Annotated in this window: 48 protein-coding genes and 1 tRNA gene (1 of these 49 running past the window's edge); 23 read left to right on the top strand and 26 right to left on the bottom strand. The window is 45.3% G+C overall.

Annotation, left to right across the window (positions count from 1 at the left end; all coding sequences use genetic code 11):
• Nucleotides 1–214 precede the first annotated feature (214 nt).
• The 6 genes from J7529_RS03580 to J7529_RS03555 form a co-directional block, all read right to left on the bottom strand.
• Nucleotides 215–303 (bottom strand) — tRNA-Ser (locus tag J7529_RS03580).
• Between the two features lie 63 nt (nt 304–366).
• Entirely contained in the window at nt 367–1,506 is a 1,140-nt protein-coding gene (locus J7529_RS03575; RefSeq protein ID WP_318727859.1) for a patatin-like phospholipase family protein, read from the bottom strand.
• Nucleotides 1,507–1,521: 15 nt separating this feature from the next.
• Nucleotides 1,522–2,226, bottom strand: a complete 705-nt coding sequence (locus tag J7529_RS03570; RefSeq protein ID WP_318727858.1) for a dienelactone hydrolase family protein — start codon at nt 2,224–2,226, stop codon at nt 1,522–1,524.
• A gap of 102 nt (nt 2,227–2,328) precedes the next feature.
• Nucleotides 2,329–3,645: a cytosine deaminase gene (locus J7529_RS03565; RefSeq protein ID WP_318727857.1), complete on the bottom strand. Its 1,317-nt coding sequence runs from the start codon at nt 3,643–3,645 to the stop codon at nt 2,329–2,331.
• Between the two features lie 88 nt (nt 3,646–3,733).
• Nucleotides 3,734–4,423 carry a photosystem II biogenesis protein Psp29 gene (psb29, locus tag J7529_RS03560; RefSeq protein WP_271945431.1) on the bottom strand — a complete coding sequence of 230 codons (690 nt, stop codon included), beginning with the start codon at nt 4,421–4,423 and terminating at the stop codon, nt 3,734–3,736.
• 180 nt (nt 4,424–4,603) lie between these two features.
• Nucleotides 4,604–4,960 (bottom strand): STAS domain-containing protein, encoded by a 357-nt coding sequence (locus J7529_RS03555; protein ID WP_271945430.1) that lies wholly within the window; start codon nt 4,958–4,960, stop codon nt 4,604–4,606.
• Between the two features lie 271 nt (nt 4,961–5,231).
• On the opposite strand from J7529_RS03555, the gene J7529_RS03550 reads away from it, so the two are divergent.
• From J7529_RS03550 to J7529_RS03520, 7 genes are all read left to right on the top strand, one after another.
• On the top strand, nt 5,232–5,759 hold the full coding sequence (locus J7529_RS03550; protein ID WP_318727856.1) for an SRPBCC family protein: 528 nt from the start codon (nt 5,232–5,234) through the stop codon (nt 5,757–5,759).
• 92 nt (nt 5,760–5,851) lie between these two features.
• Nucleotides 5,852–6,931 (top strand): Mrp/NBP35 family ATP-binding protein, encoded by a 1,080-nt coding sequence (locus J7529_RS03545; protein WP_271945428.1) that lies wholly within the window; start codon nt 5,852–5,854, stop codon nt 6,929–6,931.
• 118 nt (nt 6,932–7,049) lie between these two features.
• Nucleotides 7,050–8,321 (top strand): rod shape-determining protein RodA, encoded by a 1,272-nt coding sequence (gene rodA / locus J7529_RS03540; RefSeq protein ID WP_318727855.1) that lies wholly within the window; start codon nt 7,050–7,052, stop codon nt 8,319–8,321.
• A 30-nt stretch (nt 8,322–8,351) separates the two neighbouring features.
• Nucleotides 8,352–8,537: an NAD(P)H dehydrogenase subunit NdhS gene (locus J7529_RS03535; RefSeq protein WP_271945426.1), complete on the top strand. Its 186-nt coding sequence runs from the start codon at nt 8,352–8,354 to the stop codon at nt 8,535–8,537.
• 160 nt (nt 8,538–8,697) lie between these two features.
• Nucleotides 8,698–9,474: a Uma2 family endonuclease gene (locus J7529_RS03530; protein ID WP_318727854.1), complete on the top strand. Its 777-nt coding sequence runs from the start codon at nt 8,698–8,700 to the stop codon at nt 9,472–9,474.
• A 49-nt stretch (nt 9,475–9,523) separates the two neighbouring features.
• Nucleotides 9,524–10,201 (top strand): HAS-barrel domain-containing protein, encoded by a 678-nt coding sequence (locus J7529_RS03525; protein ID WP_318727853.1) that lies wholly within the window; start codon nt 9,524–9,526, stop codon nt 10,199–10,201.
• Nucleotides 10,202–10,441: 240 nt separating this feature from the next.
• Complete coding sequence (locus tag J7529_RS03520; RefSeq protein WP_318727852.1) at nt 10,442–12,619, top strand: putative baseplate assembly protein; 2,178 nt, start codon at nt 10,442–10,444, stop codon at nt 12,617–12,619.
• A gap of 77 nt (nt 12,620–12,696) precedes the next feature.
• Here J7529_RS03520 and J7529_RS03515 read toward each other — a convergent pair whose 3' ends face one another.
• The 3 genes from J7529_RS03515 to J7529_RS03505 all read right to left on the bottom strand — a co-directional run bounded on the left by J7529_RS03515 (nt 12,697) and on the right by J7529_RS03505 (nt 15,589).
• The gene (locus tag J7529_RS03515) at nt 12,697–13,923 is read right to left on the bottom strand and encodes an HhoA/HhoB/HtrA family serine endopeptidase (protein ID WP_318727851.1); all 1,227 of its coding nucleotides are present in this window, start codon (nt 13,921–13,923) and stop codon (nt 12,697–12,699) included.
• Nucleotides 13,924–14,182: 259 nt separating this feature from the next.
• Entirely contained in the window at nt 14,183–15,058 is an 876-nt protein-coding gene (locus tag J7529_RS03510) for a M48 family metallopeptidase (protein WP_318727850.1), read from the bottom strand.
• Between the two features lie 300 nt (nt 15,059–15,358).
• Complete coding sequence (locus J7529_RS03505; protein ID WP_318727849.1) at nt 15,359–15,589, bottom strand: hypothetical protein; 231 nt, start codon at nt 15,587–15,589, stop codon at nt 15,359–15,361.
• A 416-nt stretch (nt 15,590–16,005) separates the two neighbouring features.
• Here J7529_RS03505 and J7529_RS03500 point away from each other — a divergent pair, with 416 nt between their 5' ends.
• The gene (locus J7529_RS03500) at nt 16,006–16,956 is read left to right on the top strand and encodes an o-succinylbenzoate synthase (protein WP_318727848.1); all 951 of its coding nucleotides are present in this window, start codon (nt 16,006–16,008) and stop codon (nt 16,954–16,956) included.
• Between the two features lie 78 nt (nt 16,957–17,034).
• On the opposite strand, the gene J7529_RS03495 is transcribed toward J7529_RS03500, so the two are convergent.
• Nucleotides 17,035–18,201, bottom strand: coding sequence for a cysteine desulfurase family protein (locus J7529_RS03495; protein ID WP_318727847.1), 1,167 nt, complete (start codon nt 18,199–18,201; stop codon nt 17,035–17,037).
• A gap of 193 nt (nt 18,202–18,394) precedes the next feature.
• Between J7529_RS03495 and J7529_RS03490 the strand changes: the two genes are divergently transcribed.
• Entirely contained in the window at nt 18,395–19,834 is a 1,440-nt protein-coding gene (locus J7529_RS03490; protein WP_318727846.1) for an efflux RND transporter periplasmic adaptor subunit, read from the top strand.
• A 10-nt stretch (nt 19,835–19,844) separates the two neighbouring features.
• Here the strand turns inward: J7529_RS03490 and J7529_RS03485 are convergent, their stop codons facing one another.
• Nucleotides 19,845–20,453 (bottom strand): DUF3611 family protein, encoded by a 609-nt coding sequence (locus tag J7529_RS03485; RefSeq protein WP_271945411.1) that lies wholly within the window; start codon nt 20,451–20,453, stop codon nt 19,845–19,847.
• Nucleotides 20,454–20,597: 144 nt separating this feature from the next.
• Here J7529_RS03485 and J7529_RS03480 point away from each other — a divergent pair, with 144 nt between their 5' ends.
• Entirely contained in the window at nt 20,598–21,602 is a 1,005-nt protein-coding gene (locus J7529_RS03480; RefSeq protein WP_318727845.1) for an adenylate/guanylate cyclase domain-containing protein, read from the top strand.
• A 96-nt stretch (nt 21,603–21,698) separates the two neighbouring features.
• On the top strand, nt 21,699–22,118 hold the full coding sequence (gene psbU, locus J7529_RS03475; protein ID WP_271945407.1) for a photosystem II complex extrinsic protein PsbU: 420 nt from the start codon (nt 21,699–21,701) through the stop codon (nt 22,116–22,118).
• Nucleotides 22,119–22,601: 483 nt separating this feature from the next.
• Here psbU and J7529_RS03470 read toward each other — a convergent pair whose 3' ends face one another.
• The 6 genes from J7529_RS03470 to btpA all read right to left on the bottom strand — a co-directional run bounded on the left by J7529_RS03470 (nt 22,602) and on the right by btpA (nt 28,489).
• Nucleotides 22,602–22,808 carry a hypothetical protein gene (locus J7529_RS03470; protein ID WP_271945405.1) on the bottom strand — a complete coding sequence of 69 codons (207 nt, stop codon included), beginning with the start codon at nt 22,806–22,808 and terminating at the stop codon, nt 22,602–22,604.
• Between the two features lie 267 nt (nt 22,809–23,075).
• Nucleotides 23,076–25,247, bottom strand: coding sequence for a CHASE2 domain-containing protein (locus J7529_RS03465; protein WP_318727844.1), 2,172 nt, complete (start codon nt 25,245–25,247; stop codon nt 23,076–23,078).
• A gap of 93 nt (nt 25,248–25,340) precedes the next feature.
• Nucleotides 25,341–25,544 carry a hypothetical protein gene (locus J7529_RS03460; protein ID WP_318727843.1) on the bottom strand — a complete coding sequence of 68 codons (204 nt, stop codon included), beginning with the start codon at nt 25,542–25,544 and terminating at the stop codon, nt 25,341–25,343.
• A 93-nt stretch (nt 25,545–25,637) separates the two neighbouring features.
• Entirely contained in the window at nt 25,638–26,546 is a 909-nt protein-coding gene (locus J7529_RS03455) for a vitamin K epoxide reductase family protein (RefSeq protein WP_318727842.1), read from the bottom strand.
• Between the two features lie 552 nt (nt 26,547–27,098).
• Nucleotides 27,099–27,590 carry a hypothetical protein gene (locus J7529_RS03450; RefSeq protein WP_318727841.1) on the bottom strand — a complete coding sequence of 164 codons (492 nt, stop codon included), beginning with the start codon at nt 27,588–27,590 and terminating at the stop codon, nt 27,099–27,101.
• Nucleotides 27,591–27,679: 89 nt separating this feature from the next.
• The gene (gene btpA, locus J7529_RS03445; RefSeq protein WP_318727840.1) at nt 27,680–28,489 is read right to left on the bottom strand and encodes a photosystem I biogenesis protein BtpA; all 810 of its coding nucleotides are present in this window, start codon (nt 28,487–28,489) and stop codon (nt 27,680–27,682) included.
• Nucleotides 28,490–28,756: 267 nt separating this feature from the next.
• Here btpA and ruvA point away from each other — a divergent pair, with 267 nt between their 5' ends.
• The 6 genes from ruvA to nadA all read left to right on the top strand — a co-directional run bounded on the left by ruvA (nt 28,757) and on the right by nadA (nt 33,347).
• Nucleotides 28,757–29,380 carry a Holliday junction branch migration protein RuvA gene (ruvA, locus tag J7529_RS03440; protein WP_318727839.1) on the top strand — a complete coding sequence of 208 codons (624 nt, stop codon included), beginning with the start codon at nt 28,757–28,759 and terminating at the stop codon, nt 29,378–29,380.
• Between the two features lie 25 nt (nt 29,381–29,405).
• The gene (locus J7529_RS03435) at nt 29,406–30,314 is read left to right on the top strand and encodes a sulfotransferase (RefSeq protein WP_318727838.1); all 909 of its coding nucleotides are present in this window, start codon (nt 29,406–29,408) and stop codon (nt 30,312–30,314) included.
• Nucleotides 30,315–30,409: 95 nt separating this feature from the next.
• Nucleotides 30,410–30,679, top strand: coding sequence for a 30S ribosomal protein S15 (gene rpsO / locus J7529_RS03430; RefSeq protein WP_318727837.1), 270 nt, complete (start codon nt 30,410–30,412; stop codon nt 30,677–30,679).
• An 11-nt stretch (nt 30,680–30,690) separates the two neighbouring features.
• Entirely contained in the window at nt 30,691–31,182 is a 492-nt protein-coding gene (locus J7529_RS03425; RefSeq protein WP_318727836.1) for a PAM68 family protein, read from the top strand.
• Between the two features lie 24 nt (nt 31,183–31,206).
• The gene (aroF, locus tag J7529_RS03420; RefSeq protein WP_318727835.1) at nt 31,207–32,265 is read left to right on the top strand and encodes a 3-deoxy-7-phosphoheptulonate synthase; all 1,059 of its coding nucleotides are present in this window, start codon (nt 31,207–31,209) and stop codon (nt 32,263–32,265) included.
• A gap of 119 nt (nt 32,266–32,384) precedes the next feature.
• Complete coding sequence (gene nadA, locus J7529_RS03415; protein WP_318727834.1) at nt 32,385–33,347, top strand: quinolinate synthase NadA; 963 nt, start codon at nt 32,385–32,387, stop codon at nt 33,345–33,347.
• Between the two features lie 61 nt (nt 33,348–33,408).
• Here nadA and J7529_RS03410 read toward each other — a convergent pair whose 3' ends face one another.
• Genes J7529_RS03410 through J7529_RS03400 form a run of 3 tightly spaced genes read right to left on the bottom strand, consistent with a single transcriptional unit; the run spans nt 33,409 to nt 34,751 of the window.
• On the bottom strand, nt 33,409–33,618 hold the full coding sequence (locus J7529_RS03410) for a type II toxin-antitoxin system HicB family antitoxin (protein WP_271945382.1): 210 nt from the start codon (nt 33,616–33,618) through the stop codon (nt 33,409–33,411).
• Entirely contained in the window at nt 33,615–33,839 is a 225-nt protein-coding gene (locus tag J7529_RS03405) for a type II toxin-antitoxin system HicA family toxin (protein ID WP_318727833.1), read from the bottom strand. The genes J7529_RS03410 and J7529_RS03405 overlap by 4 nt, the downstream gene beginning before the upstream one ends.
• A gap of 27 nt (nt 33,840–33,866) precedes the next feature.
• The gene (locus J7529_RS03400; protein ID WP_318727832.1) at nt 33,867–34,751 is read right to left on the bottom strand and encodes an alpha/beta fold hydrolase; all 885 of its coding nucleotides are present in this window, start codon (nt 34,749–34,751) and stop codon (nt 33,867–33,869) included.
• 290 nt (nt 34,752–35,041) lie between these two features.
• Here J7529_RS03400 and J7529_RS03395 point away from each other — a divergent pair, with 290 nt between their 5' ends.
• The 4 genes from J7529_RS03395 to pap all read left to right on the top strand — a co-directional run bounded on the left by J7529_RS03395 (nt 35,042) and on the right by pap (nt 41,251).
• Complete coding sequence (locus tag J7529_RS03395) at nt 35,042–36,577, top strand: diguanylate cyclase domain-containing protein (protein ID WP_318727831.1); 1,536 nt, start codon at nt 35,042–35,044, stop codon at nt 36,575–36,577.
• A 107-nt stretch (nt 36,578–36,684) separates the two neighbouring features.
• On the top strand, nt 36,685–38,295 hold the full coding sequence (locus J7529_RS03390) for a right-handed parallel beta-helix repeat-containing protein (protein WP_318727830.1): 1,611 nt from the start codon (nt 36,685–36,687) through the stop codon (nt 38,293–38,295).
• 59 nt (nt 38,296–38,354) lie between these two features.
• A complete protein-coding gene (locus J7529_RS03385; RefSeq protein ID WP_318727829.1) occupies nt 38,355–39,443 on the top strand; it encodes a metal ABC transporter solute-binding protein, Zn/Mn family in 1,089 nt (362 codons plus the stop codon).
• A gap of 320 nt (nt 39,444–39,763) precedes the next feature.
• Entirely contained in the window at nt 39,764–41,251 is a 1,488-nt protein-coding gene (gene pap / locus J7529_RS03380; RefSeq protein ID WP_318727828.1) for a polyphosphate:AMP phosphotransferase, read from the top strand.
• Nucleotides 41,252–41,489: 238 nt separating this feature from the next.
• Here the strand turns inward: pap and psaB are convergent, their stop codons facing one another.
• Nucleotides 41,490–43,718 (bottom strand): photosystem I core protein PsaB, encoded by a 2,229-nt coding sequence (gene psaB / locus J7529_RS03375; protein WP_318727827.1) that lies wholly within the window; start codon nt 43,716–43,718, stop codon nt 41,490–41,492.
• Between the two features lie 19 nt (nt 43,719–43,737).
• Nucleotides 43,738–46,005: a photosystem I core protein PsaA gene (gene psaA / locus J7529_RS03370; protein WP_271945367.1), complete on the bottom strand. Its 2,268-nt coding sequence runs from the start codon at nt 46,003–46,005 to the stop codon at nt 43,738–43,740.
• 593 nt (nt 46,006–46,598) lie between these two features.
• Here psaA and J7529_RS03365 point away from each other — a divergent pair.
• Entirely contained in the window at nt 46,599–48,284 is a 1,686-nt protein-coding gene (locus tag J7529_RS03365) for a hypothetical protein (RefSeq protein ID WP_318727826.1), read from the top strand.
• A gap of 58 nt (nt 48,285–48,342) precedes the next feature.
• On the opposite strand, the gene J7529_RS03360 is transcribed toward J7529_RS03365, so the two are convergent.
• Entirely contained in the window at nt 48,343–49,191 is an 849-nt protein-coding gene (locus J7529_RS03360) for an EI24 domain-containing protein (RefSeq protein WP_271945363.1), read from the bottom strand.
• 39 nt (nt 49,192–49,230) lie between these two features.
• On the opposite strand from J7529_RS03360, the gene J7529_RS03355 reads away from it, so the two are divergent.
• Nucleotides 49,231–50,103, top strand: a complete 873-nt coding sequence (locus J7529_RS03355) for an alpha/beta hydrolase (protein WP_318727825.1) — start codon at nt 49,231–49,233, stop codon at nt 50,101–50,103.
• A gap of 178 nt (nt 50,104–50,281) precedes the next feature.
• Here the strand turns inward: J7529_RS03355 and cysH are convergent, their stop codons facing one another.
• The 3 genes from cysH to J7529_RS03340 all read right to left on the bottom strand — a co-directional run.
• Entirely contained in the window at nt 50,282–51,040 is a 759-nt protein-coding gene (cysH, locus tag J7529_RS03350; RefSeq protein ID WP_318727824.1) for a phosphoadenosine phosphosulfate reductase, read from the bottom strand.
• Nucleotides 51,041–51,418: 378 nt separating this feature from the next.
• The gene (locus J7529_RS03345) at nt 51,419–51,763 is read right to left on the bottom strand and encodes a hypothetical protein (RefSeq protein ID WP_318727823.1); all 345 of its coding nucleotides are present in this window, start codon (nt 51,761–51,763) and stop codon (nt 51,419–51,421) included.
• Between the two features lie 38 nt (nt 51,764–51,801).
• A protein-coding gene (locus tag J7529_RS03340; protein WP_318727822.1) for a folate/biopterin family MFS transporter crosses the window boundary here: on the bottom strand, nt 51,802–52,039 show its end. It continues 1,166 nt past the right edge of the window; only the last 238 of its 1,404 coding nucleotides appear in the window; its start codon lies off the right edge, out of view; its stop codon occupies nt 51,802–51,804.

Genomic DNA, 52,039 nt, shown 5'->3' with positions numbered 1-52,039 from the left:
GTGATGGTCGTACGACTGTCATGTGACTGATGTATTGATGGAATTCTATGGCAATGTTTCTATGAATAAGTTTTCTCTATTTCTATGACCTATTTACCCTGCACTCTTTTGGAGTGGTGTAGGATGAGTTTGTGTGAAATATGTGTGTAGATTGCGAAAGGTATTGAACCCCTTCTGAGGGTGAGAGTCGCTCTCTACCTAGGATTATTTCAGACGGAGAGAGAGGGATTTGAACCCTCGGAAGGTATTAATACCTTCAACAGATTAGCAATCTGCCGCTTTCGACCACTCAGCCACCTCTCCAAGGAAAGCCTTACCTATGATAACAAATTGAGCCGAGAAAGGCAAGGGAAGCGGGGAATTCTTTCAGCAAAATCCTCGCTCCTTCAAATGGCGCGTCCAGTCCCAATGGTGGAGGAAAAAGTCTTTAGTTTGTTTGTATCCCAAGCGATAGAGTTTGACCTTCTTCTCCGAGCTAAGGGAAAACTCGGTAGTCGTGACTTTGGCTTTGGTGACATCGATATTAATCACCCGACCTTGGTCACCATGGCGTACATGGTATCGGTCTCTGGCATTAGCCATCGATCGCAGGGAAGCAGTAAATAGATCAAGGGCATTGTTAATTTTAGGTGGATTCAGGGTTTGATCGATTAAGCGAAAGCCAAACGTAGGCCATTTAGGAGGGTTCAGGGGATCGCCGGAAGGGCGGTCATAAATCCACAAAGGGAAGTTACTGAGCAAACCACCATCGAGAATAAAAGCATTACCGAGTTTTTCGGGTTGGAAAAATAAAGGAATACTCGAAGATAAGCGCACGGCTTCAGCGATACTAAAGTCTTGGTAATGCTTGAGATTATGCTGTTGTAGAATAGCTTGGCGATGGCTTTGTTGGTCTTTGTTAAGTCGAGCAGAATTGGGATTGAGATCGTCAGGCAGAACCCACATTTCGCAGTGGGTGATATTGGAGACGACAATCTTCAGTTCTCGTTGGGGATCGAGGCGTTTGACATCAGTAAACGTTTCAATTCCCCTGGATTTAAGGGTTTTAGCAATCCAGTCTCGGAAGGGATCTGAGGAATATTGACCGAGTTGTTGGGTCAATAATAAAGAGATGATCATCGATAAAGGTGCTTGGAGGTCGTCGCTGGGATCGCCATTGAAAATGAAGGGGCTAGTTTTTTGAGAGAAGATGCCATTATAGTCGATGCTACTCAAGATCTCTTCGAGTTTATTAATCGGAAAACTAGCTGCTAAAAAAGCTGCGGTTAATGAACCCGCAGAGGTTCCAGCCAGCTTTTTCCATTGAATGCCCAAATCTTCACAGCAGCGTAAGGCTCCTAATAGGGCAATACCTCGTACTCCTCCCCCTTCAAAGATGGCATCAGCATAGTAATGACCATCAACAGGTTCGGGAAAACGGCTCCAAATCTCTTCTTTTTGTTTTTCTGTGAGTCGGAGGTCTTGATCGTCTAGGAGTTGGGGATTGATGTTAATAAATGATGCCATGTTCACCTTCGGAGATCACGGTTTTAGATGTTGCTGCAAGAATTGTAGAGTGCGATCGCCCGCTTGTTGAGCGATTTCGCTAACATAGGCAGTGGAGTTCACCCGACTAAAGCCATGATTTACACCTAAGTAGCGATGTAGAATAACTTGAGGATGGTCTTGGAGACTAGAGATCATTTGAGTTTGGGCATCGGGACTGACATATTCATCCAATTCTGCTAGGTGAAGCATCAGGGGGGTTTTAATCTGCTCTTGTTCATGGAGATTGTTATCAATACCCACCCCATAATAGGAGATATTACAATCAGCCAGCGATCGCGTGGCCATTAAATAGGCCAGTTTTCCCCCCAGACAAAATCCTAGGGTTCCGACTTTACCGCTACAACTCGGTAAGGCTTTGACTGCTTCTAAGGTAGCGATCAGATCGTCTACGCCTTGATCTTCATTAAACTGCTCGTAAAGACTAAAGGCTTTAGCTAAATCTTCTTGATTGTCAGGTTCTAGCTCAATGTTGGGTTCGAGTCGCCAAAACAAATCGGGAACTACAGCCAGATAGCCCAAACTAGCGTACTCATCTGCTATCTGACGCATGATAGCATTCACCCCAAAAATTTCTTGAATGACGATTAATCCTGGGCCGTTTCCTCCAGGGGGTTCAGAAACATAGGCGCTAAAGTTACCACCATCAAGGGTAGATATGATTAGGTCTTGGTTTGTCATGGCGATCGCTTATCTCCAGCCTGACTGTACTTAGCCAGCGTACAGCTATAGTGTACCGCTTTTTTCTCTCATCGGAAGAAGCTATAGCTAAGATGCAGGTGTTCAGAGCTTATCCAATTCGGCATAGTCGGGTAAAGTTGTATCAATGGGTTTACCATTACGCAATACAATACGGTCATGTTGGGAACGGGCTAAAAGTTCAGTAAATCGCCGTCCTTTGAAGAGAATTAAGTTAGCAGGTAAATCGACAGCGATCGCTACTGGATTAGGTAACTTCATAATTTTACCTGGAATTGTGGTGACTGCTTGCGGCCAGTTGCCATAAGGAATATCTAAATGGGCAATTCGCACACTTTGATTAAAGACTTCTAACATGTCATGATCGCCAAAGGCAAAAAACGGATCGCGACAATTATCAGAGGCGAACATGACCGGAATTCTCATCTTTTGCATTTCCTGAACTAAGGTTAAACCGCGATAGGTGGGGGTTTTTCCTGGTTGCCGGTCTTGCAGGTAGAGATTGCACATTGGTAAGCTGACAATGGAAATTTCTGCTGCTTTGACTGCGTTTAGGGTTTCTTGGACAATTTCTGGAGTTTGTACGGCTAAACTACAACAATGACCGCAGGTAATTTGACCCTCAAATTTATATTTGAGAGCCATTTTAGCGACTTGATAAAGGGTACGCGCTTCTAGATTCAAACTTTCATCAGTATGGAAATCCAGGTCTAAATTACGCTCTTTAGCCATGGACAAAACTTGATAAATTTGACTCTCAAAATTAGGATTCATGAGGGGCATTCCCCCTAGAATTCCGCCTATTTCTGCCAAGCGATCCGCTAACTGTTGTCCTTCTGGAGTACATAACTCATCTAACGTGCTTAAGCTCACTGCTTGTAATTCAAGTTTCCCTTGCCATTCTTCCCGGAGAGCTTGAAAAACGTCCCAAGTTACTTTAGTTTCTTCACCTCTCAAGTCGAGATGGGTGCGGATAGCTTGGGTTCCGTGGGCATAACTACACTTTAGGGCAAAATTCATACGCCGATAGAGATCTTCGGCCGTCCAATAGCGATCGCCATCTTCTCCAGAAGCAGCGATCGCCCCCTCGAATGTACCCTCAAGGTTAGGGCTACGATGCCAAATATGGCCCTTATCCAGATGAGTATGGATATCAACAAAAGTCGGCCAGACTTGACCTCCCTTCATATCATAGACATCATTTTCATGGCTTGGGGGGCGATCGCCACTGGCACAAATTTTAGTAATCATGCCCTCTTCGATACAGATATCTACCCGCACCAATTTTTCTGAATTAGGTGTAACCGTAGGAGGGCAATGTTTGGGCAGAAACAAAGACAGAGGAACTTGGGCATTAGAGAGCCAGTAACCTTTGCCCTCTAGAATATTGTGAGAAGTCATGGTTAATAAGTCATGGGTAAGGGTTAATCTCCGCGTTTATGCTCCCTGAGTAGAGTTGAAGGGAGCACACATCCCCATTCCCTATTCCCTATTCCCTTTCTTCCTCTTTTTGCAAAGCTCGCTCTTGGCGTTTTTTACGTCCAGCCTCCAAAATATCCTTCATTACTGCCTGAGCTTGCTTCACCTTTTCCAAATTCGACCGATACAACTCAATATCCTTTTGCAATTTCTCCAAAGAAAGTCCCAATCCCTGGGCAATCTTTTCCAACGTTTGGTTACGACTCTCCTCAGTTTGGAGTCGTTCAGAATCAACCGTAGAGACGAGCGTATACAAACCAATCGCAAACAAACGACTATATTTAAACTTAGGATTATCGGCGATCGCCTTCAAGCGCCCTCGCAGAGCATCCGCACCATCACCCTGATGCGGATCGCAAACCAGAGCAACCACAGCCTCTCCAGACCAATCCTTAATCTGTTCCTGAGCCTGTTGAGCCTCTGCCCGATAAACATTGACATCGCTCTCCAATGCTTGACACAACGCTGCAAAAATAGATGCTTTTTCACCCTCTGGTGAATATCCCTCCATAAATTGGTCAAAGGACGAAACAACCCCAAGAGCATAAATGGGGTCATACTCAAAGTCCACATTGACCGACAGCAAATGCATCTCTACCATCAATTCTTCCACCACACGGCGGTAGATAGAATTAATGGGCCGGGTATGGTTAGTATAAAACGCTCGCTTAGTATCGGAAACAGTGCGGACAGTATTCACAGCTACAATTATCAAGAGTGGGTGATTCTATTCTCGCGCCTAAAGGTCACTTTGCCAAGGTTTTCCCCAAAAACCAGCATCAAAGTCCCGTCACCAGGAGTTTAAGACAATTGCTTCCAGAAAGCGGACTGTCTCCTCTCCTAGTGACTCAAACACATTTGTCAGACCCTTTTGCCCCAATTATCCTGCAACCCTGGGAACCCCTTCTAGTGCATCATTTTCTGTTTCAAAAATTTCAAATACAGAATCCATCATCGTCACTTCAAACACCAACTTAGCTTCCGGATGAACATTACAGATGCGAAAAGATCCTTTAACCTTCTCCGCATCCCGCATCCCAGCGACCAAAGACGTTAGGCCTGAGCTATCAATAAAGTTTACTTGACCCAGATTTACCACCACATGCCTACTGAGCTTAGAAATACATTCCTGTAGTTTCAAACGAAATTGCCAGGCTGTAGTGATATCTAAACGTCCAGTTGGCGTTAAAACAATAACTGTTGTTCCATCTTCCGTTTCGTGTGTTCTTTGCTCCATTTTGATCGTCTACCTTCTCTATTAGGAATTGTGGACTTTTGGGTTGATTGTAGTATCTCAAATCGACTTGGAACAAGCCTTAGACCCATAATATACCGTTGGGCGCTGGTAAACTGAAATAATTCTTAATCCACGATCCGCAGATCTCACTGGCAATGTTACCCTAGCGTGAATGACCCACTCCCCGTTGACATTAAAACCCGCCTAATCCTGCTCAAACCTAAGTGTATCAATGATTTCTTTATTTTTTAGTGTGAGTATTGAATAGACAATGCCAGATTTTTTGTCTAAGCTATTGGGCCGCAAGAGTCGTAGAGTTCGCTGTACCCTAGCCAAAACCTATCGTGTCATTAGTTCAGCTTCGGTTGACGATCTATGGCAAACTGTTGTTGATTTCGCTGATGTCTCTTGGCATCCCCTCTTAGCACGAACCAATGTCCCTAGGGGTTTGGTTCCCAAACCGGGGCTAATTTTTAGGGCCGTGACTCGGTTTTGCCCCATTCCAATTCGCATTTTTGTCGAACGAGTCAGACCCGGAGAACTCTTAAGCATTAGAATTTTGGCGATGCCCGGAATTGAAGAGAGGATGATCTACCAAGTTGAATCAACGGTTTGGGGCACTCGCATCTCCTATTCAGTCACCCTGCGCGGATGGCTCTCTCCTCTGATTTGGTCGTTTATTCGTCCCTATGCAGCCAAAGTCGCCGAAGCTCTAGCCAAAGCAGCAGAGAAGGCGGCTCTTCAAGGTGGCCCTGGAAAGAAAACCCATCCAGGAAACTCGGTAGATTTTGGATTTTAAGTCAACCCGTATGAAAACCGATGAGAACTGCCCAAGGGCGTTAAGATTTGATAAGTAACGTCGGAATAATCAACAGCCAATAGCAAATCCTTATGACTTTGACCCTTGATCCCCAATCCGTTTTAGAAGTCCTGCGACCTGTGGAAGACCCAGAACTGCGGAAAAGTTTGGTGGAATTGAATATGATTCGCCAGATTGAGATTGATGCCCAGGGAAATGTGAATTTTACTTTGGTGCTGACTACTCCCGCTTGTCCACTGCGGGAATTTATTGTCGAAGACTGTACGAAAGCGGTGAAACAGCTCCCAGGGGTTCAAGCGGTGAATATTGAGGTGACAGCAGAAACGCCCCAATTCAAGAATACCTTACCCGATCGCCAAGGGATTGAGGGCGTGAAAAATATTATTGCCATTTCCAGTGGTAAAGGGGGAGTGGGCAAAAGTACGGTGGCAGTGAATGTGGCCGTCGCTTTAGCCCAAACTGGGGCCAAAGTTGGGTTAATTGATGCTGATATTTATGGCCCCAATGCCCCGACTATGTTGGGTTTAGACTCAGCGAAGGTGATGGTACAAGATAGAGGGGGCAAAGAAGTCCTAGAACCGGCTTTTAATCATGGGGTGAAGCTGGTTTCCATGGGCTTTTTGATCGAAAAAGACCAACCGGTGGTTTGGCGCGGCCCCATGCTCAATGGGGTGATTCGCCAATTCCTCTATCAAGTGGACTGGGGTGAGTTAGATTATCTGATTGTGGATATGCCTCCTGGAACTGGAGATGCCCAATTAACCTTGACTCAAGCGGTTCCCATGGTAGGGGCCATTATTGTAACCACACCCCAAAATGTGGCCCTTCTCGATTCGCGTAAGGGGCTGAAAATGTTTGAACAGATGGGGGTTCCAGTGCTGGGAATGGTGGAAAATATGAGTTATTTTATCCCGCCGGATCTGCCCGATCGCCAATATGACATTTTTGGTTCGGGAGGGGGTGCAAAGACCTCAGAAGAACTCGGTGTTTCCCTGCTCGGTTGTATTCCCCTAGAAATAGGTTTACGGGAAGGTGGCGATCGCGGCGTACCCATTGTGGTCAGCGATCCTGAATCGGCTTCAGCTCAAGCGTTAGTCAAGGTCGCTAAGGCGATCGCGGCTAAAATCTCTGTCGCTGTCCTCACCAGATAACTTATCCTTTTGTCAAGGGAATAGGGAATAGGAAATAAGGAATCAGAAAATCGTCTTAACTGGTCACCATTACCCATGACCTATTCCCGATTACCCATTACCTATTACTCCTTACCTTATGCGTAGATCTCTATTTTATTCTGCTAATTCAGGTTCTAGAATTCGCTGGCTGTCTATACTCAATAGTTGGAAAAATTTAGATTGGCTATTGCTGATTCTGGTGATTGGCTTAACCCTGTTTGGTGGGATCATGATTCGCTCAACCCAGCTCAATCTTCAATATACTGATTGGCTGCAACATTGGATTATTGGGGGGATTGGGTGTATTCTAGCCCTATTTATTTCCCGTTGGCGCTACCAGCAACTTATCCAGTGGCAATGGGTGATCTATGGTATTACTAATGTTTCCTTATTAGCGGTTATTTTTATTGGGACAACGGCTTTAGGGGCGCAACGATGGATTACGATTGGTGGGTTTAATATTCAGCCCTCAGAATTTGCTAAATTGGGGGTAATTATTACCTTAGCTTCTCTGCTCCACAGTAAGGGAGCTTCAACCCTATCGAGCCTCTTCAAAACTCTCGCTATTGTAGGCGTTCCTTGGGGTTTGGTGTTTCTGCAACCTGACTTAGGAACTTCCCTCGTGTTTGGGGCGATCGCCTTGGGAATGCTGTACTGGGCTAATACCAATCCCAGTTGGCTGATTTTACTGATCTCTCCAATGATCTCAGCGATCCTATTTAATCTTTATCTTCCAGCCTGGTTTGCTTGGGTAGGCTTACTAGCCCTCTTAGCTTGGACAAGTTTACCTTGGCCGCGTATCGGAGCTGGCGTTACAGTTGCTCTGAGTACGGCCTTTGGATTCCTGGGTGAGGTCTTTTGGGGACTGCTGAAGGATTATCAGAAAGACCGCTTAATTTTATTTCTCAACCCAGAAAAAGACCCCCTAGGCGGAGGGTATCATCTCATTCAATCTCGGATTGCTATTGGTTCAGGACAACTTCACGGCACAGGGTTAAATCAGGGAACCCAAACCCAACTGCATTTTATTCCCGAACAACACACGGATTTTATCTTTTCGGCTGTGGGTGAGGAGTTGGGATTTATTGGCGCAACGATTCTGTTATTGGTCTTTTGGTTAATTTGTCTGCGGTTAGTGATGATTGCCCAAAATGCAAAGGATAACTTTGGTTCCTTGCTGGCGATCGGGGTATTATCGATGATTGTGTTTCAGGTGATGGTGAATATTGGCATGACCATTGGCCTTGCCCCAGTTACCGGAATTCCGTTACCTTGGATGAGTTATGGGCGATCGGCTCTACTGACGAATTTTTTGGCGATCGGCTTGGTGGAAGCAGTAGCCAATCACCGACATCGGCTAAAGTTTTAATGGGTATTTTATCGATTGAGGTAAAAAAGAATGATCTTACCAGGTGTAGCAGTACGGGTAAAAAATATGGGAGATACCTATTATGGTTTTACCGGCCAAGTACAACGGGTAACCGATGGTAAAGCAGCAGTACTCTTTGAAGGGGGAAACTGGGATAAGTTGGTCACCTTCCGACTAGGAGAGTTGGAAATCGTCGATCCGACGAGTAAAAAGTAAAATAGTTATAATTGCCAATCATCTGTAGGGTGGGCAAGCATTACCGCGCGAAGTGCTGTAATGGGTAATAGGTAATGGGAAAACCATTTTTACGGTACCTTGCCCACCCTACTGGCTGTTTTTAGGTTTTCCACCTCCATAAGCGGTTCTCTGTAAAGCCATGGTTCAACTGTATCCCAATCCCAAGCAGAAATCTCTGCCAACGATGTATGATTTACCCAGCGAAGACCCGGAGGAACCTGGATTGCCGGATGAGTTTCACGATTACCAACCGGATTTATTAACTCAAACTTGTCAATCTCCCCGCTACCGTGAGGATGACTATTTTATTGCCAGCGATCTTAACCTCTACTATGACAGCGAACATACCCTATGGCACAAACGCCCGGATTGGTTTGTGGTTTTGGGAGCCAAGCGTAGCCGTACTCAACAGGAGTTACGTCTAAGCTATGTGATCTGGCAAGAACAAATCAGTCCCTTTCTGGTGGTTGAATTAGCGTCTCCAGGAACAGAAGATGAAGACTTAGGACGCACAGAGCGTAAAGAGAAAAAGCCACCAACCAAATGGGAAGTATACGAGAAAATTTTACAGGTTCCCTATTATGTGACTTACGATCTCTATCAAAATCAGTTCCGGGGATTTGTCCTCAAAGGTGAAAAATACGAACCATTGGAATTATCTCAAAAGAAAGTATGGTTAGAAGCATTAGGCTTAGGATTGGGGTTATGGCAAGGGGTGTATGAGGGAGTAGAAGGGCGGTGGTTGCGCTTCTACAATCAAACTGGGGAGTGGATACCGACACCGAGCGAACGGGCCGAGCAAGCTGAGTCGGAGTGCAATCTCCAACAACAACGCGCAGACCAAGCCGAATTGGAGTTACAGCAATTACGGGATAAGCTTCGACAACTCAGTATCGATCCTGATTCACTGTCTTAGTAATCCTAATTATTTTTAAACACCAATACGATCCCTCTGTTGTCACTCTATGCGCTTACCCTTAACTCAAACTGCCATCAACGATCGCCCTGAAAATCATATTGCTGAGGTGATCGAAACGGCAACCTCGGAATTTTTAGCCCAATGTCTGGAACCGGAAGATCTCAATTTTCCCATGATGCCAGCATTTGGTTCTTTTGTGCGATCGCTCGGTGTCACTCCTGAACGCTCCGCAGAACCAGATACAGGCTATTGGGTTTATGCAGTGGTGTATCATGCCACCACTACTCCCATTGATTCAATTCATCGTGCTAGAGCTTTGGGATTATCCCTAGAACAACTGCGAGCAGAGCAGCCGCAGATTTTTGCCATGCTTAAAACTGAGTTTCGAGCCGCGATCGTCGGATTTGAAACCCTGGAGTCAGCAATTTCTCGCTCCAGAGTTTATCAGCATTTACCCCCACGTCCTCCACAAATTCACCAAGCGGTCTATCAATGTCATCCGGATGAAGTGATTCGCTTTAGCGAGGACTTTGATTTTATTCGCATTTTACTCGAAATTCCTGGAACACCAGTTGATGCGCTGATTGCAGCTACCTTGAGAACGATTTACCAACTGCGCCATACCGAACACTCCTGGTTAGTACAAGCAGGGCGAAACTTGAGTCTACTTCTCAAAGATGATTACGATCGCCTACGCTATATTCTCAGCCAAGTTTATCTTTAGATCTCCCTATCCCCCCAGCTTGTTCTGTTGTAAGGCTTGATGAGTTCCAGTAGGACTATTTTCTTTTCGAGGTTCTAAGAGGTAGACTAAGTGAGGGGTATGACTATTCCCATAGGGTTACCTTAATTTGGGATCTGCCTTTTGAATCCGCTAATAATAAAGCGATCAATCGGTAGATTTACACCATTAACGGTCTTCGTTTCTTTCTTTTGTTTAAATTCTTGCAGACAGGAATTGATTATGGTTTTTGATTTCTTACCCAAATTACCGAAGGCGAATTTAGATGACCGAGAATATCAAGATTTGATCGAAGAATGTCTGTTGAGAATTCCACGCTATTGTCCAGAATGGACGAATCATAATCCGAGCGATCCAGGCATTACCATGATTGAAATGTTTGCCTGGTTAACCCATCAAATGCTGCTACGGTTTAACCAACTGCCTCGGCGCAATTATATTTTATTCTTAGAATTGCTCGGTATTCGCTTAGAACCGCCGAATCCAGCGACAACAGAAGTAACGTTTTATTTGGTGTCGGATTTGCCAGAGTCTTATACGATACCGGCGGGGATTGAGGTGGCAACGGAGCGTCAACCGGGACTTGACCCCATTGTATTTAGTACCGATCGCCCTCTAACAATCGGTAATCCTCAGATTAACCATTTTCTGGGAGCCGAGCAAATCGAGGAAACGCCGCAAATTTTACGCGATCGCTTTACCCATCTCTGGAATCTGACCCCCACAGGGGAGTGGTCTGGCCCCGAATTGCCCCTTTTCAACGCTCAACCCCAAGCAGGGAATTGTTTCTATCTGGTCTTCGATCCCCAAGAATCCTTGGATGGAAATGTAATCATTCTTACATTAAAAGGACAAGAAGCGACTCCTACAGGCATTGACCCCACTGACCCCCCGCGACGCTGGGAAGCCTGGAATGGTCAGTATTGGCAGCCAGTGCTACTTGAAGAATCGGATGATGAAACCCAAGGCTTTAGCTTCGCGGACATTGCCCAACGAGGAGGAAATCCCTTACAGGGAGTCGATATTACGTTACATCTACCCTTGAATTTTCCAGTAGCCCAATTTACCGCCTATCAAGGGCGATGGTTGCGCTGTGTTTATGCGACACCACGCCTGAGTCAACCAAGCTACACGCGATCGCCACAAATCATCGGTATTGGAGTCAAAGCCATTGGCGGAACCACGGAAGCTACCCAATGCGAACTGATCGAAAATGACCTCCTGGGTAACAGTAATGGAGAACCGGGGCAACGATTCCAACTGCGGCGATCGCCCATTCTCGACCGTCAAGAAGACGAATATCTGATCGTCACGCCTCCAGGGGCAACTCCTCAACGATGGCAAGAAGTGACTGACTTTTCTAATTCTAGTCCAAGCGATCTGCATTATCTGATTGATTCCCTTACCGGTACGCTCCAGTTTGGCCCCCTGATCCGGGAACCTGCCCAACTCAAGCAGGCTAAGGATATCCGCGCTATTCTGCAACAGGGACAGGATCGCCCCCCGCTCCAACCCCCCAGCATGGAACACCAATATGGAGCCATACCCCCCAGAGGGGCAACCGTGCAAATGAGCCGCTATCGCACTGGAGGGGGGTTGCGAGGCAATGTAGAAGATCGCAGTCTGAATACGCTGAAATCTGCGGTTCCCTATGTCGCCAATGTGGTCAATCTGATTCCAGCTCGCAATGGGACGGAAGCAGAAACCATTGAACAAGCAGCCATGCGCGTGCCTCAAATGTTGCGAACGCGCGATCGCGCGGTGACTCCAGAAGACTTTGAATCTTTGACGATTTTAGGAGGAGATGGGGCGATCGCCCGCACCACTTGTTTACCCACTAACCCCAAAAAACCAGGAACCGTGCAACTCTTGGTGGTTCCCGACTGCAACCGACAGGCGATCGCACAAGGAGTTGGCATCCCTCCCGAACAGTTTCGCCTCAGCCCTCCCTTGCATCGCAAACTCATGGCCTACCTAGATGAACGGCGCTTATTGGGCGTGCAGGTAGAACTTTTAGAACCCGAATATGTGGGACTTTCCGTGCAAACCGAGGTCTCCCTAGACCCCAGCTATCGCACCCCAGAAGCGCAAACAGAACTCCTGCACACTCTTAATGTAACCCTCTATCGCTTCTTTAATCCCCTAACCGGTGGTCCAGGAGGTAACGGTTGGCCCCTCGGTCAACCCGCCTATATGTCCGATGCGATCGCCTTATTGCAACAAGTCCCAGGCATTCGCCGTTTAGGAGCGGTGCAACTGTTTGAATTGCGCCTATCTATTGCTGGCCAATGGATTAGAAGTCAACCGGTTCACCTCGTTGATCCGGGCCCCACAGGCCTGATTTGCTCCTGGGCCGATCCGAATCTGCGATCGAATCACATGATTAATATCATCGAATGATGGGGAAAATACATAGTAAGGGAGGGTAGAGGACGTTCGACAACTCTATGCCCTACCCGCTACTATAGCACTGCACGCTATTGAGCTGGAAAGACTCCTGGACGGACAGTTAAAGGTAAAGACTGATCTCCACGACGGATTAACACGTTCAAAGAACTACCCACTTGGGTATTTTGTACCGCTTGTTGAATATCTGTGGCTTCCCTCATCGGTTTGCCATCGATTTCGGTAATCACATCTCCAGCGCGGATACCGGCTTGAGCGGCTGGCGATTGGGGCATGACTTGGACAATTAAAACTCCCTGCTCTGCGGAGATCTTAAAGCCACTATTCGGATTTTGATTAATTTCTTTTTGCAGATCTGGCGTTAGGGTGACCATTTGAATGCCGAGGTAGGGATGGTCTACTTGACCTTTGGTGACCAGTTGATCGGCAATGTTTTGGGCTGTATTGATGGGAATGGAAAAGCCTAAACCTTGGGCCCCTTGAATAATGGCGGTATTGATACCGATAACTTCCCCATTTTGGTTGAGTAGGGGACCACCAGAATTACCGGGGTTAATGGCTGCATCGGTTTGAATAAAGCTCACTCGTTTATCAGGAATCCCCACTTGGGCGCTAGAGCGACCGGTGGCGCTGATAATGCCTACGGTAACTGTATTGTCTAAACCGAGGGGGTTGCCAATGGCGATCGCCCATTCACCGGGCTGTAAGGTATCCGAATCCCCCAATTTTACCGTGGGCAGATTTTCTCCCTCAATTTTGACAACTGCTACATCAGTGACTGGATCTGTGCCTAAAACTTTTCCTTCTAAGGTGCGCCCATCTTTGAGCGTCACATCCACTGTATCTGTGCCCTCAATCACATGGGCATTGGTTAAAATCATACCTTCTTGATTAATAATAAATCCTGAACCTGACCCCCGAACTTCTCGTTCTTGGGGCATGGGGGTAGTACCACCAAAGAAGCGCCGGAAAAAGGGATCGTTGAAGACATCCGGGACTTGTTGCGTGACAATCCGGGACGCATCAATGCGAACAACTGCAGGGCCAACATTTTGTACAACCTGACTGACAAAACTATCATTACTGGTAGGCACTAATGGAGTCGTTGTGGTTGAAGGAAGGGCTGAGAGAGTCGTAGAGGTTTGTTGAGTTGAAGTGGATAAATTTGGCGATCGCGATAAAACCTGAGTCCCAACTAAAGTGAGCGTACTGCCAAAGAGCATTAGGGTAATGTATATGAGAGGTTGTTTCCAGGGGGCTGGAGTTGCAGGTTTATCGGATGGATAGGGATTGGTCATGGGGCACACTCTGGCGATATCAGGTTAAGTCAATGCTGACCGTTTAGCTTCATATTATTAGATTAACGATTTTGTCGGTTGATTGGCTGTTTCGGTTAACCGCACTGTAGCGCTACACGCTGGTAATGGGGGGACAGGGAGACGCTCCGGATGCGTAGATTATAGTCATTTCGAATCGCAATGAGACTCCGGTTGTAGGAGCGAAAAATTTTTCGCCCCTACACATACCTGCGTTGTAGATTGATTGTGGTGTATTAACCTATAGGGGCCAAAATTCGTCATCGGATGAATTCTGATCGCCGCTTCCGCCATTCAACGCAGCAATTTGACGTTGATAATCATTCTGATCGAGTCCATTACCCATGGTGGCAAATTCTGGATCGATCGCCTGTTCTAAAGCTTTAACCCGATCTCTCCCATGGGGATGGGTGCTGAGAAAAGTGGGTCTAGAGGGCGATCTGGCTAATTTTTTCATGAAGTCTACCATGCCAATTTGGGCATAGCCTGCCGCTGTGATCATATTCAGTCCTAGTTGATCGGCTTCATATTCGGCTTCCCTAGAATGGGGTAAACGCATGGCAATTTCTACTCCTAAGCCCACGATCTGGCTTTGATCGACTCCCGCAGCAGTGGCTAACCCATTGGTTAGAGCGACGCGACGCATTTGGTTAATGGCATGACGTTCGGTGATATGGGCAATTTCATGGCCGATGACGCTCGCTAATTCGGCTTCGTTTTCAGCTTCTTTCATCAGTCCGGTGTGGATATAAACAAAGCCGCCCAGGGTAGCAAAGGCATTAACGGAATCATCATCAACAATTTGGAATGTATACTGATAATTCGATGTGGGTGGACGGTAACTTTCTTTCGCCAGCCGTTGCCCAATACGATCAATGTAATCCGTTAATTCAGGATCGTCATAGATTCGGACTTCTTGGCTAATGAGTTGCTGGTTAATTTGTTTGCCTAAGGCTATTTCCTGGCGATCGCCTAAACTGGCCAGTTGCACATATTGAATCACATCTGGAAGAATATCCCAAATCGAAAACCCTTGGCTCACTTGGGGACTCCCCACCCAAATTCCCAGGGCAACCCACAGGGAAATCACGGGATAAATCCATCGCCGAAGCTTCAATTTTTTTATAAGACTTAACATAGCCATCATTCACCGTCATGCAGATGTCCTTAGACGCACCCATCTCTTCAAAGGTTGCTTGAAGCTCTAGAGTTCGATCCTGAGGAAAGTTTTCTATCTACACTTTAATGTAATGTACAGTCTAGTTTTAGGGAATCAGGACTCTCAAGGGTCGTCTTACATCAAGACGAAATAGGGGTAATTCATGGCCCCTATTATCGTGAATTGATTGTTCTGGTATTGCATAAAAGGGTGTCTAATTGAGGTTGAGCCACAGAAGGTTAGTTGAGAATGGCTAGATCAATCGTCCTCTTCTAAAGCCTCTTCTACTGGAGACACCATATTTACGGCTAAGAACAGGAGTCCCAAACTAGCTACTCCTAAGAGCAATACAAAAATTAAACTTTTAACCCATTGAACTAACCTGCGATCGACAGACGCTATTTTTTGTAACGAATTCGGCTCAACTTGTAGTTCTGGCATCTCCGCAGAAACGGCAGGGGGAGCGGTGGAATAAGATAATTCTCTCATGGCAGTTTTACTCAAGATTAGGGGAATAAAAATAAGCAATGATTCGTTTTATTCCTGACCAACTGATGTGGTTATCTTTTTTATCCTATGATATCACCTTCAGGAATCGTTTTCCATCTGGTTTTGTACTAATTGATGACTGATATGGATTAGGATGAGTTGAAAGTCTTACTGGGTAACTGGAATAGACAATATAGCGCTTCGCACTCTAGCAATAGTCTGTATCGCTTAAGGTGTAAGGCTTCAAGCTGAACTCCATAAGAAGAGAGAAACGCTATAGAAGGCAAATAGAGCAGCAAGTCAAGAGTTTCAGTCTCTAATTTACATCAGACATAATTGGATAACAATTGGCTTTAAATTAAGTTAGAATTACAGGAAAAAACAACTTATATCTATAGTAACAAGTTTATTGACAGATGGGGATCAATTTTAAGAATTCTCAAAATAACGATCAATATCGGTTAAGTATCCAAGCTTATTGCCGTCCATTTAAACAGCCCTTGCATACCCATCATGGAGTGTGGCGCGATCGCCAAGGGATTTGGATTCAGTTGTGCCCGATCGACGAAGAAGAATCGAACGATCGCGGTTGGGGAGAGATTGCCCCCTTACCTGGGTTTGGTTCAGAAAGTGTTACAGAAGCTTTACAATTTTGTCAGTCGTTTGGTGGTCAAATTACCGATGAACAGATTCGTTCTATTCCCGATCGTTTCCCTGCATGTCAATTTGGTTTTGAGTCAGCCTTAATCGATCTACACAATTGGGAAGCGCCGCCTAATTTAACTCAGGTTTGTGGCTTATTACCGACAGGAAAAGCCGCCCTCGATCTCCAATTACCGATTTGGAATCAAGGCTATCAAACATTAAAATGGAAAATAGCTGTAGCAGAGATTTCCCAAGAATTGAACGATTTTCAAGACCTCTTATCGATGCTTCCAGATGGGATAAAACTGCGCTTGGATGCCAATGGGGGACTAACGGAAACTCAGGCCCATCAATGGTTGCAAGCATGTGCAGATCGGCCGGTGGAATTTTTGGAACAACCTCTAGGGATATCTGAGTTTGAGGCTATGTTAGCCCTCTCTCAGGAGTATCCAACCCCTTTAGCTTTAGATGAATCGATCGCCACCTGGCAACAGTTCCTAAACTGTTATCACGCAGGATGGCCAGGAGTTATGGTTGTTAAACCCGCAATTTTAGGCTTTCCCTCCCGGTTGATCGAGTTTTGCCAAGCCGATCGAGTGGATATGGTTCTCTCTTCTGTCTTTGAAACAGTGATCGCCCGTAAAATGCTCCTCAGATTAGCAGCTACTCTTAACCTACAGCGTGCCCTTGGATTGGGAACTGATTGCTGGTTCGAGGACTGAGGGGATGGGGGGATGGGGCGATAGGGAGACAAGGGGACGCGGGGAGATTGCCTATTGCCTATTGCCTCTTCCCTTCCCTCAAATTCTCACCAAACGTGGAGACTCTGAGCGCAACCGTTGCAAAATCTGCTTTAACACCATCGCTGTCCAATCTATATCCGCTTCAGTGGTTTGTTTACCCAACGTGAAGCGGATGCCGCCGATCGCCTCCCGATCGGAATATCCCATCGCTTTTAAAATTGGACTTGGAGAAAGTTTCCCACTATGACAAGCCGAACCCGCACTAATCCCAATTCCCGCTAAATTCAGTTGCCGTACTAAGGTTTTGCCTGTAATTTCCTGAGTATCTTGCCAACATAAGCTTACGTGATGGGGTAGGCGATGACAGCGATCGCCCGTAGGGACTAAGCCCTCAATATCCACCAATTGCTCAAACAGACGATCGCGCAACCGCCTTAACCGCAGCATTTCCTCTGGTAACTCTTCACTGGCTAATTCCGCAGCTACCCCAAAACCAGCGATCGCCACTGTAGCCTCTGTTCCCGAACGTAATCCCCGCTCCTGTCCACCTCCACCGATTAAGGGATACAACTGAATTCCCGGTCGCACATACAACGCTCCTGTTCCTTGAGGGCCATAAATCTTATGACTCGACAACGACAACAAATCCACCGGCAAACTGGCCACATCTAAGGGTAATCGTCCTGCCACCTGTACCGCATCTGTGTGAAAAACAATGCCATGGGCTTGTGCAATTTTTCCCAACTCCTCAATCGGTTGTAAGGTTCCCACCTCACTTTGACCATAGATAACTGAAATTAACACCGTATCCTTACTAATAGCCGCTTCTAAATCCGCTGGATTAACCCTACCCTGGCGATTCACCGGTAAACGAGTCACCCTCCATCCCCGTTGCTCTAAAAATTGGGCCGGTTGGGCAACAGCCGAATGCTCTACACTAGAAATAATTAAATGTTGCGGTTGAGTATATTGTCCAGCAATCCCCATCAGGGCTAAATTATCAGACTCTGTGCCACCAGACGTAAAAATAATCGACTCGCTAGAACTGGCTCCAATTAAACTAGCCACCTGCATTCTGGCTAATTCTAATACCGTCGCTGCCCGTTGTCCCCAATTATGTAAACTGGACGGATTGCCCCATTGATGGAGCAAAATCTCCTGCATGGCAGCGATCGCCTCTGGGCGTGTTGGGGTGGTAGCACTATAATCCAGATAAATTTGCATAAGTGGGTTCAGTAGCGTCGGTATCTCCTCTCTTCAGCTTAGTATGGTTTGACCGCTGTGTGTCAATTGGCATCTTCGGCTAGAGATTGGATAGACTAAGCAAGGTGATTGCCATACGGGACTTTGATTACCTGAGTCCGAAAATTTAGGCGACAGGGAGCAGGATCGCCAATTCATCTACCTATGCTTAACAATGATGGAAATTTTGGCTAAACAACAACACAAACAGGGAATTCGGTGGTTGATGGGATCGGGGGCGATCGCCGCAATTTCTGTTTTCAGTCTTCTGGCTTATACCTCAATGCTTCAACGTACCCCTTCACCCGTGAAAGTCACGACGACAGCCATTGAATCTGGTTCACTAGAGCAGACAATTAACGAGAGTGGAATCGTCGAATTGGGCGATGAACAAACGATCAAAGCCCCTGATGATAGTACAGTCGAGCAAGTGTTAGTCACTGTGGGTGAATTGGTACAGGCTGGAGAGGAAATCATTCGGTTACGCAATCCAGAACGAGAAACTCGTCTGCAAGCACAACTGACTCAAATCGAAGAAACGATGGTTCAGTTGGCACACGATCAACAGAAGGTGCAAGCAGCCGAACAGACGTTAGAAACGGCCCAAAGACAACTTCAGATTCACACGTTGGAATTGGAAGAAAAACAGTTAAGGTTAGAGCGTCACCAACAGCAGGTGCAGGAAAAACAAGCCGATTTAGCCGATAGTCAAGAAGAGTTAGAAAATTTACTGGAATTAGAGGAGAAGGGATTTATTTCTGGAGATCAATTGCGAAGCCAACGCCGAAAGGTCAGAGATGCTGAAATTGCTGTGCGCGAGGCCCAATTAACAGTAGAAACAGAAACCCTCATCTTAGAACGGCAGAAATTAGAACAATCTAATCAACAGCAGACGGCGATCGCAAGTTCCACTTCTGAACTGCAAAATGCCCAACTTGCTGTCAACAGAATCCAACTGCAACTGCAACGACAAGAGTTAGAGTTACGCAAAATTCAACAAGAACTGCAAGATACCCTGATTACTACTCCCATTAATGGCATAGTTTTACGGGTGAATGTCAATAATGGTGAGGGAGTGACACGGGGACATGAGCTATTAACCCTTGGAGACCCCACCCAAGAATATGTACGGCTGAGTTTATCTACCCTGAATGCGGCCAAAGTACGCTTGAATCAACCTGCTCGGATTACGATTATTGGCCCGGATTCTCCAGTTTATGACGGTCAAGTCGTGGCGTTATCTCCCCAAGCGATCTCTGTCTCCGACTCTCAAGGCTCGCCAGGTGGACTGGCTACTGTCTCAGCCGTCGTTCAACTCAATCAATCCACAGGAACTTTGATTCCGGGAAGCCAGGTGAATGTGGAAATTATCCTCGATCAACGCCAAGATGTAGTGGTGGTTGGTTTAGAGGCGCTACAAAGGTCAGGCAAAATGACATTTGTTTGGGTCAAAGATGAGCAGGGTTTCGCCCAAAAACGAGAAGTGACCCTAGGTTTAGAAGGCTTAGACACCGTGGAAGTGCTATCCGGCTTAACACCAGGGGATGACGTGATTCTACCCACTCCCGATCTGAATTTGGAACCTGGAACTCCTTTGGAGACGCAATCGAGTTAGGATGGGTGACTTAAGATTCTCCAGGGGAGGTATGTTGGATGACTCGATAGAGAAGCCAAAGGGTGACGATTACACCAACGAGTTCAGCGGCGATCGTATTCATCATCGCTTGTAGGGCAATCATATTCATAGGCACAATGATAGAGCCGGGATTAACAACCGCAGCTCCTGGCATGGGCGTATAAATAGTTGAGGCTCCAGGAGGCAAGGATAACATCCGGAATAATAAGGTTCCGACTCGCCAGAGAGCCACAATCATCGCGCAGGTCATGCCACACAGATTGGCTAGAATCCCAATCCATAGACTACGACGGATTTGAGCCTTAGAGGGGCGCAATTCTGGATTTTTGAGTTGATCGGACAATTGAGTGTAATGAAAACACCAATAAATCGTAAAAATTAAGGTTAATAAACATCCATAGGCTAGAATTGTACCTAGCCAAGCATTACCCGCTTGTGCAGAGTTCGGTCTATTGTCAAATAACAAGACAAACAGCAAAATAACAATGGGTATGATTCCTAAACCCAGTTGTACCCAAAAACCAATCCATCCCAATCGATAAAATTCGCTGGCAATTTGGTGGACATTAGGTTTAGAAGGAGGTAGCGGATCAAACATAAATTTAGGAAAGCAGAGACTATGATCGATCGTGTACAAGGAACAGGAAACTAAGGAGAATTAGATCTTTACTTCTTTAACTTCTAGAGAATTCGTTTATCTTAAAAACTATGTCAGGATGCATCTAGGGACATCATAACTGCAATGAGGCCGTCCACAGTGAGCGTAAATACTCCTCCTTATCTTGTCCTTAAAACCCCTTCATCAATTCGCCATCTTTCATTAGCGGGCAATCAGTGTTGGACAATTGGACGCACTCAAGACAATACCGTCGTGTTGTCTGATCCATGGATCTCGCGTAATCATGCCATGATCCAACATACAGACACGGGAACGGTCTATTTAATTGATCTTGGAAGTCGCAATGGGACGTTTGTCAATGGTCGTCGGGTGAATGTGCCAGTTACCCTACAAGATGGGGATCATTTGATGTTTGGCCAGACTGAGGCCCACTTTCACGATCCCTTGGCGGTTCCAGACCCAACCTTAGATTTGGAAGATGTAGAAGAGAATTCTCATGTGACGGCGGCTTTACATGTGCGTCGGTTGATTTCGGTGATGGTGGTTGATATTCGCAATTTTACCGGTTTGACTCAGCAGATGGATGATGTCACTTTATCAACGATGATGGGCAATTGGTTTCGTAATGTTGGCAAGATTCTCCGCAAGTATGATAGCTGGGTGGATAAGTATATTGGGGATGCAGTGATGGCGGTTTGGTTCCATGGTACGGAGGGAGTCAACCAAATGGAGGTGATGAAAATGCTCTATGCTCTCAATCAACTGCATCAGATGACCCAGAAGTTTGCCAAAGAGTATCCTTTACCATCACCCATGCGTATTGGAGCTGGAGTGAATACAGGATATGCCATGGTGGGCAATACGGGAAGTGGCGATCGCCCTGATTATACCGCTTTAGGAGATACAGTTAATGCGGCGTTTCGACTCGAATCTTGTACGAAGCAAATTCAGAAAGATATTGCCCTAGGTAAAACAACTTATCAATATCTGTTTAGTGTGGGAACGAATCCAACTCTATTTGAAAAACATATGGTGCAACTGAAAGGGTATGAACATCCTGCTGTTACCTATGGCTGCTCGTTTTCTCAATTGCAGGCATTTTTGCTTAAATCCCCTAAATTTCACTGATGCATGGCATCAATGGGCCAAATCAGTCCCATAATAGGTAATGATGGCTGTGTCATGGTTTAGTAATAACTGATTAACAAAGGAGGAATGATGCCCATGAAACGATTGCTGTGCCTATTCTCTGCTTTCGTGATTTTGCTTGCCACTCTGATGAGCGTTAATACAGCACCTGCTACGGCTGGGGCTTGGACAGTTTCGAGTGTACAGCCTATCTTGGCCGAGGCTAATGTGCGCAATAAGGCCGATGATAAATTGGCGGAAATAGGCGATCTCATTGATTTGAATAACTCTAGTGTCCGATCTTTTCTAGATCTCAAAGGATTTTATCCAGTCTTAGCAACCAAAATTGTGAACAATGGCCCTTATGGGAATGTGGAAGAGATTCTGAACATTCCTGGATTGAGCGATCGCCAAAAAGCTAGACTTGAAGCCAATTTGGATAAGTTCACCGTTACTGAACCCACAGAAGCGTTTGTCTATGGACAAAATAATGTGAATAACGGTAACTATGACTAAGCACAATTGCTGAAACTAAGGGGTTGGGATCATTGTATAGATGACTCCTCAACCTATCCTATCCTCTGATTCAGGGTCAGGATCAATTTTTAAAGTTTTTTCTCCCCCAGTCTCTTTGTCCATAGATTCACAAGAGGCTGGGATTTTTCTCTCTTTTGCCCTGGTTACACAATTGAGAACGTGCTATACTGAAAACAATTGATAAGTTATTGAACTCAATAAAGATCAAAAACGCGTACAATTGTGAAATATCTGTTACCTACGCTACTGAATTCCGGAAACCACCTGAACTATACTAGGATGCTGACGATTCTAAGTCCTACTCGGTCAAATTCCGTTGCGACGAACCCGGTTAGGTGTCCTCAGTTCCCTGGCCAAGCAAGAATACTAGGGTCGGAATATCCTTACTTTCCTAGCTAGAAGGTTCTGGTTACTGGTATCTATCAATTAATCAGCGAAATTGCTCCTTGTAGAGTATGAGCGTTAGCGCCCTCCAGTGTCTCCTGTACTTTCAGGAGAACCATTGTCAGGAGGTTCGTACCCTTTGAGCAGTTGAATCGCATCTTGATGGGGGGGATCAACCCGATCAACAGAGGAATTGGCCCAACTTGGTTGTGAACAACTGGCGATCGCTAATGCTCCCGCTAGGAGGAGAGCTGTGTATTTGTCAAGGCTTAACGGTGTCCTCATACCCATAACCCTAGTTAATGCGAGACCTACTTTCCATTATACTGGCAATTTCACTGGCAGTTTTACCGAATTTAACAAATATTGTCAATTGGTCAATCCTGAAGATTCCGTAGATATACGGTTTCACCTTCAGAAGGCTTACGATAGCTCTAAGTGCCACACCTCAAAATCAAGTCTGAGGATTTACGTAACCTTATTCTTTTATTCTAACCAGTTCACTCAAACCCGGAAATCCTAAAGCTCTAATTGTAAAGATTTGATACAACTTTAGGGATTGCTCTGATGGGAAGACGCAAGAAAATACTGATTTTTACCCTGGATCTTGGCTTGGTACATCGCTTGATCGGCAGATTTGATCAACACCTCAAGACTCTTGCCATCTTGAGGATATACACTAATACCCAAACTTAAAGTGATTTTGAGATCCGCTCCTTTGAGAGTTAGGGGTTGAGTCACGGCCAAAATAATCTTTTCCGCAACCCGAATAGCTACAGATCGACTGGGAATTTGGGGTAGTAAGACTGTAAACTCATCTCCTCCGAGTCGAGCGACTGTATCACTTCCACGCAAACAACTTTTCAGGCGTTTAGCCACTTCCTTAATCACCAAATCCCCCATATCATGGCCAAAGGTATCATTAATATTCTTAAAGCCATCTAAATCGAGGAAGAAGGTCGCTAGCATTTTTTCATTGGCCTGAGCATAAACGAGCGCTTCTTGCAGTCTCTCTTCAAACAACTTACGATTGGCTAAACCGGTCAGTACGTCATGATTAGCAATATGGCGCATCTGGTCTTCTGAGAGCTTCAATTCATCATTGTGGCGTTTGAGATCTTCGGCTAATCGCTCTAATTCCGCTTCCCGTTCTTTTTGTTGAGTAATATCGCGGATCACACCCACTAAGAATAAATTCCCCCCTGCATCCCGATGAAGCGATCGCTTGGTTTCAATCACTCGGTGAATTCCCCCGGCATCGGTAAATTCTTCTTCTTGTTGGGTGCTTTCCTGAGTTACAAACAGGCTCTCATCTTGTTTCCAGAATTGTTCTGCTTCTTCAGGAGCAAACAAATCATAATCCGATTTATCCATTAACACTTGCAAGGGATAGCCCACTAATTGTGCATAGGCTTGGTTTAAGACAATCCAACGATGGTTTTGATCTTTGACAAAAATGGGATCGGGAATCGTATTAATAATTCCCTGGAGAAATTCTGTAGAGCGCTTAAGTTCTCCTTCCTGATGGGCAAAATGAATCAAAATCATCAAGGATGAGCTAACAAAGCCGAACAGAGGCGGAATGAGGGGAAACCACCAGCGAGCCAGAAACAGAACATAGCTGATCAGACAGAGGATTCCTAGGGTGACTCCTGAACTGAATGTTAATTGTGAGGGTCTTCTCAATTTCCAGGCGAGAATAGAGCCTAATCCTGACCAAGCAAAAATCCACAGGCCTTCAATAGGATCGGGTAAGGTTCGGATTGTAGTCTGTTCTCCAGTCGCCAAATCTAAAATAAAGCTAATTAAATTGGCTTGAGCTTCAACACCAGGAACCGGATCGGGGTTGCTGTAGGGAATGGGAACAAAATCTTTGAGGCTAATCGCAGTTAAACCAATTAAAACCAGGCGATCGCGAAATAACTGTGGATCAACTTCTCCATTTAAAACCTCAGAAATAGAAACAGTTGTAAAAGTATCACGTGGACCACGAAAATCTGCTAAAAAAGGGTATCCACTCGCGTCTGCATTGACATAGGCTCCATCATAAGATTTCAAAGGATAGAAGACAGCTTCGCCTAATTGTAAGTATTTGGGGTTGACTGATGCAGCCGTTTCTTCTATACCAAGTTTATCTAAGTATTTTAAGGCAAGTTGAAGGGCAAAACTTTTGTGAACCGTTTCTGTATGCACATAGAGTAATCCTCGACGCACCTTACCATCAATATCTAAGAGAACATTATTAAATCCCACTTGGGTTGTGGGGTTCAACACTGGAGGAGCAGGAATATTGGGTGCTTTTTTATCAGCTACCCGTTCAATACCAACCAGGTTAGGCAACTGTTGCATCACCTGTGTAAGGTCTTCATGGCCGGGATTGACCGGTAAATCCCGATATAAATCTAATCCAATGGCTTGAGGCTGGCTTTGAGTAATCGTTTCTAGGAGAGTAGCCAAAGTAGAATCGGGGACTGGCCATCCTAGGTTTTGTAGGTCTGGTTCATCAATGCCAATAATAATGATTCGGTCATCTTTTGGTAAGGCAGGACGCAGACGAATGAAGGCATCAAAGGCCAGTAATTCGATCATCTGGAATAGACCGAAAAAGCGTAGAGTCAGGAGAGCGAGAGTGATGCCAGAAGCGGTAAAAATGACTCGATGTTGATTGAAAAAGTGCCGGATGAGCCGATTCCAAAAAGCGGGGATGAAAATTGGATATGACACGGATCGGGTTTTAGGTTAAGGAGAAGGGTAGTGACCACAAAAGCAGGATGGCATATCCGGTTATTCATTGATTAAAGATATAGATGCACAGAACTAGAGAGGTAAAGTTGTACTCCAAACTTTTCCCGAGAAGGGGGTTGGGATCGTCTGTTTTAAGGGACTAGCATTTACATTTTCAATCAATGAGTTGCGCTCTGAGGTTGAATGCCAGGGTTGCTCAAGGTGAGCGATCGCTCCTAGACCGAGAGTTAAGGCGATCGCATGAAAAAAAACCCATCCCTTAAACTGTAAACGCATGATTATCGACCCTTTAGAGACTACCAAAATCCTTTATATGCGCTTTTGCTCTTGGAGTGTGTGATAGTTTCCAGACTCGGTGAGTGATTCCAATCACCGTTGTAGGAAATCACGGGGGCCCTGATAATCAGATAAATCAGCTAATTCGTTGAGTGATAGCACTCCAGCATAAATCTGACCGTTAATTTCCCAACTGGGAAAAGCTTGAATGCCAGCAGCTTGACATTGTTCCACTTGCGGATTTATGCCGTCAGCAGCACATTCAACATAATTGAGTTTATCCACTGCTTCTTTGCCAAACATTTGTTTTTGGTCATGGCAGTGGGGACACCAATACGCACCATATTTTTTGGCTCCAATCTCATTGAGATGGTCAATCAAGGCTAATTCAGCCGGTCCAGAGGTGGTCGTAATTTGGGGTGGCGCTCCTGCGGCAGCTTGGGGATTATTGACACTCCCATAAACTCCTAGGGTAGCGACCAGGGTGACCATGGCTACGGTTAACCCAGTAAACGCTAATTGTCCGATATCGTCCCAAGCATGGCCCATGAGGGTAACCACAAACAGGGAGAGAGATAAGAGAGCCGAAAGCACACAATAAGGACAAAAGGCTCCAATGGTGAAGGCCATGATGTACATTAAATAGACACTCCCCACGACCATCACCGTGCTGGCGATGAACATCAGGAAACGAGTCCACTGCTCTAGGGTGGTTCGTAGTTCGTTATTTTGATCGGGATTGATCAACAAGGGAGCGATCGCCAGCATCAGCATGGCTGCATAGCCAAAAAAGCCGAACAGGGTGAGAGGCAAACCAAAAACCGTTGCATAGGGACTGCCCAAGACTTCTTTACAGCCTGTGTTCGGACAAACCACTTCTGCGCTACCCATGAACTCAGCCACGGTTAAAAACGCTGTTTCAATCGCCCCAACGGTCGCTATCGAAGCGGTAATGGGTCGAGACCAACGATGAATCCAGGGACTAGAACGCCTACGCCTCATAACTTAAATTCAGTAATAACGATGTAGATATTTCGATTGCAGCTTGACATCTTCCCCGGTCTGAATACATGGGGATTCCTAAATCTCACGATTTAAGTTTTCTGCTTCTTAGCAACTGCCTCCACTCGTTAGTGAGTTTTACGGTCTTACGTTCACTCCACAGACTATCCCCGCGAGCCACGCGGTTCTTATTGGTTGAAATCTCAAGTGGGAAATTCCAATTTTAAGTTTGATTCTAGGGTTAAAACTCTTAAAGTTTATACTTTTTATTGCCCTGTCCTCTTTTCCCGGTCTACCGCAGCTCTCTGCGCCACGAGTTGAACTCGATTTCGTCACGTTAAGGCTTTCTGTTTCGTCTGCGTCGCGGGTGGGTCATTGACCCCTGCCATTCTAACAGCCCCCGTCCTAGAATGACAAAAGCTAACAGGCAAGTTAAAACTTGCTATTGGCCCTTCATCCCGTCGATGAATTCACAGGGTTTTCGGCATATCCCTTATAAAAATCCTAGGCTTGCCACCTGACTTCAGTTCAGGTGCAGCCGATTTTCCACAGTTAAAAATCCTGTGAACCTTGATATCCAGACAATTGGGCCAACTCCTCTAAGGATAAATTGCCTTCATATTTTTGACCGTCAACGATCCAAGTTGGATAAGCGGTAATGTTTGCCTGTTGACAGATTTGTGCTTGGGGAGCTGTTCGCCCTTCTGGAGAACATTCGATATAAACCGGCTCACTTTCAGCTAGCAGGATGCGATCGACAGCTTCTTGTCCAAACCGTTCTTTTTGCCTATGGCAATGGGGACACCAATAAGCGCCATACATTTTAGCGCCAATGCGCTGGAGATGCTCGGCTAGAGCTAAACTCGCTGGGGTTGAAGCTGTTTCTATTGGCTGGTTTTCAGCTTTTGAGGATTGAGCTTGAGCAGCTCTGCCGATGGTGAAAGGATTAAAATCTCCTAGAAATAATAATCCACCCGTGCATAGGCCGAGCCACAAGAGGGAAAGAGTTAATCCTTTGGGAATCCATTTTCGGGAAGAGTTCACAGGTGTTCCTCCATAGATAGGGGTTTGAGAAGTGTGGATGTGGACTAGGATTCAATGCTGGAAGTTTCCACCGATTCACTTAATCTAGGTTAGTTTGGGGTTAAACTCTGTTGGGCAACTTCCACAAATTGATTGACTCGGTTGGGATCAATGGGGTGTTCAATATGCCCATGGCGTTTGAGGGAACTGGAGACAATCACGCCATCAGCATGGGGGAATAGATGACCAATATTCTGCCAATCTGCTCCACTGCCGATAAATACGGGGGTTTCTTGGGCGAGTTGGCTGGCCAATTTCAGGTCTGTAATATCAGGGGGACTGCCGGTTGCTGGCCCAGATAGAATAATGGCATCAGCCAGTCCTCGTTCAATCGTGTCTGTAAGAGTGGACGCGAGGGTTTGCTCTCCTAGGGTGTGGGCATGTTTGACCAAGACATCTGCCAAGATTTTCACGTCTGCTCCGAGTTCGCGCCGATAGCGTAGGAGTTCGTGCGCTTTACCTTCAATTAATCCTTGATCGGTAGCCATTACGCCGGTGAGGACGTTAACACGAATAAATGCCGATTCGGTGCAGGAGGCGATCGCCAAGGCACTATGAGCATCATTGCGCAGGACATTGACTCCAATGGGCAAGGTCACGAGGTTTTTTAGGCGATCGATAATTAGGCTCATGGCGCTCACCACAGACGGATCGACCCGATCTTTTGTGAAGGGGGCATCAAAAAAGTTTTCTACCATGATGCCATGGACTCCGCCTGATGCTAGGGCAGTGGCTTCTCGTTCGGCTCTAGCAATGACGGTTTGTAGGCTCCCTCCCCACCGCGATGATGTTGGTAGGGGTAAAAGATGAACCACGCCAATAATGGGGTTTGAGGTTTGAAAAATCTTAGTTAAGTCCACCCGTTTTCTCTTTCCGGACTCATCAACAACAACTCCACTTGGATATCTGAAATCGTTTTTCTGTAAGGGTTATAAATTTTATGGGTTGGGGATTGCTCTTTCATACATTTATTGTTTCTTACAGGAACGGATGCAAGCAGGAGCCAAGGTGGGCTCTCCAGTCAGGTTGACTTTTGGAGTTGCTTTTTGTGTGTGCTGGTAAGACAACACCGTATGATAATACCATAGGCTATGCTGTGCGATTCAATCACGCAAGGGGATAGCAAAATGCTCAGTTATCTGAGGGGAACCGTTGCCCAAGTTGACCGACGATCGGCAAATCGTGTGACTCTGATGTTGGAGGTGAATGGTTTGGGTTATGAGATTCAAGTGACTCGTCAATTAGGCGATGGGATCTCTGAGCGTCAAGATGAGGTTCAAGTATTTACCCATTTGATGATTCGCGAGGAGCAACCCTTGTTGTATGGCTTTGCGTCCTCAGCAGAGCGGGATCTATTTCGCCAGTTGGTGGGAGTCAGTGGTATTGGGGCGCAATTGGCGATCGCTCTTTTGGATACGCTGGGGTTGTCCGATTTGGTGCAGGCGATCGTTACGGGTAATATTAAACAACTGGTACGCACTCCTGGGGTGGGCAGTAAAACAGCCGAACGTATTGCGCTAGAGTTAAGAAACAAGTTATCCCAATGGCGAGATACATCTGGAGTCGCTCTACCGGTCTCTAGTATCATTCCTTCAGCTTTGCAAGAAGATGTGGAAATGACTCTTCTCGCTTTAGGATATAACCAGGAAGAAATCGCCCAAGCGTTAGGTGCATTGAGTCAGAAACCCAATCTGATGAAAACTCAAGAGGCAGAAGATTGGATCAGGGAAGCCATTAGTTGGTTGAGTTAAGTCTTATTTTTCAAGAGGTGATTCCATGAACTCATCAGTTAAGTTGCCTAATTTTTTAATTATTGGTGTTCAGAAAGCAGGAACAACTTCGGTGTATAACTATCTGAAAGAGCACCCTCAAGTTTACATGAGTCCTCGGAAAGAAACCAACTTTCTTTCCAAAGATCCGAATAAAGACCCTAAAGATAGACCACCTCTTCCTTACCAGAAGCAACGAATTGATACGTTTGAGAAATATTGTGAGTTATTCCAAGGAGTAACTGATGAAATCGCCATTGGTGAAGCGTCTCCTAACTATATGGTTAACTATAAAATTACAACACAACAGATTAAGCGTTATGTACCTGATGCTAAATTAATTGCTATTTTAAGAAATCCAGCCGATCGCGCCTATTCTGATTATTTGATGCATATTCGCGATGCGATTGGTAACCCGAGGGGATTATCTGAACAGATTGTCAAAAAAGGCAAGCAATCATCTACTCTAAAAAAAGGTTTTTATGGAGAACATCTAAGCTATTTCTTTGATAATTTTGATGCACATCAGACTCGGGTTTTATTGTATGATGATTTACGCAAAGACTCCCAGGAATTCATGAGAAGTATTTATCAATTCATTGGAGTGGATGAAACGTATAAACCCGATACCTCTAAACGAGCACAGGTAGCTAAATTGCCCAAAAATCAAACCTTTAACAAAATCCTCAATACTCCTAACCCTTTGCGAAAAACAACAGCCAAGGTGTTAAATAATCTATTGCCAACAAGCGTGGTTCAAGGCTTTCGCCAAGGGCTAATGAACTTAAATCAATCCCAGGAAAAGGTTCCTCCTCTGTCAGAGGAAAAACGCCAAGAACTCATTGAATTTTATCGTGAAGATATCCTCAAGCTGCAAGAGTTAATTAACCGTGACCTTTCCCATTGGCTTGGGTAACGGGTTGATTTGACTGGAAGCTTGGATCACACTGAAATTTTGTGTTATAGTATAAAATTGCTGAATTTTGATGGATTATACCAACAAAACACCTTATGAGTCTCACACCAACCAAAAAACATCAAATAATGGCTGAGTACCAGGTTCACGAAACCGATACCGGTTCAGCGGATCTGCAAGTAGCTGTTTTGACTGAGCGGATTAACCGTTTAAGTGCCCACTTAAAATCGAATAAGAAAGACTACGCTTCTCAGCGAGGTCTGATGAAAATGATTGGTCAGCGCAAGCGTTTGTTAGGTTACATTAACAAACAAGACCAAGACCGTTACAAAGCGTTAATTAGTCGTTTGAGTATCCGAGGCTAGAGTAATTGCCTATGTCCCCTGAACCCGCTCAAAAGGGTGAGTCGGTTGCTAAGGAACGATTGCCTTTCGAGCCAAAAACCAGCCGTAAAAAAAATCGTTCTACCCCTTCATCCTCCTCCAGGGAATCAAAGTCCTCTCAAGGATCGCAGAAACGAACTCCAATTCGTCAGGAAGACCGGGTGATTCCCGAAGCTGTAAGTAAGCGGATGATTAAGCGCATGGCTTTGTTGTCCGGCATACCTACGGCCCTAGGTGTGTTAACGTTTGCGATCAGCTATTGGATTTTGACCCAAACAGAGTTTGATTTACCTCATATTGCCGTGGTGTTGGTGAGTATGGGGTTTTTTGGCCTGGGTGTCCTCGGTTTAAGTTATGGGGTACTCTCGGCCTCTTGGGATGAAAATCGAGTAGGGACTCTGCTCGGTTGGCAGGACTTTACCCAAAATTTAGGTAGAACGATCGCCGCGTGGCGATCGGTCAAACAAGATAAGTATTCAGAATGACCCTATCGAATCAGGATATCAACCATGATTGTAGTAATGAAAAGCGGTACACCAACCGCAGAAATTGACCGAGTCAGTGATGAACTGGGAACTTGGGGCCTAACACCAGAAAAAATAGTGGGCCAGCACAAGGTGGTCATTGGTTTAGTTGGGGATACAGCAGATTTAGACCGGGAGAGAATTCAAGAATTGAGTCCTTGGATTGAATTAGTATTGCGTGTCGAACAACCCTTTAAGCGTGCCAGTCGTGAATATCGTCATGGTCAAGCCTCGGATGTGGTAGTTTCTACGCCTCAAGGTGATGTTCCCTTTGGCGAAAGTCATCCTATCGTTGTAGTTGCTGGCCCTTGTTCAGTGGAGACGGAGGAGATGATCATTGAAACGGCCTTGCGAGTTAAGGCCGCAGGAGCTAAATTTCTGCGCGGTGGCGCTTATAAACCGAGAACTTCACCTTATTCGTTCCAAGGCCATGGAGAAAGTGCCCTAGGGCTACTGGCCGCAGCGCGGGACAAGAGCGGCTTAGGTATTATTACAGAAATTATGGATACGGCCGATCTCGATGCAGTGGCAGAAGTGGCTGATGTGATTCAGATTGGTGCCAGAAATATGCAAAATTTTGCCTTGCTGAAGAAAGTCGGAGCGCAGGATAAGCCGGTTTTACTCAAGCGAGGAATGTCCGCAACCATTCAGGAATGGCTAATGGCGGCTGAGTATATTTTGGCTGGGGGAAATTCTCAAGTGATCTTGTGTGAGCGGGGAATTCGCACGTTTGACCGTCAATACACCCGCAATACCTTGGATCTGTCTGTAGTTCCGGTCTTGCGGACGCTGACCCATTTACCTGTAATGATTGACCCGTCCCATGGTACAGGCTGGTCTCAGCATGTACCTGCGATGGCGAAAGGGGCGATCGCCGTAGGAGCCGATGCCTTAATGATTGAAGTTCATCCCAGCCCCTCGAAAGCACTCTCGGATGGACCTCAGTCCCTCACCCCGGATGAGTTCGATGAACTGATGAAAGAATTGGCGGTGATCGGTAAAACGGTCGATCGCTGGTCTATCCCAGAAACCGTTCTTGCTTAAGAGTTTCGGGAGTTATCAGTATTCCCTAATTGGGTAGGGGCGTTGGCCACCCTACCCTTTTTAGTGAAATAAACTATAATTAGAACTGAAAGTAATAATAGTTTAGGTTATTATTCACCTTGTTTACTGCTGTTTCCTCCCCCACTCGCGTCTCTGAACTTCCCGACGACCTCTTTGAGGCGATCGCCACTCTCAAGCGAGAACTCAACGCTATTGTCTTGGCCCACTACTACCAAGACCCCGATATTCAGGACATTGCCGACTATATCGGTGACTCCCTCGGCCTATCCCGCAAAGCGGCAAATACTGACGCAGAAGTCATTGTCTTTGCTGGGGTTCACTTTATGGCCGAAACTGCCAAAATTCTTAACCCCAATAAATTGGTACTTTTACCAGATCTCGATGCGGGTTGCTCCCTAGCCGATAGTTGTCCACCTGATGCCTTTGCTGCATTTAAGGCCCAAAATCCAGATCATTTGGTAATCTCCTACATTAACTGTACGGCCGAAATTAAGGCTATGAGCGATATTATCTGCACCAGTTCCAACGCTGTTCAGATAGTCAAGCAAATTCCCAGCCATCAACCCATCATCTTTGCACCCGATCGCAACTTAGGGCGTTATGTCATGGAGCAAACCGGACGGGATCTCCTCCTTTGGGATGGTAGTTGTATCGTCCATGAAACCTTTTCCGAAAAGAAAATCGTGCAACTGAAAGTGCAGCATCCCGAAGCCGAAATCATCGCCCATCCAGAATGCGAACCTCCCGTACTCCGCCATGCCGATCATATTGGTTCCACCACTGCTTTACTCCAATATGCCCAAACCAGTCACAGTCCAGCCTTTATTGTGGCTACTGAACCGGGAATTATCCATCAAATGCAGAAAGAAGCACCCCATAAACAGTTCATTCCCGCACCACCGATGAATAATTGTGCTTGTAATGAATGTCCTCATATGCGCCTGAATACCTTAGAAAAATTGTACTTGGCGATGAAATACCGGACTCCAGAAATCACCCTACCCGAAGCGATTCAGGTAGCCGCTTTACGTCCCATTCAAAGAATGTTAGAGATGACGTAATATCAATTAAAAAGAGGTATGGATTGGGAAAAAATTGTCTCTAGGGAGGCTAACATACGATCTACATAGCGAGTGTGAGAACTTGTGGAGGGGGTAAGGGTCTATTATTCTGATGATAACTATCAATTAAGTCTTCTAACACTTCCTTCGCCTTTTGTAAGGCTTCTTCATAAGTATTGCCATGAGTTCGAGCATATTTGCCCCATTCAGGTAAGCTAGCAATATAAGCGTTATCTTCTTCAGACCATTGAATGATAATACTATATTTCATAAGTCCTCCTCTTGTTCTAATTGTTCTATTTCTTGGATCGCTGCTCTAATATCTTTTTCTTGATAAGGTTTGGCATCTTGGCTATCTTTACCAGAAAGAATGAGGGCATTGTGCAAAAGAGGATGAACCCAATAGGAATGACTGCCTTTTCCACGCTTGGATAAGAGAGTAAATCCTGCTTTTTGTAGTATCTGCTTTAGTTCTCTTATTTTTTTAGGCATACACCACTTTGCCCTCTAATTCTGACTTCAAAATTGAGTTAAACCCCTTAAAATCAGCCGGTTTACTAAATCCGGATATTCATCATGGGGACAATGGCCCGCATTCGGAATCGAGATAAACTCGACATCTGCGCGGGTTTGAGCCAAACGACGATACAGCTTACCTGCACTAATGGGAGTCCAAGGGTCATTTTCGCCCCACAAGACTAACAAGGGCTGTTTGACCTGGGTTAATAACTCTTCTGGTTTTGGCCCTGGAGAAGCAGTTAATACCGAAGCAAAGACTTTTTGTGCTCCTGGATCGCAGGAGGGTTGATAGAGTAAATCTACTAACTCATCCGTAATGGCCTCAGAGGACATATAAACTTGATGGAGCGTCCTGCGAATGCGGTGTTTTTGCCGCACCTGATTAAACAGAAACGGTCCAGTAACCGGAGAACTGACCAAACGGGTAAACGCTCCCATGACTATCCGTAAGGGAAAATTCAGTTCTTCAGGACGATGGTTCAATCCTCCAGCACAGTTAATCAAAACGCCAGCCTTTCCCCGCTCTGGAGTTTGGGCTAGAATCATTAAGCTCAACAGTCCGCCAATAGAATTACCAATCCATACGGCTGGCTGTTGAATATGAGTTGCCCAAAAGTCCTGAAGCAGGCTATACCAGAGATCCATCGAGTAGTCTAAGGGGGGTTTATCTGAAGCTCCAAACCCTAGTAAATCGAGGGCAAACACTTGATATCCAGCTTGGGCTAACGTGGGAATATTTTTGCGCCAATGACCCACACACCCGCCAAAACCATGGAGTAGGACAAGGGGAATACCCTTACCCTGAACCGTATAGATAATTCGATGGTTTTGCCAGAGCCAGGTTTGAGGGGTTAAGAGTTTTGGAGATAACTGTTGAGTTGTCACAGGGTTTGAGAGAATATCAGGTGTGCTGATTGGATTTTAAACCCTTTTGACAGTTGGGGGTTAGGGTCAGAGGTGAAGTAGGAGGAGATCGTGCGACCCATCACCTTGCGCGATCGCATGGCTGATTATTTGAACATGCCATATCATGAGAATTAAGATCCTTAGTCCTCTGAATCTCAGTTGCTAAATTCTATCCCTTTACATGTCTTTAATCTTGATGATTGAGCCTGATAATTTAGAATTATCTTTATCGTTGGACTTTGTAGCTTATACAACTCTTATATAAAAACATGATTCAGTCTTTTAATTCTAACCTGTCTCCACAACTGTTAGTCGTTGATGATTTTACGGAAAATCTGCGACTACTGAAAACCGTTTTGCAACAGCAAGGTTATGAAGTTCGTTTAGCTGCTAATGGTAAATTTGCACTCACCAGTCTTGACCATTTCCAGCCTGATTTAATTCTTCTAGATATCATGATGCCGGAAATGAATGGGTATCTTTTTTGTCAAGAATTGAAGCAAAATCCCAAAACCTCTGATATCCCAGTCATTTTTTTGAGCGCTCTTCAAGAAGGAATGGATAAGGCTAAAGCCTTTCAACTGGGAGGAGCCGATTATTTGACGAAACCGTTTCAAATGGAGGAACTCTTAGCCCGGGTTAAACATCATCTGGAATTAAGAGATTTACAACGAGAATTACAACTCAACAATAATTTTCTAGAGATCAAGAATAGACAATTGCAGAAAACTCAAGGAGAGATGAGTTTAATGCTAGATGTCACCAAAATAATCAATGATGTTTTTGACATCAAGTTAGCTATTTCTCAAGTTTTAGATCGAGTCTGCCGTCATATCTTGTGGGATTATGCAGAAGCCTGGATTCCTAATCATGAGGAAACTTTGTTAACCTATATTCCTTGTCTAGAAACTGGAATAGAGAAATTTCAAGAGTTTCAAGAAAAAAGTGGCCAGATCACCTTAGCTCCTAATCAAGGTTTGCCTGGTAGAATTTGGACCTCTCAAAAACCAGAATGGATTCATGATTGTTGTAATGATTTAGATGATTTATGTGTGGGTAAAGAATTGGCTGAAAAGTCAGAATTCAAATCAGTTTTTGGTGTCCCCATTGTTGCCAGCCAAACAGTATTGGCGATTCTGGTCTTTTATAAATTAAGCGTTGAAGACTGCCAAGATTATTTGGTGGATTTAATTCAAGCAGTTGTTAATCAATTAGCTTCACCTTTAGAAAAGTCAAAATTGTATCAACAACTAGAAATGGCGAACCAAGAGTTAGAACGTTTAGCTAATCGAGATGGATTGACACAGGTAGCGAATAGACGCGTTTTTGATTCTGTATTAGAAAAAGAATGGTTGCGAATGAAACGGGAACAAAAATGCCTATCCTTAGTTTTGTGTGATGTAGATTATTTTAAGAAATATAATGATTTTTATGGGCATTTGTCAGGGGATGATTGTTTGATTGCAATTGCTGGTGCATTGACGAAAGCAGCGAGAAGGCCAGGGGATTTGGTTGCTCGATATGGTGGAGAAGAGTTTGCTATAATTTTACCCAGTACCAATCGGAATGGAGCATGCGATGTAGCTCGTAGTTTACAGAAAGAAATGGCTGATTTGCAGATTATACACGAGGAGTCTGAAATCGCTCGGTATGTAACGTTGAGTTTAGGAATTAGCAGTGTAATACCATCCGATAACTGGTCTGTCAAGTCTCTAATTAATGCTGCCGATCAGGCATTATATCAAGCCAAGAAGTTAGGGAGAAATGGATTTTGTTGTCATCCTTTAGATGACGAACTGTGTTGATTGATTATAAATGTTTCCAGCGGAAGTGTTGAGGGGAGAAAACGGTCAAATTTATGAACCGCAAATTCTGGAGGAAATACAAGAAATTAGTTTTTAGCATAGGGTGGATGGCTATTTTATGCTTGCTCAGTTATATTCTATTTTTGAATCTATTTCCAGAAAGTATTAATCTAGAGCCTTTACCGGTATCTATTATTCAAGTTGCAGATCTCGATTGTCCTGCGGATTATTCAGTTCTGGAAACTAATCCAATAGCCGATTGGTATGGACAAGACGCTTATCCCTGGAGCGATCGCTTACCTTGGGGATGCGTGTATAATATTAACGACTTTCCGGGAGAAAACAGCGATCGCCAGTTTGAGCAAGCCAAAGCAGCAGCCATGGAACAGGGGGGAGGAGTCATCTATTTTCCTGCCGGAACCTATCAATTTTCCGAGGATCTGGTTTTAGATAATAGAATTATTCTGCGCGGAGAGCCTCCAAAGATAACCGAAGCAAAATCCGATGACTTTCAACCCCGCTCCCGTTTGGTTTTCCCTGAGTATAAACCCCAGCTATCGGGAGAAGGAACTCCCAACAATACGGCATTTAAGACGATTCGCACTGCTCATCCTGAAACGGATAGCGATCTAGGGTTAGTCTATTTAGAGATTAATCGCGCAGGAGTGCAGATTCTACCCGATTTGAACTCAGCCAAGAATCGAAATATCATCCTATTTGGCATTCGTAGCAATAATGTTGCCTATCCTGACAGTCGAATACCCGATCGCTCTTTTCAAGAAGGTTGGATGCGGTTTGCCAGTCGCTTTAGTGCTAATTTCAAAATTAATGGCTATGAACATATTTTAGTGGCCAATAATCGCCTCAACGATCGGATTACCGATACTTATGAGCAACCGGGATATAAAGTCAAAGGACTGAAGAAAAAAAAGATTATCACTTATGCTCAAGGTAGTCGTGTCCCTTTCGATTATAGCGCCCATTATGGGATTGCAGTGAATCGCTCTGGCCAGTTCAGTTTAGGAGAAACTCCCAGGACTCAACCTGGATTATTTCGTCACGGAATTACAATTCGAGATAATTGGATTTATCATACGATGCGCTCTGGGATTCAAGCTTCCGGTCAAGGATTGGTGATTAAAGACAATGAAATTCACGATCAACGGCGAAAACAAGTGTGGACTCACCCGACAGGATTAAGTCAACCCAGAAATGCTAATACGTTTGAAAATAGAGGGATTGATTGGTCGGGACATCAGGTGACTATTGAGGGAAATGAGTATGAGGTGTATCGCCATCAAATTATGGATAATCGGTATTGGAGTGTGGATGGAGAAGGGATTTTAATTCAAGAATGTTGTGGAGGAACGTCGGTTAAGAGGGCAGTGATTCGGGGAAATCAAGGTAATGCGTATATTGGCATTTATAAAATTCCTGAAATTGACAATGTGACGATCGCGGATAATCTCCTCTTACCTGCTCCAATTGGGAAATCGAATATTTACGTCAGTGCCGATACCAATCGAGGAGCAAGTGGGATGAATAATGTCAGAATTGAAAATAATCAAGTCCATGGGAATATTGTAGTTAAGGCTTCTCAAGGAGGAGGAGGAAATACGATTATCAATAATCAGGGAACGGGTGAGAGTGTATTAGAGTTTTCTTGCCTAATTTCCGTGACCGGCAATCGTGGGTTTGAGGAAAAAGAGTGCCAGTAAGCGAAAGATTTTTCGCTCCTACTGCTAAAATAAAATGATAATCATTCTAATTTAAGTCCATGATCATTCCAGGAAAGAGAGTAAGTCAATTGGGGATCGCGGTTTTCACTGCCCTATCTCTCGTCAGTTGTGTTTCTAACTCCAGCACTGAACCCATTACAGGGCAAAATACAGCCGTTGTGGAAGAGCAAGACGACTTGGAGGTGGTGACCACATTTTTGCCGATTACCCAATTTACGAAGGCAGTGGCCGGCGATCGCGCAGAAGTCATACAATTACTACCAACTAACATCGGCCCCCATGACTACCAAGCTAAACCTGGGGATGTTCAGGCGATCGCCCAAGCGGATATATTGATTAAAAATGGGTTAGAACTAGAATTTTTTCTAGATGACCTCATTAACAATGCGGAGAATACCGATTTAGTCATCGTTGATTCAAGTTCCGGTATTGAACCGTTAAAGTTTGCAGAACAAGACCATGATGACCACGATCATGGTGATGAAGATGATCATGACCATGGCGACGAAGATGATCATGACCACGACCATGGTGACGAAGATGATCACGACCATGATCATGATCACAACCACGACCATGATCACGAGCAGGGTCACCATCATCATGGAGAATTCGATCCTCATATTTGGCTCGATCCCAAACGAGCAATTGAGCAAGTCGAAAATATTCGTGATGCTTTAATTGCGGCTGATCCAGAAGGAACAGAAGTTTATACCCAAAATGCTGCTGCTTTTATCGAGGAACTGAAAAGCTTAGATGCTCAGATTACCGAACAACTGAAACCTTACGCCGGACAAACCTTTATCACCTTCCATGATTTTGCCAATTATTTTGCTCAGAGTTATGGTCTCAGAGCTGAATTCTTGGTAGACATTCCGGAAGAAAATCCCTCTCCTGAAGATGTGCGCCGCTTGATCGAAATTGTGCAAGCCGAACAGATTCAAGCCTTACTCCAAGATCAGCAAGGAAACACTAAAGCCTTTGAAACTCTAGCTCAAGATCTCAAAATTAAAGTTAGTACATTTGATCCAATCGAAACAGGAGGTTCAACCAGTACTGAACCCACTATGTATTTGACGATTATGGAACAAAATGCAACTAATTTAGCTGACGCTTTAAATGAATAAGTTAACTATTCTGAATCCTGAAACCATTTCTTTCTAAAGTTTCCTCTAATCGATCATTAAGAGGCAAGGGGCACTCAGCCCCTTGTTAGGCGCAAGTGAGAGCAGGGAATTGAGTGTTGTAGGAGTGATATTCCATGATGAAATCTCTTAAGTTACCATGGATTTAGCGTATCAAATTATATGTAAAAAGAATTAAGTCATTCCTCCATGTTGGCCAGGATGGGATATGGGTGCAAATTTGAAAATAAGCCAAAGGATTGGAAGAATCAGGACGCGATCGCAGATCATAGAACCAGAACCATACAAGGATATATACACGAATGCTCAAGCAACTGGATCTCGATCGCTCTCTTGACAAGCACCGCTACAAAATAGAAATAGAAGATCTGATGCAACAGTTGCGATCGCTTCAACACGCCTGTTGGGAAAAAAAATTACCCATGATCATCGTGCTTGAAGGATGGGCAGCCGCGGGTAAAGGCGCTCTAGTCAAAAAAGTGATTGGGTATATGGACCCCAGAGGATTTGCACTGCATCCCATTTGGCCACCAAACGCCGAAGAAAAAAATTATCCTGTCCTCTGGAGATTTTGGCAAAAAATCCCCCACTACGGCAGCATTGGGCTGTTTTACCATAGCTGGTATACCCATGTTCTTGAAGACCGGCTATTTAATCGTGTTCGAGAAGCTCAAGTTCCCGCTCTGATGCGCCATCTTAACGCTTTTGAGCGGCAAATGAGCGATGATGGTTGTGCGATCGCCAAATTTTGGATTCATCTAAGTAAAAAAGAACTCAAGCAACGGCTTAAAGCCTACGCCAAAGACACCCTAAATGCCTGGCGAGTTAGGGATGAAGATTGGCAACAGGTCAAACGGTATGACGACTATCAGATGCTGGCAGAAGAAATGATTATTCAAACCAGCACCGGGTTTGCCCCCTGGACATTAGTCGAAGGCAACTGTCAACGCTGGGCCCAAGTCAAAGTCTTACAAACCGTAGCCGCTACCCTGCGAGAAGCCCTAGATCGTAGGCAAAGTCAACTCATTCCCCCTTCTCTTCCTCCCCAAAAGCATTTAGAACCCACAGAACCGGATTTTCTAGCACGGGTCAATCTGAGGGCTTCCTTCTCTAAGAAAGAGTATCAGAAACGGCTCAAAAAAGCCCAAATGAGATTGCAAGAATTACAACTGAAGATTTTTAAGGCTAAATTGCCCGTATTAGCCCTATTTGAAGGATGGGATGCGGCGGGAAAAGGGGGAGCTATTAAGCGCTTAACCGATAATCTAGACCCTCGCAGTTATGAGGTCAAAGCCTTTTCTGCACCGACGGCTGAGGAAAAAATGCATCATTATCTATGGCGATTTTGGCGAGATTTACCCACCGCCGGCAAAATTGGTATTTTTGACCGAACTTGGTATGGTCGGGTTTTGGTTGAACGTATTGAAGGCTTTGCCACCGATACCCAATGGCGGAGAGCCTATCGTGAAATTAACGAATTTGAAGCCATGTTGATCGATGCAGGGTATGTTTTAGTTAAGTTTTGGCTTCATGTGAGTCCAGAGGAGCAGTTACAGCGCTTTGAGTCCCGTCAGAATGATCCTTTTAAGTGCTATAAGTTAACCGATGAAGATTGGCGAAACCGAGAAAAATGGGGACTATACGAGGTTGCAGTGAATCAGGCCATTGGCCGCACCCATACACCCAATGCTCCTTGGACAATAGTGGCTGGCAACGATAAGCTTTATGCACGAGTGAAGGTGTTGGAGTCTGTGATTGAGGCGATCGAACTGGGTTTAAGAAAGCAATGATATAGCAGAGAAAGACTTGGTTAGGACAGTTAGGTATGGTTTGAGGCAATAGGCACGAATAGCAATAGACAATGTCCTAACTCTCGTTTTTTCTGCTATATTCCTCTTCTGTCATGTTGTGAAAAAGGAGCTTCAAACCCTGATTCCTTGATTATCCCTTTCCCTGCTATATCCAACAACAAAACCCCCCACCCGAAGGTGAGGGGTTTTTATCAGTTAATGATCAGTCCAGAAGGATTTAACCGAACTTACCCGCAGTGGAGGCAATTAAGAAGGCTGCATAGGTCAGGACATAGCCAACAGTGAAGTGAGCTAGACCAACTACACGAGCTTGAACGATGGACAGAGCAACGGGCTTATCTTTCCAACGAACCAGGTTCGCCAGAGGAGTACGCTCGTGGGCCCAAACAATCGTTTCAATCAACTCTTGCCAGTAACCACGCCAGCTAATCAGGAACATGAATCCAGTTGCCCAGACCAGGTGTCCGAAGAGGAACATCCAAGCCCAAACAGCCAAGTTATTCATGCCGTAGGGATTATATCCATTGATCAACTGAGAGGAGTTTAACCACAGGTAATCGCGGAACCAACCCATGAGGTGGGTAGAGGACTCATTGAACTGAGCCAGATTTCCTTGCCAGATAGCCAGATGCTTCCAGTGCCAGTAGAAGGTTAACCAGCCCAGAGTATTCAGCATCCAGAACATGGCGAGGTAGAAGGCATCCCAAGCAGAGATGTCGCAAGTACCACCACGACCGGGGCCATCACAGGGGAAGCTGTAACCGAAGTCTTTCTTATCGGGCATCAGCTTGGAACCCCGTGCATCCAACGCACCTTTCACGAGGATTAAGGTGGTGGTGTGCAGACCAAGGGCGATCGCATGGTGAACCAAGAAATCACCAGGGCCAATGGGTAAGAACAGAGAGTTAGAGTTGTTATTAATCGCATCTAACCATCCGGGTAGCCAGAAGTTGGCGTGATTGGGGAATGCGGTATAAGCAATGCTGTCAGGATTGGACAGTAAAACATCCATTCCATACATTAACTTACCGGAAGAAGCTTGAACGAACTGAGCAAACACAGGTTCAATCAAGATTTGCTTCTCAGGAGTACCGAAGGCAACCACAACATCATTGTGAACATACAGTCCCAGGGTATGGAAACCGAGGAACAAGGAAACCCAGCTCAAGTGAGAAATAAGAGCTTCTTTATGCTCAAGCATCCGAGCCAATACATTGTTTTTATTGGCTTCTGGATCGTAATCCCGAACTAAGAAGATTGCACCGTGAGCAAAAGCCCCTACCATCAGGAATCCAGCAATGTACTGGTGATGGGTGTATAGCGCTGCCATGGTGGTGTAGTCCTTAGCCATGAAAGCATAAGGAGGCATGGAATACATATGTTGGGCGACTAAGGAAGTCACAACACCCAGACAAGCCAAGTGCCATCCCAACTGGAAGTGTAACGATTCGTTGTAGGTATCGTACATTCCTTTATGACCGTCACCGATCATTCCTCCAAAGGGAGTTCCTTTGGGAGGATTATGGGCTTCCATGATTTCCTTCATGCTATGGCCAATGCCCCAGTTCGTGCGGTACATATGTCCGGCAACGATGAAGAGAACTGCGATCGCCAAATGGTGATGAGCCATATCGGTGAGCCACAGAGACTCAGTTTGGGGATGGAAACCACCTAAGAAGGTTAGAATTGCGGTTCCTGCACCTTCAGATGTGCCAAACACATGACCAGCCGTATCTGCATTTTCTGCATATACGCCCCAGTTCCCTGTGAAGAAGGGAACCAAACCAGCCGGGTGAGGCAAAGTGCTAAGGAAGTTATCCCAGCCCACGTGCTGACCGCGAGATTCGGGGATTGCGACGTGAACTAAGTGACCGGTCCAAGCCAGAGAGCTAACACCGAACAAACCAGCCAAGTGGTGATTCAGACGGGATTCAGCATTCTTGAACCAAGACAAGCTAGGACGGAAACTGGGCTGGAGGTGTAACCAGCCAGCGAATAGCATCAACGAAGCTAGAACCAAAAGGAAGATAGCTCCTTGATACAGATCGCCATTCGTCCGCATTCCGATGGTGTACCACCAGTGGTAGACACCGGAATAAGCAATGTTTACAGGGTTAGCAGCACCGGCTTGAGTGTAAGCATCGATCGCTGCTTGTCCAAATTGTGGGTCCCAAATCGCGTGAGCAATGGGACGGACATTGAGAGGATCTTTGATCCACTGTTCAAAGTTACCTTGCCAAGCTACGTGGAACAGGTTGCCAGAAGTCCACAGGAAGATGATTGCCAGATGACCAAAGTGGGAGGCGAAAATCTTTTGGTAAAGATTTTCTTCCGTCATGCCATCGTGGGTTTCAAAATCATGGGCGGTAGCTATCCCGTACCAGATCCGACGAGTTGTGGGATCTTGTGCGAGGTCTTGGCTAAACTTGGGGAATTTCGTTGCCATGTTTAAGTCCTTCTCGACCTCATCCTACTGCAATGATGCGAGCCAGGAAGAATGCCCAAGTAGTGACAATTCCTCCCAAGAGGTAGTGGGCTACCCCTACAGCGCGACCTTGAATAATACTCAAGGCGCGAGGCTGAATCGCGGGTGCGACTTTGAGCTTATTATGGGCCCAAACAATCGATTCAATCAACTCTTGCCAGTATCCACGACCACTAAAGAGGAACATGAGACTAAAGGCGAAGATGAAGTGACCGGCTAGGAACATAATGCCATAGGCAGACAAAGCAGACCCGTAGGACGTAATCACTTGAGACGCTTGCGCCCACAAGAAATCACGTAACCAGCCATTGATGGTAATTGCACTTTGGGCAAAATTACCATTAGTGATGTGGGAAACGGTTCCATCGGAGGATACACTTCCCCAGACATCCGATTGCATCTTCCAGCTAAAGTGGAAAATCACAATGGACAGAGAGTTGTACATCCAGAACAGACCCAGGAAGACATGATCCCATCCTGAGACTTGACAAGTACCGCCCCGACCCGGACCATCACAGGGGAAGCGGAAGCCCAGATTTCCTTTATCAGGAACTAGACGAGAGCTACGGGCATAGAGAACACCTTTGAGCAGGATGAGCACCGTAACGTGGATGGTAAAGGCGTGGATGTGGTGAACCATGAAGTCGGCTGTTCCCAGCGCGATTGGCATCATAGCTACTTTTCCACCAACAGCTACGACATCGCCACCAAAGGCAGGACTGACACTAGCCAACGCATTGGGGGCTGTGTTACCAGGAGCCAGATTATGTAGATTCTGTACCCACTGAGCAAAGATAGGCTGAAGTTGAATTGCCGTATCCGAGAACATATCTTGGGTACGACCTAACGCACGCATGGTGTCGTTATGAACATACAAGCCAAAGCTATGGAAGCCTAGCCATATGCAAACCCAATTGAGGTGAGAGATAATTGCATCCCGATGACGAATCACCCGGTCTAACAAGTTATCAACATTTTTCGCAGGGTCGTAGTCACGAACCATAAAGATAGCTGCGTGAGCGCCCGCGCCGACAATCAGGAATCCCCCAATCCAAACATGGTGAGTAAACAGGGAGAGTTGAGTCGGATAGTCTGTAGCGATGTATGGATACGGAGGCATCGCATACATATGATGAGCCACAATGATACTCAATGATCCCAACAACGCTAGGTTGAGGGCCAGTTGAGCGTGCCAAGAGGTTGTGAAGATTTCGTACAATCCCTTGTGGCCTTCTCCAGTGAAGGGGCCTTTGTGAGCCTCTAGGATTTCCTTCATGCTGTGACCAATACCCCAGTTGGTGCGGTACATATGGCCAGCAATGATAAAGAGGACGGCGATCGCCACATGGTGATGGGCTGTATCAGACAACCACAAGCCACCCGTGACCGGATTGAGTCCACCTTTGAAGGTTAAAAAGTCACTGAAAGCACCCCAATTCAGGGTAAAGAAAGGCTGGATTCCACCGAGACCTCCCCACTCTACACTGGGGTAGAGTTCCGTCATCAAGCTGGGATTGAGAATAAACTCATGGGGCAAGGGAATATCCTTGAGAGCTACTCCAGAATCCAATAACTTGTTGATCGGTAAGGAAACGTGGATTTGGTGACCGGCCCAACCGAGGGAACCACAACCGAGCAGTACAGATAGATGATGGTTCATCATCGACTCCACATTCTGGAACCATTCCAGTTTGGGAGCTGCTTTGTGATAGTGGAACCAACCGGCAAATAACATTAAGCCAGCCATCACCAACCCACCAATCGCGGTGCAGTAGAGTTGGTAAGAGTTTGTGAAGCCGGAGGCTCTCCAGAGTTGGAATAACCCGGAGGTAATTTGGATTCCGTGGAATCCACCACCAACATCACCGTTAAGAATATCTTGGCCGACAATGGGCCAAACCACTTGGGCACTCGGTTTAATGCCGAGAGGATCGCTCAACCAAGCTTCATAGTTTGAGAATTTAGCACCGTGGAAATAAGCGCCACTTAGCCAGACAAATACAACGGCTAAATGACCAAAATGGGCGCTAAAGATTTTTCTAGATACGTCTTCTAGATCGCTGGTATGACTATCGAAATCGTGAGCATCGGCGTGAAGATTCCAAATCCAGGTTGTGGTTTTGGGTCCTCTAGCTAGGGTTCTGTCAAAATGACCCGGCTTGCCCCATTTTTCAAATGAAGTGGGGACTGGGTCTTTATCGACGACCACCCTCGCCTTTGCTTCTTGCTCCTTTGGGGTAGTTGTCATTGAGACTCTCCTCTCTTTAGACAAGTAGCGTCATTACAGAACGCTAGGCACTACTTAATAGGGTTAGTTCTGTGAGGCCCTTTAAAGCAGTTTTGGGATCTATCGGTTATCTCTTGATGTTCAAGATTAGATTTCTTGATGTTCAAGATCGGTTTTTTTTCAAGATGTGGGTCTATGTAAAGCTTTGTTACTGAATTTGAGGAATTTTAATTTCCTCACTCAGGACATTGCCCTTTTATAGCCTTTTCTCTTTGATCCCGATGCTCCGAAGGTTTCACTAAGATCAAGCGATCCAGAAGGTCACCGGTTTTAAGTAGTGTACTGACTGTGAATTATAGGACTTGTCTTCCCTTTGAGGAAGCTACTTAACAATAATTCAAATTTGCCTTCATCAAGTGTGGGGCTAAATCTTCAGATAGCTTTTTGTTCAAAACACAGAACAAAAGTCAATAATCTATCAATAATATTTACAAAACTCAATGGAATGAAGCAGACCCAGTTTAGAGACTTCCAGGTTGGTGATAAAATAGCGCTGTACTTTAACGTGCAAGGGATTAAGGATGTCGGTGTTGCGTCAGAAAATCGGAAAACGCATGGTTTCAAGCCTCTTAGGACTCATGTTAGTGCTGGGTCTATCCCTGGGAGTTGTCAGTTGTGGGGATCAAGGAAGCCTCAATCTCCCCAATCCCACCTCCGGGATCTCCAATCCTCTCAAGCGGGAAATTTCCCCAAAAATCGCTGAAGTCTCGCCCCCAGAAGCCATCCAAAAACTACGGCCAATTCTCGAAACCTACCAACCCCAAGTCACAATCCTCAATCCTCAACCTGAGCAAACACTCCAAGACACCACCTTTACCCTAAAACTCGACGTTCAAGACTTACCTATATATAAAGACCCGAATCTAGCTTTAGGACCTCACCTGGAAGTGACCCTAGACAACGAACCCTATACAACCCTTTATGATCTATCCCAACCGGTTAGGTTTAGCAACCTCAATCCGGGAACCCATACTATTAGAATATTCGCCACCACTCCCTGGGGAGAGAGCTTCAAAAATGAAGGTGCTTACGCCCAAACCACGTTTCACATCTTTACAAAAACTGAAGACCAAATCCCTAATCCTGACCTTCCCCTGCTCACCTATAGCAATCCCATCGGCACGTATGGAGCCGAACCCATTCTGTTAGATTTCTATCTCACCAATGCGCCTCTGCATGTCGTCGCGCAAGAAAATTCAGAGGACAATATTCTAGACTGGCGGATTCGAGCATCGGTAAACGGAGAAGAGTTTATCCTAGATCGCTGGGAACCTCTGTATCTGAAAGGATTTGACCGAGGCAAAAACTGGGTCAAACTGGAAATTCTAGATGAACTGGGTAACCGGGTTAACAATGTTTTCAATACCACGGCTCGCTTGGTAACCTACGATCCTGAAGTCACGGATACCCTGTCTCAACTCATCCGAGGTGAAATTAGTGCTGAAGTGGCCCAAGGTATTGTCGATCCAAACTATATCGCTCCGTCCACTGCTGCACCGGAGACGGAAGTTTTAGAACCGCAGGAAGAACCAATAGCGGCGGAGGAAGAGCTTCCGGAACCTGAAGTTGAGGAAGAAGTGCCTGAAACTCCAGAGGTAGAGGAAGAGATTTTGGAAATTCTGGAAGTGGAGGAAGACGTTCAGGACACCACAGAAGTAGAGGTTTTGGACATCTCACCAGTCGAGGAACCTATAGAACAAGAGGTTTCTGAAACTGTGGACGTAGAAGAAGAGATTCTAGAAACTCCAGAGTTAGAACCGATAGAAACGGTAGAACCAGAAGAAATAATACCAGAATCTTCAGGAGCAGAAGAGGAAGCAGAACAAGTGGTTAGTGAAACTCCAGCATGGCGTAAGCAACTGAATCTGAATCAGTGGCGCGATCGCCTAAAATCCAAATGGAACCAACTTGATGTTAAGTCTATTAATCCCTTTGGCAATAAAGCTGTAGAGTCAGAAGAGACTCTGGAGATTGCCCCTGAATCCCCAGTTGTAGAAGAAGTGATTGAATCCCCTTCTGAACCCGAACCTGTAGAAGAAGAAATTGAAACTCCAGAACCTGAAGCGCTTGAACCCGAAGTTATAAAAGAGGAAATCGAGACTCCAGAAGTGTTAGAAGAAGAAGCTCAAGAGACGATCGAATTTCCCGATTTAGTCGATTCTGCGCCCTTAAAAGAACCTATAGAATCTCCTCCCCTGGAAACCTTGAATAACCCTTCAGAAATGGAAGCATCTGAATAGCAACCCATGCTTCCTACTCCACAAATAGAATCAATGGAGCGTGTTAACTAGAATTTCCCTATTCCCTAGTACCAAGCGCTATATCCGATCGCTCTTGGGTAAAATGATGGGGCCAAATGCGATCGCAGAACAATAGAGTGCCACCAGACACACAAAGGGGAACCGTTAAGATATTGATAAACGGAACACTCACCAATCCAAAACACACTAAGCCAAACGTGGCACTGGCGGGAAACGTGCGCCAAACTAAGGTTAACTTTTGCCGAAAGGGAAGCTTGCGGCGCTCTAGAGGAGAATCAAAAAAATCTAGGCAAACGAGGGTTGTCGCTAGGGTTAAACTGCCGATGCTAAAGAGCAGCGTGCCGATCGCCGGAATAAAGTTAAATAGCAATAGGGGAATACCAGCGATCGCCATCAACAGTAATTTTTTTAACTCAAACAGGATGGCTCGCCAAATATCCTGGGCGATCGCCAACGGATGAGTATTGATCTGCGGCAGTTGTCCCAGGCGTGTTTTCTCAATTTGTTCTGATAATTGACCATACCAGGGAGACCCTAAAATTGCCCCAAATTGAACCAACAAAAAGCCTGTAACCAGGAATAACACCAACAGCACCAAAACATTTAACAGCCAATGCAGAACCACCGTGAACCCAGTCAAAAACCCTAACCACATCGGTAAACTAGCGATCCATTGATTCCACTGAAACGTCCACTGCTGTGTCAGAGTATCCACCAGTTCCAAACCGGGAAACACTAAACCCACATAGAGCGCAATACCAATCAAGATATTGATTAAAATGGGCACAATCACATAACCGCGCAATTTAGGCTCATTCACCAATAATGCCAAAGCACGAAACGGGTAAGTTGCACCAGCAATCAATCCCATGGGAAGATTAAACATAGCGATCGCACCTTATCGTAAATCTAGAGAGAGCATCACATGGCCATTCGTCATACATTCTCCACAGATCATCTACAATTATCCTACCTTCAATGGCATGGCTCAGGTACAGAACCCGTTTTGTTATTGCATGGTTTAGCCGATCATGCCCTCGTTTGGTCAAGTTTCGCTGCCTCCCTAGGGCCAAACTTCCATTGCATTGCCCCCGACTTGCGCGGCCATGGAGAAAGTGATAAACCCAAAACTGGATATACCTTCGATCGCCTGATTACTGATTTAGAAGCATTAATGGATCGTCTGGGATGGGAAAGTGCCCATATTGTTGGTCATTCCTTTTCCGCGAAATTTTTACCTCTCTGGGCAAGTCGGAATTCCAAACGTTTCCGGACTATGACCTTAGTCGATCCCTTTTTTATTGATAAAATCCCTAAATTTTTTGAGGTCACTTTTCCCTTACTCTATCGCGTCTTGCCCTTCTTGCAAGGGATGGGCCCTTTTAGCAGTTATGAGGCGGCCGAAACCAAAGCCAAAACCCTCAAACAATATCGGGGATGGAGCGATTTACAGCAACAAGTTTTTCAAAACAGTATCGAATCTAAACCGGATGGCACTTGGGGAAGTAAATTCACTATTGATGCTCGCAATGAAATCTTTAAAGAAGTGATGCAAGTTGCTGGACTGACACAACCCCTAGACCTGCCCACTGTATTAATTACTCCAGAAAAAGGACTCAATCGCACGAACTGGCAATTAAAACCGTACCGCACTTATCTTCAGAATTTAACAATTGAAACAGTCCCCGGTAACCATTGGGCCTTTTTAGTTGAGCCAGAATCTTTTAATCAAGTTTTAGGTGATTTTCTGCAAAGTTATCCCTCTTCTGTTACTCAGGGAATAGGCAATAGTGAATAGGCAATAGGGAACAGGGAATGTTCTACCGGAACAATGTAGGAGCGGAAACGCACTATACCTCGTTAAACTGATTACTTAGATACGATATCATTCCCCTTTTTCCAAAAGTGACAGAAGAGGAATAATTGGAATCACTATTGCTTCTTGCCTGCTCCGTCTCTATTCCCTAGCCAAAACGCTATAAACTACTAGAGTCAAGACTGTGAGCCTCGTCATCAGTCGCGGGCAAATGCAATCCACATTCTTGTTTAAGACCTTGGAAGCGGGTATCGCGTTCATGCCCATCTTCCAAACTGAGCGGACGAGAAGAATGCCAATCTCCAACAGTCATATACCCCTGATCAAACAACGGATGATAGGGTAAATCATGGGCAACTAAATATTGGTAAACATCCCGTGAATTCCAATTCAGAATGGGTAGAACCTTATAAATATCGCCTTGACGATTAATAAACTGTAAACTCTTACGGTGATCGGTTTGGTCGCGGCGCAAACCCGCTAGCCAAGCCGTGACGTTAAGTTCTTTTAACGCTCGTTGCATGGGTTCAACTTTACGCAGTTGATCGTATTGATTTAATGCTTCTACTGTACCTTGTTCCCAGAGTTTGCCATAAATGGCTTCCATATGGGCCGGACTCATGGAAGATTGGTAAATTTTTAGGTTGAGGTTAAGTTTGTGGGTTAAATCATGGGCAAAGCGATAGGTTTCTGGAGGTAAATAACCCGTATCTACCCAAATAACTGGGATATTGGGCACAACAGAAGTGACCAAATGGAGCATCACAGCCGATTGAATGCCGAAACTGGTACTCATGGCTAGACCTTCGCCAAAGGTTGTAGCAGCCCATTGCACAATATCTCTAGCTTCTATATCGGAGAGCTGTTCGTGCAGGATTTGAGTATCGAGGTTGGGTAGCGCGGTGATGGTTGAATTCATTAATGATTCAGGTTCCTAAGTGGTAGTAGACTAGATTATTCATATAAGGTTATCAAAGGATGGAGATGAAGGGGAAGAATTTAAACCTTAAGTCAGGAAGTCTCCATTACTATAGCGTTGCCTGCTAGGATGGAGCAATTCGTGGAAGCTCATTTGTGCCATTGATTAGAGTCAAGAGCGGCAATTGCTGTGGAAACATTAACTTTTCGTATTTGTGCCGGAAGAAGTGGCAGGTCAGGAGCAAGAGAGAGCTGATAGGGCTGAATCGAGCGCAATAACGATCCGTATCACCTCAGCGATCGCGAATGTCAAGACAAAACGGCAAACAAAAAAGAGGAGATCGAGCGACATGCTTTGAATGCCCCTTAAACAGCCATCTCATTCTGTTTTAGAAAGCTTAATAGCGCTCTCAAATTCTCGTCGTGACCTTTTAGACATTTTAGGTTTCTGTTTTAGAAACTCCATCACTGTTGTAACTTCAAAAAAATCTGGGTTGGTGACATTAGGCTCTTTTGATAGGTGAACTTCAACCCGGTATTCCCCATCAATTAATAAAGTATAAAAATTCATGTCAGGCTCTGGAATCCAGTGCAAAAGAAATATTTTATCTCCTAAATTTGGAAAATGGGATTTAAGGATTGTTCTGAGCAAAGCAAAGTCTGGGCTATAAAGGATTGCATCTCTAGATTTTTCTAATTCTTCAGAAATTGGGAATAAAACCATGATAAAACACCACTTACAAATAACGTTTAGGCCTGGTTTTAGCTTGAAACTTGTGTGAGTCCTGCTAAGGGTTTAGTCTTTTCTGGATCGTCCTCTTCATCTGAAAGAGGATGGATGGGGTTGTCTGCCACTTGTGGGGTACTGAGGGTGTTGTCGCTGGGTAGGAGTTTCAGGAACGGAAGGGGTAGAAGGGAGGAGAGGTTGGTGAGAGTAACCAACAGGGCAAGGTTGTCGAAGGTGTTGGGGGTAATGCCAAAGCTATGCATGAGAAGAGCG

It is taken from the genome of Roseofilum sp. Guam (genome assembly GCF_017746735.1).
In the GTDB taxonomy this organism is placed as follows: Bacteria; Cyanobacteriota; Cyanobacteriia; order Cyanobacteriales; family Desertifilaceae; genus Roseofilum; species Roseofilum reptotaenium.
The sequence above is the reverse complement of the archived record's forward strand: the minus strand, read 5'-3'. Positions and strand labels throughout refer to the sequence as shown.

What these genes read in the sequence shown, in the direction of transcription:
- J7529_RS03575 (WP_318727859.1), bottom strand. Translation starts at nt 1,506, where the DNA reads ATGGCATCATTTATTAACATCAATCCCCAACTCCTAGACGATCAAGAC.
- J7529_RS03570 (WP_318727858.1), bottom strand. Translation starts at nt 2,226, where the DNA reads ATGACAAACCAAGACCTAATCATATCTACCCTTGATGGTGGTAACTTT.
- J7529_RS03565 (WP_318727857.1), bottom strand. Translation starts at nt 3,645, where the DNA reads ATGACTTCTCACAATATTCTAGAGGGCAAAGGTTACTGGCTCTCTAAT.
- J7529_RS03555 (WP_271945430.1), bottom strand. Translation starts at nt 4,960, where the DNA reads ATGGAGCAAAGAACACACGAAACGGAAGATGGAACAACAGTTATTGTT.
- J7529_RS03550 (WP_318727856.1), top strand. Translation starts at nt 5,232, where the DNA reads ATGCCAGATTTTTTGTCTAAGCTATTGGGCCGCAAGAGTCGTAGAGTT.
- J7529_RS03545 (WP_271945428.1), top strand. Translation starts at nt 5,852, where the DNA reads ATGACTTTGACCCTTGATCCCCAATCCGTTTTAGAAGTCCTGCGACCT.
- rodA (WP_318727855.1), top strand. Translation starts at nt 7,050, where the DNA reads ATGCGTAGATCTCTATTTTATTCTGCTAATTCAGGTTCTAGAATTCGC.
- J7529_RS03535 (WP_271945426.1), top strand. Translation starts at nt 8,352, where the DNA reads ATGATCTTACCAGGTGTAGCAGTACGGGTAAAAAATATGGGAGATACC.
- J7529_RS03530 (WP_318727854.1), top strand. Translation starts at nt 8,698, where the DNA reads ATGGTTCAACTGTATCCCAATCCCAAGCAGAAATCTCTGCCAACGATG.
- J7529_RS03525 (WP_318727853.1), top strand. Translation starts at nt 9,524, where the DNA reads ATGCGCTTACCCTTAACTCAAACTGCCATCAACGATCGCCCTGAAAAT.
- J7529_RS03520 (WP_318727852.1), top strand. Translation starts at nt 10,442, where the DNA reads ATGGTTTTTGATTTCTTACCCAAATTACCGAAGGCGAATTTAGATGAC.
- J7529_RS03515 (WP_318727851.1), bottom strand. Translation starts at nt 13,923, where the DNA reads ATGACCAATCCCTATCCATCCGATAAACCTGCAACTCCAGCCCCCTGG.
- J7529_RS03505 (WP_318727849.1), bottom strand. Translation starts at nt 15,589, where the DNA reads ATGAGAGAATTATCTTATTCCACCGCTCCCCCTGCCGTTTCTGCGGAG.
- J7529_RS03500 (WP_318727848.1), top strand. Translation starts at nt 16,006, where the DNA reads ATGGGGATCAATTTTAAGAATTCTCAAAATAACGATCAATATCGGTTA.
- J7529_RS03495 (WP_318727847.1), bottom strand. Translation starts at nt 18,201, where the DNA reads ATGCAAATTTATCTGGATTATAGTGCTACCACCCCAACACGCCCAGAG.
- J7529_RS03490 (WP_318727846.1), top strand. Translation starts at nt 18,395, where the DNA reads ATGATGGAAATTTTGGCTAAACAACAACACAAACAGGGAATTCGGTGG.
- J7529_RS03485 (WP_271945411.1), bottom strand. Translation starts at nt 20,453, where the DNA reads ATGTTTGATCCGCTACCTCCTTCTAAACCTAATGTCCACCAAATTGCC.
- J7529_RS03480 (WP_318727845.1), top strand. Translation starts at nt 20,598, where the DNA reads ATGAGGCCGTCCACAGTGAGCGTAAATACTCCTCCTTATCTTGTCCTT.
- psbU (WP_271945407.1), top strand. Translation starts at nt 21,699, where the DNA reads ATGAAACGATTGCTGTGCCTATTCTCTGCTTTCGTGATTTTGCTTGCC.
- J7529_RS03470 (WP_271945405.1), bottom strand. Translation starts at nt 22,808, where the DNA reads ATGAGGACACCGTTAAGCCTTGACAAATACACAGCTCTCCTCCTAGCG.
- J7529_RS03460 (WP_318727843.1), bottom strand. Translation starts at nt 25,544, where the DNA reads ATGCGTTTACAGTTTAAGGGATGGGTTTTTTTTCATGCGATCGCCTTA.
- J7529_RS03455 (WP_318727842.1), bottom strand. Translation starts at nt 26,546, where the DNA reads ATGAGGCGTAGGCGTTCTAGTCCCTGGATTCATCGTTGGTCTCGACCC.
- ruvA (WP_318727839.1), top strand. Translation starts at nt 28,757, where the DNA reads ATGCTCAGTTATCTGAGGGGAACCGTTGCCCAAGTTGACCGACGATCG.
- J7529_RS03435 (WP_318727838.1), top strand. Translation starts at nt 29,406, where the DNA reads ATGAACTCATCAGTTAAGTTGCCTAATTTTTTAATTATTGGTGTTCAG.
- rpsO (WP_318727837.1), top strand. Translation starts at nt 30,410, where the DNA reads ATGAGTCTCACACCAACCAAAAAACATCAAATAATGGCTGAGTACCAG.
- J7529_RS03425 (WP_318727836.1), top strand. Translation starts at nt 30,691, where the DNA reads ATGTCCCCTGAACCCGCTCAAAAGGGTGAGTCGGTTGCTAAGGAACGA.
- aroF (WP_318727835.1), top strand. Translation starts at nt 31,207, where the DNA reads ATGATTGTAGTAATGAAAAGCGGTACACCAACCGCAGAAATTGACCGA.
- J7529_RS03410 (WP_271945382.1), bottom strand. Translation starts at nt 33,618, where the DNA reads ATGAAATATAGTATTATCATTCAATGGTCTGAAGAAGATAACGCTTAT.
- J7529_RS03405 (WP_318727833.1), bottom strand. Translation starts at nt 33,839, where the DNA reads ATGCCTAAAAAAATAAGAGAACTAAAGCAGATACTACAAAAAGCAGGA.
- J7529_RS03395 (WP_318727831.1), top strand. Translation starts at nt 35,042, where the DNA reads ATGATTCAGTCTTTTAATTCTAACCTGTCTCCACAACTGTTAGTCGTT.
- J7529_RS03390 (WP_318727830.1), top strand. Translation starts at nt 36,685, where the DNA reads ATGGCTATTTTATGCTTGCTCAGTTATATTCTATTTTTGAATCTATTT.
- J7529_RS03385 (WP_318727829.1), top strand. Translation starts at nt 38,355, where the DNA reads ATGATCATTCCAGGAAAGAGAGTAAGTCAATTGGGGATCGCGGTTTTC.
- pap (WP_318727828.1), top strand. Translation starts at nt 39,764, where the DNA reads ATGCTCAAGCAACTGGATCTCGATCGCTCTCTTGACAAGCACCGCTAC.
- psaB (WP_318727827.1), bottom strand. Translation starts at nt 43,718, where the DNA reads ATGGCAACGAAATTCCCCAAGTTTAGCCAAGACCTCGCACAAGATCCC.
- psaA (WP_271945367.1), bottom strand. Translation starts at nt 46,005, where the DNA reads ATGACAACTACCCCAAAGGAGCAAGAAGCAAAGGCGAGGGTGGTCGTC.
- J7529_RS03365 (WP_318727826.1), top strand. Translation starts at nt 46,599, where the DNA reads ATGGTTTCAAGCCTCTTAGGACTCATGTTAGTGCTGGGTCTATCCCTG.
- J7529_RS03360 (WP_271945363.1), bottom strand. Translation starts at nt 49,191, where the DNA reads ATGTTTAATCTTCCCATGGGATTGATTGCTGGTGCAACTTACCCGTTT.
- J7529_RS03355 (WP_318727825.1), top strand. Translation starts at nt 49,231, where the DNA reads ATGGCCATTCGTCATACATTCTCCACAGATCATCTACAATTATCCTAC.
- cysH (WP_318727824.1), bottom strand. Translation starts at nt 51,040, where the DNA reads ATGAATTCAACCATCACCGCGCTACCCAACCTCGATACTCAAATCCTG.
- J7529_RS03345 (WP_318727823.1), bottom strand. Translation starts at nt 51,763, where the DNA reads ATGGTTTTATTCCCAATTTCTGAAGAATTAGAAAAATCTAGAGATGCA.